Source organism: Vibrio sp. 10N.239.312.C11 (genome assembly GCF_041466065.1).
Classification (GTDB): Bacteria; Pseudomonadota; Gammaproteobacteria; order Enterobacterales; family Vibrionaceae; genus Vibrio; species Vibrio tasmaniensis_A.
In genome coordinates this window covers 50,774-108,444 of record NZ_JBFSRZ010000003.1, presented here as the reverse complement: position 1 = coordinate 108,444, position 57,671 = coordinate 50,774, and the positions used below count along the sequence as shown (strand labels likewise).

54 protein-coding genes and 2 tRNA genes (1 of these 56 cut by a window edge) are annotated in these 57,671 nt (G+C 44.0%); 34 read left to right on the top strand and 22 right to left on the bottom strand.

The features are described from left to right. The 6 genes from kdsA to hemA form a co-directional block, all read right to left on the bottom strand. Positions 1 to 366, bottom strand: the beginning of a protein-coding gene (gene kdsA, locus AB6D07_RS02535; RefSeq protein ID WP_017103968.1) for a 3-deoxy-8-phosphooctulonate synthase. The gene continues 489 nt to the left of window position 1, outside the view; the window shows 366 of its 855 coding nt (coding positions 1–366); it begins with the start codon at positions 364 to 366; its stop codon lies off the left edge, out of view. Positions 367 to 388: 22 nt separating this feature from the next. After that, positions 389 to 1,198: a SirB1 family protein gene (locus AB6D07_RS02530; protein WP_017103967.1), complete on the bottom strand. Its 810-nt coding sequence runs from the start codon at positions 1,196 to 1,198 to the stop codon at positions 389 to 391. Between the two features lie 27 nt (positions 1,199 to 1,225). Then, positions 1,226 to 1,609, bottom strand: a complete 384-nt coding sequence (locus AB6D07_RS02525) for a SirB2 family protein (protein ID WP_004736238.1) — start codon at positions 1,607 to 1,609, stop codon at positions 1,226 to 1,228. Positions 1,610 to 1,802: 193 nt separating this feature from the next. Then, positions 1,803 to 2,675: a peptide chain release factor N(5)-glutamine methyltransferase gene (prmC, locus tag AB6D07_RS02520; RefSeq protein WP_017103966.1), complete on the bottom strand. Its 873-nt coding sequence runs from the start codon at positions 2,673 to 2,675 to the stop codon at positions 1,803 to 1,805. 5 nt (positions 2,676 to 2,680) lie between these two features. Continuing rightward, complete coding sequence (prfA, locus tag AB6D07_RS02515; protein WP_009848728.1) at positions 2,681 to 3,769, bottom strand: peptide chain release factor 1; 1,089 nt, start codon at positions 3,767 to 3,769, stop codon at positions 2,681 to 2,683. Between the two features lie 28 nt (positions 3,770 to 3,797). After that, the gene (gene hemA / locus AB6D07_RS02510) at positions 3,798 to 5,057 is read right to left on the bottom strand and encodes a glutamyl-tRNA reductase (RefSeq protein WP_017103965.1); all 1,260 of its coding nucleotides are present in this window, start codon (positions 5,055 to 5,057) and stop codon (positions 3,798 to 3,800) included. A 160-nt stretch (positions 5,058 to 5,217) separates the two neighbouring features. On the opposite strand from hemA, the gene lolB reads away from it, so the two are divergent. The 8 genes from lolB (at position 5,218) to AB6D07_RS02470 (ending at position 11,511) form a co-directional block, all read left to right on the top strand. Next, positions 5,218 to 5,886 (top strand): lipoprotein insertase outer membrane protein LolB, encoded by a 669-nt coding sequence (lolB, locus tag AB6D07_RS02505; RefSeq protein ID WP_017103964.1) that lies wholly within the window; start codon positions 5,218 to 5,220, stop codon positions 5,884 to 5,886. Further along, the gene (gene ispE, locus AB6D07_RS02500) at positions 5,883 to 6,758 is read left to right on the top strand and encodes a 4-(cytidine 5'-diphospho)-2-C-methyl-D-erythritol kinase (RefSeq protein WP_032500305.1); all 876 of its coding nucleotides are present in this window, start codon (positions 5,883 to 5,885) and stop codon (positions 6,756 to 6,758) included. Before lolB ends, ispE begins: the two co-directional genes overlap by 4 nt. A 27-nt stretch (positions 6,759 to 6,785) precedes the next feature. Next, entirely contained in the window at positions 6,786 to 7,730 is a 945-nt protein-coding gene (locus tag AB6D07_RS02495; RefSeq protein ID WP_012603389.1) for a ribose-phosphate pyrophosphokinase, read from the top strand. A gap of 370 nt (positions 7,731 to 8,100) precedes the next feature. Then, complete coding sequence (gene pth, locus AB6D07_RS02490; protein ID WP_017103962.1) at positions 8,101 to 8,691, top strand: aminoacyl-tRNA hydrolase; 591 nt, start codon at positions 8,101 to 8,103, stop codon at positions 8,689 to 8,691. Positions 8,692 to 8,701: 10 nt separating this feature from the next. After that, on the top strand, positions 8,702 to 9,793 hold the full coding sequence (ychF, locus tag AB6D07_RS02485) for a redox-regulated ATPase YchF (RefSeq protein WP_029223110.1): 1,092 nt from the start codon (positions 8,702 to 8,704) through the stop codon (positions 9,791 to 9,793). A gap of 281 nt (positions 9,794 to 10,074) precedes the next feature. Next, positions 10,075 to 10,151 (top strand) — tRNA-Met (locus AB6D07_RS02480). Between the two features lie 77 nt (positions 10,152 to 10,228). Then, positions 10,229 to 10,313, top strand: a tRNA-Leu gene (locus tag AB6D07_RS02475). A gap of 157 nt (positions 10,314 to 10,470) precedes the next feature. Then, positions 10,471 to 11,511: a lactonase family protein gene (locus tag AB6D07_RS02470; protein WP_017096203.1), complete on the top strand. Its 1,041-nt coding sequence runs from the start codon at positions 10,471 to 10,473 to the stop codon at positions 11,509 to 11,511. A gap of 116 nt (positions 11,512 to 11,627) precedes the next feature. On the opposite strand, the gene AB6D07_RS02465 is transcribed toward AB6D07_RS02470, so the two are convergent. Then, entirely contained in the window at positions 11,628 to 12,803 is a 1,176-nt protein-coding gene (locus AB6D07_RS02465) for a 2-octaprenyl-3-methyl-6-methoxy-1,4-benzoquinol hydroxylase (protein WP_017096204.1), read from the bottom strand. A 315-nt stretch (positions 12,804 to 13,118) separates the two neighbouring features. Here AB6D07_RS02465 and miaB point away from each other — a divergent pair, with 315 nt between their 5' ends. From miaB to lnt, 5 genes are all read left to right on the top strand, one after another. Further along, positions 13,119 to 14,543, top strand: coding sequence for a tRNA (N6-isopentenyl adenosine(37)-C2)-methylthiotransferase MiaB (miaB, locus tag AB6D07_RS02460; RefSeq protein ID WP_017103961.1), 1,425 nt, complete (start codon positions 13,119 to 13,121; stop codon positions 14,541 to 14,543). A 163-nt stretch (positions 14,544 to 14,706) separates the two neighbouring features. Next, positions 14,707 to 15,828 (top strand): PhoH family protein, encoded by a 1,122-nt coding sequence (locus tag AB6D07_RS02455; RefSeq protein ID WP_017103960.1) that lies wholly within the window; start codon positions 14,707 to 14,709, stop codon positions 15,826 to 15,828. Beyond that, complete coding sequence (ybeY, locus tag AB6D07_RS02450; protein WP_017096206.1) at positions 15,829 to 16,290, top strand: rRNA maturation RNase YbeY; 462 nt, start codon at positions 15,829 to 15,831, stop codon at positions 16,288 to 16,290. Positions 16,291 to 16,410: 120 nt separating this feature from the next. After that, on the top strand, positions 16,411 to 17,301 hold the full coding sequence (gene corC, locus AB6D07_RS02445; RefSeq protein WP_012603382.1) for a CNNM family magnesium/cobalt transport protein CorC: 891 nt from the start codon (positions 16,411 to 16,413) through the stop codon (positions 17,299 to 17,301). Between the two features lie 32 nt (positions 17,302 to 17,333). Further along, positions 17,334 to 18,851, top strand: a complete 1,518-nt coding sequence (gene lnt / locus AB6D07_RS02440) for an apolipoprotein N-acyltransferase (RefSeq protein WP_017103959.1) — start codon at positions 17,334 to 17,336, stop codon at positions 18,849 to 18,851. 79 nt (positions 18,852 to 18,930) lie between these two features. On the opposite strand, the gene AB6D07_RS02435 is transcribed toward lnt, so the two are convergent. After that, entirely contained in the window at positions 18,931 to 19,401 is a 471-nt protein-coding gene (locus AB6D07_RS02435; RefSeq protein ID WP_017062329.1) for a zinc ribbon-containing protein, read from the bottom strand. Between the two features lie 263 nt (positions 19,402 to 19,664). Here AB6D07_RS02435 and leuS point away from each other — a divergent pair, with 263 nt between their 5' ends. The 12 genes from leuS to lipA all read left to right on the top strand — a co-directional run bounded on the left by leuS (position 19,665) and on the right by lipA (position 32,457). Next, entirely contained in the window at positions 19,665 to 22,241 is a 2,577-nt protein-coding gene (gene leuS, locus AB6D07_RS02430) for a leucine--tRNA ligase (protein WP_017103958.1), read from the top strand. Between the two features lie 179 nt (positions 22,242 to 22,420). Beyond that, entirely contained in the window at positions 22,421 to 23,092 is a 672-nt protein-coding gene (lptE, locus tag AB6D07_RS02425) for an LPS assembly lipoprotein LptE (RefSeq protein WP_017096209.1), read from the top strand. A gap of 9 nt (positions 23,093 to 23,101) precedes the next feature. After that, positions 23,102 to 24,127 carry a DNA polymerase III subunit delta gene (gene holA, locus AB6D07_RS02420; protein WP_017103957.1) on the top strand — a complete coding sequence of 342 codons (1,026 nt, stop codon included), beginning with the start codon at positions 23,102 to 23,104 and terminating at the stop codon, positions 24,125 to 24,127. A 64-nt stretch (positions 24,128 to 24,191) separates the two neighbouring features. Next, entirely contained in the window at positions 24,192 to 24,509 is a 318-nt protein-coding gene (rsfS, locus tag AB6D07_RS02415; protein ID WP_009848475.1) for a ribosome silencing factor, read from the top strand. A 3-nt stretch (positions 24,510 to 24,512) separates the two neighbouring features. Then, positions 24,513 to 24,983, top strand: a complete 471-nt coding sequence (rlmH, locus tag AB6D07_RS02410) for a 23S rRNA (pseudouridine(1915)-N(3))-methyltransferase RlmH (RefSeq protein WP_009848474.1) — start codon at positions 24,513 to 24,515, stop codon at positions 24,981 to 24,983. A 6-nt stretch (positions 24,984 to 24,989) separates the two neighbouring features. Continuing rightward, positions 24,990 to 26,882: a penicillin-binding protein 2 gene (mrdA, locus tag AB6D07_RS02405; RefSeq protein ID WP_017103956.1), complete on the top strand. Its 1,893-nt coding sequence runs from the start codon at positions 24,990 to 24,992 to the stop codon at positions 26,880 to 26,882. Beyond that, the gene (gene rodA, locus AB6D07_RS02400; RefSeq protein WP_372140699.1) at positions 26,882 to 28,003 is read left to right on the top strand and encodes a rod shape-determining protein RodA; all 1,122 of its coding nucleotides are present in this window, start codon (positions 26,882 to 26,884) and stop codon (positions 28,001 to 28,003) included. Before mrdA ends, rodA begins: the two co-directional genes overlap by 1 nt. 3 nt (positions 28,004 to 28,006) lie before the next feature. Further along, positions 28,007 to 28,846 carry a septal ring lytic transglycosylase RlpA family protein gene (locus AB6D07_RS02395; protein WP_029223109.1) on the top strand — a complete coding sequence of 280 codons (840 nt, stop codon included), beginning with the start codon at positions 28,007 to 28,009 and terminating at the stop codon, positions 28,844 to 28,846. A gap of 93 nt (positions 28,847 to 28,939) precedes the next feature. Then, positions 28,940 to 30,121: a serine hydrolase gene (locus tag AB6D07_RS02390; RefSeq protein WP_012603373.1), complete on the top strand. Its 1,182-nt coding sequence runs from the start codon at positions 28,940 to 28,942 to the stop codon at positions 30,119 to 30,121. Positions 30,122 to 30,353: 232 nt separating this feature from the next. Continuing rightward, positions 30,354 to 30,632, top strand: coding sequence for a DUF493 family protein YbeD (ybeD, locus tag AB6D07_RS02385; protein ID WP_029223108.1), 279 nt, complete (start codon positions 30,354 to 30,356; stop codon positions 30,630 to 30,632). A 195-nt stretch (positions 30,633 to 30,827) separates the two neighbouring features. Continuing rightward, on the top strand, positions 30,828 to 31,487 hold the full coding sequence (gene lipB / locus AB6D07_RS02380; protein ID WP_017103954.1) for a lipoyl(octanoyl) transferase LipB: 660 nt from the start codon (positions 30,828 to 30,830) through the stop codon (positions 31,485 to 31,487). A 4-nt stretch (positions 31,488 to 31,491) separates the two neighbouring features. After that, complete coding sequence (lipA, locus tag AB6D07_RS02375; RefSeq protein WP_009848385.1) at positions 31,492 to 32,457, top strand: lipoyl synthase; 966 nt, start codon at positions 31,492 to 31,494, stop codon at positions 32,455 to 32,457. A 220-nt stretch (positions 32,458 to 32,677) separates the two neighbouring features. Here lipA and AB6D07_RS02370 read toward each other — a convergent pair whose 3' ends face one another. The 3 genes from AB6D07_RS02370 to AB6D07_RS02360 form a co-directional block, all read right to left on the bottom strand. Next, positions 32,678 to 34,039 carry a sodium-dependent transporter gene (locus AB6D07_RS02370; protein ID WP_012603370.1) on the bottom strand — a complete coding sequence of 454 codons (1,362 nt, stop codon included), beginning with the start codon at positions 34,037 to 34,039 and terminating at the stop codon, positions 32,678 to 32,680. Positions 34,040 to 34,327: 288 nt separating this feature from the next. Further along, the gene (locus AB6D07_RS02365; RefSeq protein ID WP_017103953.1) at positions 34,328 to 35,122 is read right to left on the bottom strand and encodes a YggN family protein; all 795 of its coding nucleotides are present in this window, start codon (positions 35,120 to 35,122) and stop codon (positions 34,328 to 34,330) included. Between the two features lie 88 nt (positions 35,123 to 35,210). Next, positions 35,211 to 35,684: a GreA/GreB family elongation factor gene (locus AB6D07_RS02360; RefSeq protein ID WP_017103952.1), complete on the bottom strand. Its 474-nt coding sequence runs from the start codon at positions 35,682 to 35,684 to the stop codon at positions 35,211 to 35,213. A gap of 145 nt (positions 35,685 to 35,829) precedes the next feature. On the opposite strand from AB6D07_RS02360, the gene AB6D07_RS02355 reads away from it, so the two are divergent. Beyond that, complete coding sequence (locus AB6D07_RS02355; RefSeq protein WP_017103951.1) at positions 35,830 to 37,764, top strand: ATP-dependent DNA helicase RecQ; 1,935 nt, start codon at positions 35,830 to 35,832, stop codon at positions 37,762 to 37,764. 107 nt (positions 37,765 to 37,871) lie between these two features. Here the strand turns inward: AB6D07_RS02355 and dinB are convergent, their stop codons facing one another. Continuing rightward, complete coding sequence (gene dinB / locus AB6D07_RS02350; RefSeq protein WP_017103950.1) at positions 37,872 to 38,948, bottom strand: DNA polymerase IV; 1,077 nt, start codon at positions 38,946 to 38,948, stop codon at positions 37,872 to 37,874. A gap of 163 nt (positions 38,949 to 39,111) precedes the next feature. Between dinB and AB6D07_RS02345 the strand changes: the two genes are divergently transcribed. Further along, entirely contained in the window at positions 39,112 to 40,350 is a 1,239-nt protein-coding gene (locus AB6D07_RS02345; RefSeq protein WP_009848379.1) for a response regulator, read from the top strand. A gap of 133 nt (positions 40,351 to 40,483) precedes the next feature. Here AB6D07_RS02345 and nqrM read toward each other — a convergent pair whose 3' ends face one another. From nqrM to bolA, 9 genes are all read right to left on the bottom strand, one after another. Next, positions 40,484 to 40,738 (bottom strand): (Na+)-NQR maturation NqrM, encoded by a 255-nt coding sequence (gene nqrM / locus AB6D07_RS02340; protein ID WP_009848378.1) that lies wholly within the window; start codon positions 40,736 to 40,738, stop codon positions 40,484 to 40,486. A 16-nt stretch (positions 40,739 to 40,754) separates the two neighbouring features. Beyond that, positions 40,755 to 41,759: an FAD:protein FMN transferase gene (locus tag AB6D07_RS02335; protein WP_009848377.1), complete on the bottom strand. Its 1,005-nt coding sequence runs from the start codon at positions 41,757 to 41,759 to the stop codon at positions 40,755 to 40,757. A 174-nt stretch (positions 41,760 to 41,933) separates the two neighbouring features. Then, complete coding sequence (gene nqrF / locus AB6D07_RS02330) at positions 41,934 to 43,160, bottom strand: NADH:ubiquinone reductase (Na(+)-transporting) subunit F (RefSeq protein ID WP_009848376.1); 1,227 nt, start codon at positions 43,158 to 43,160, stop codon at positions 41,934 to 41,936. Positions 43,161 to 43,189: 29 nt separating this feature from the next. After that, a complete protein-coding gene (gene nqrE, locus AB6D07_RS02325) occupies positions 43,190 to 43,786 on the bottom strand; it encodes an NADH:ubiquinone reductase (Na(+)-transporting) subunit E (RefSeq protein WP_009848375.1) in 597 nt (198 codons plus the stop codon). Between the two features lie 7 nt (positions 43,787 to 43,793). Continuing rightward, on the bottom strand, positions 43,794 to 44,426 hold the full coding sequence (locus AB6D07_RS02320) for an NADH:ubiquinone reductase (Na(+)-transporting) subunit D (RefSeq protein ID WP_004735210.1): 633 nt from the start codon (positions 44,424 to 44,426) through the stop codon (positions 43,794 to 43,796). Then, complete coding sequence (locus AB6D07_RS02315) at positions 44,426 to 45,193, bottom strand: Na(+)-translocating NADH-quinone reductase subunit C (RefSeq protein ID WP_017098020.1); 768 nt, start codon at positions 45,191 to 45,193, stop codon at positions 44,426 to 44,428. Before AB6D07_RS02315 ends, AB6D07_RS02320 begins: the two co-directional genes overlap by 1 nt. Next, complete coding sequence (locus AB6D07_RS02310; RefSeq protein WP_009848372.1) at positions 45,183 to 46,427, bottom strand: NADH:ubiquinone reductase (Na(+)-transporting) subunit B; 1,245 nt, start codon at positions 46,425 to 46,427, stop codon at positions 45,183 to 45,185. Before AB6D07_RS02310 ends, AB6D07_RS02315 begins: the two co-directional genes overlap by 11 nt. A gap of 5 nt (positions 46,428 to 46,432) precedes the next feature. Then, positions 46,433 to 47,773 carry a Na(+)-translocating NADH-quinone reductase subunit A gene (locus AB6D07_RS02305; RefSeq protein WP_009848371.1) on the bottom strand — a complete coding sequence of 447 codons (1,341 nt, stop codon included), beginning with the start codon at positions 47,771 to 47,773 and terminating at the stop codon, positions 46,433 to 46,435. 519 nt (positions 47,774 to 48,292) lie between these two features. Beyond that, the gene (bolA, locus tag AB6D07_RS02300) at positions 48,293 to 48,601 is read right to left on the bottom strand and encodes a transcriptional regulator BolA (protein WP_009848370.1); all 309 of its coding nucleotides are present in this window, start codon (positions 48,599 to 48,601) and stop codon (positions 48,293 to 48,295) included. A gap of 174 nt (positions 48,602 to 48,775) precedes the next feature. Here bolA and AB6D07_RS02295 point away from each other — a divergent pair, with 174 nt between their 5' ends. The 4 genes from AB6D07_RS02295 (at position 48,776) to AB6D07_RS02280 (ending at position 52,521) form a co-directional block, all read left to right on the top strand. Further along, positions 48,776 to 49,927 carry a class I SAM-dependent methyltransferase gene (locus AB6D07_RS02295; RefSeq protein WP_017103949.1) on the top strand — a complete coding sequence of 384 codons (1,152 nt, stop codon included), beginning with the start codon at positions 48,776 to 48,778 and terminating at the stop codon, positions 49,925 to 49,927. A 66-nt stretch (positions 49,928 to 49,993) separates the two neighbouring features. Then, positions 49,994 to 50,563, top strand: a complete 570-nt coding sequence (locus tag AB6D07_RS02290) for a YajG family lipoprotein (protein WP_009848368.1) — start codon at positions 49,994 to 49,996, stop codon at positions 50,561 to 50,563. After that, on the top strand, positions 50,563 to 51,111 hold the full coding sequence (locus AB6D07_RS02285) for a peptidylprolyl isomerase (protein ID WP_009848367.1): 549 nt from the start codon (positions 50,563 to 50,565) through the stop codon (positions 51,109 to 51,111). The genes AB6D07_RS02290 and AB6D07_RS02285 overlap by 1 nt, the downstream gene beginning before the upstream one ends. 51 nt (positions 51,112 to 51,162) lie before the next feature. Next, positions 51,163 to 52,521, top strand: a complete 1,359-nt coding sequence (locus tag AB6D07_RS02280; protein WP_017103948.1) for an AmpG family muropeptide MFS transporter — start codon at positions 51,163 to 51,165, stop codon at positions 52,519 to 52,521. 77 nt (positions 52,522 to 52,598) lie between these two features. Here AB6D07_RS02280 and AB6D07_RS02275 read toward each other — a convergent pair whose 3' ends face one another. Further along, positions 52,599 to 53,945, bottom strand: coding sequence for a DUF4397 domain-containing protein (locus AB6D07_RS02275; protein ID WP_017103947.1), 1,347 nt, complete (start codon positions 53,943 to 53,945; stop codon positions 52,599 to 52,601). A 583-nt stretch (positions 53,946 to 54,528) separates the two neighbouring features. Between AB6D07_RS02275 and AB6D07_RS02270 the strand changes: the two genes are divergently transcribed. From AB6D07_RS02270 to csdA, 3 genes are all read left to right on the top strand, one after another. Further along, on the top strand, positions 54,529 to 55,311 hold the full coding sequence (locus AB6D07_RS02270; protein ID WP_029223107.1) for an outer membrane protein OmpK: 783 nt from the start codon (positions 54,529 to 54,531) through the stop codon (positions 55,309 to 55,311). A 110-nt stretch (positions 55,312 to 55,421) separates the two neighbouring features. After that, positions 55,422 to 56,315 (top strand): 2-dehydropantoate 2-reductase, encoded by an 894-nt coding sequence (panE, locus tag AB6D07_RS02265; protein ID WP_017103945.1) that lies wholly within the window; start codon positions 55,422 to 55,424, stop codon positions 56,313 to 56,315. An 86-nt stretch (positions 56,316 to 56,401) separates the two neighbouring features. Beyond that, positions 56,402 to 57,613 (top strand): cysteine desulfurase CsdA, encoded by a 1,212-nt coding sequence (gene csdA / locus AB6D07_RS02260; protein ID WP_017103944.1) that lies wholly within the window; start codon positions 56,402 to 56,404, stop codon positions 57,611 to 57,613. Positions 57,614 to 57,671: the final 58 nt, after the last annotated feature.

The window sequence follows — 57,671 nt, the reverse complement described above, 5'->3', positions numbered from 1 at the left end:
TTGACGAGCAAGGAACGCTGGAAGCTGGATTACATCAACCACATCAGCAACAGGCTGAGCTTGCGCTTCAGTGTGAATATCAGTGATGATCTTCACGCCAAAGGTATCTTTCAGCTCTTGGAAAATTTTAAGACCTTCTTCCATGCCAGGACCACGGTATGAGTGAACTGAGCTACGGTTTGCTTTGTCGAAAGACGCCTTAAATACATAAGGGATACCCAGCTTCTCTGTTACTTTCACGTAGTGCTCACAGATCTGCATAGCTAGATCGCGAGATTCAAGAACGTTCATGCCTGCAAATAGCGTAAATGGCTTGTCGTTAGCAATTGGCATGTCACCAATGTGAACTGTTTTCTGTTCCATCATATTCTCTCTAAATAATTATTAATTAGTGAACAACCACTGTCTTTTCGTTCATGACGTTCACTTGAGATTTCAGTAACTCAGATGCAGGGTCATCTGGGCATTGGTCGATAAAGTATTGGTAATCCGTTGCTGCAACTTGATGACAGTCTAGCTGCTGATAAATAAAGCCACGGTCACGGATTTCGTACGGATCATCCGGTACAAACGTTAACGCAAGATCGGTACACTTCAATGCAAGCGTATAACGCTCTTCTCGCAGTAATGCACTCTTAAGCAACGCTAGCCACTTACCAATAATCGTTGGGTGGTCGGCAACCTCTAAGTGCTCCGCTTTCACCTTAGCGAGTGGGCCATCATGTCCGATTAACCAAGCTCGTAAAGTTTGCACGCCAACATACTCGCCGTTGTATGGGTTAATGTATACAGCAGCTTGCCCGAACCAACTCACTTTAAGTAAGAATTGAGTTGGGAAAGATACGCCTTCAACAGGGAAGCCTAGCTTGCGACCAAGAAAAAGGAAGATTGCCCCAAGACTGACAGGGATGCCTTTCTTTCTCTCGAGCACTTTATCGATAAACGCGTTTTCCGAAGAAAAATACGCATCTTTATCCCCAGCAAAACCCCACTCATAAAAGAATAGTCGAATAAAGGATTCAAACTTCTGCTGTTCATCCGTTTCGTTAACCAAAGCAAACTCGGCGTCTTTTAACAATCTCGCCAACTCTTGTTCTGCCCAACTGTCTTGAGTTTCTGGGTTAATCGCTTTATTTAAGATCAATGCACCTTCAGCTAACTCTAGCTGGTCAAAGTCTTCATCAAAAAATTCGTACATAGGTAGTTAACCGAAATAAGGAGATAATTAACCGAAAAATGTTGGTGTCTTCGTCATTGCAATTTTACCTGCCATCGCTAACCAGCCAAGCGCACCAAAGAAAGAGAACACTCTCAGTAGCTTGTTTTTACCTAGCTTAAGCGCAAAGAAACCCAATGCGATGTAAGCCATAACACAGGTTAGTTTTTCGGTTAACCAGGGTGCTGCTGGTGTAAATGGAATAAAGCCAGTGATAAAAATCAAACCAATACCCGATAGCAGCAGCAACGAGTCATTGATATGAGGGAAACGCTGCAAGAAAGGATGCTTAAGCTTTGGTGAGTTAACCATCATCAGAGCGAAACGAATCGAAAGAAGTAGCGCGCTTATAGCAATCGTTAGTAGGTGAAAATGTTTTAAACCTTCGTACATGGTATTCCTTTATATTTTTTATATGTGCTTTCGTTAACACGAGCCAAACAATACCCGTTAATGCCCTGTATTTCTGCGTTAATTCTCTGTATTTCCGCGTTAAGTGCATTATCGAGTTAAGTGTATTGTAGAGGTTAAAGGTATCAATTTAGCAAGTTCATCATCTGTTGCTCACTAGATGATGAACAGCAGCCTATGAACAGTAACGACCCAATGTCACTCGGTCATTACCACCGTAATCTTTTTCTGTAACCACATCCAAGTAGCCCAGTTGTTGCATTATCTCACGTACCGACAAGCCTTGGTCATAGCCGTGTTCAAATGCTAGCCAGCCTTCGTTTTCTAAAAAACCGCGTGCGTTTTCAGAGATGTATCGAATATCAGCTAAACCTTTCTCTTCAGCAACTAACGCGGTAATCGGTTCAAAACGCACGTCACCTTGAGATAAGTGAGGATCGTTCTTCTCAATGTAAGGTGGGTTAGAAACAATCAACGAGAACTTCACAGCTTCTTCTTCAGAGCTCGCAGAGTTCAAAGGCTCAAACCAACTGCCATGTAAAAAAGTGGCGTTAGTGATATTTAATCGCTGAGCGTTTTCTGTAGCAAGTTGCTGCGCTTCAGGGCGAAGATCAATGCCCGTCACTGGTCGATTCGGCATCTCAGACGCCAATGCTAACGCGATAGCACCTGTGCCCGTGCCTAAATCTAGAATCGCACCTTGTTTGCCGTAGGTTTTATCCAAAGCGACTTCAACCAAACGCTCGGTATCCGGGCGCGGGATTAAAGTAGAAGGAGAAACTTTTAACGGCAGCGACCAAAACTCACGTTCACCAACAATATAAGCCACAGGCTCACCGGTTAAGCGACGTTTTAGAAGAGTATGGAATTCGGATTCTTGTTCTGAAGTGAGATGCTTCTCAGGCCAAGTCAGTAGGTAAGATCTAGGTTTATCTAAAGCGTGACAAAGCAGTACCGCAGCATCAATCGAGGGCGATGTGTTATCGCCCTCTTGAAGCTGTACGATTGCTGACTTTAAAGCACTTTCAACCGTATATGCTGACTGCATAGTAATTAGTTGTGCTCAGCAAGTGCTGCTAGTTGATCGGCTTGGTGCTCTTGTAGAACAGGATCAAGCAGGCTTTGCATATCACCTTCCAGAACTTCGTTCAGGCGGTAGATAGTTAAGTTAATGCGGTGATCAGAAACACGGCCTTGAGGGTAGTTGTACGTACGAATACGGTCACTACGGTCACCAGAACCTAATAGGTTACGACGTGTATCTGAAATCGCGGCAGCACGACGCTCTTCTTCAGCTTGAACGATACGAGCCGCAAGAACAGCCATCGCTTTCGCTTTGTTTTTATGCTGAGAACGCTCGTCTTGACACTCTACAACTGTACCTGTTGGTAAGTGAGTAATACGGATTGCTGAATCCGTGGTGTTAACGTGCTGACCACCCGCGCCAGATGCACGGAAAGTATCAATCTTAAGATCGCCAGCTTTGATCTCTGGAAGATCCGCTTCTGGGATCTCAGGCATAACCGCAACGGTACATGCTGATGTATGAACACGACCTTGAGATTCCGTCTCAGGTACACGTTGTACACGGTGACCACCAGACTCAAACTTCATTGTGCCGTAAACAGCATCGCCACTGATTTTAGCGATCATCTCTTTAAAGCCGCCCTGCTCTGAAACATTGCTGCTCATCACTTCGACGCGCCAGCCTTTTTTCTCGGCAAACTTAGAGTACATACGGAAAAGGTTACCCGCAAAGATACCCGCTTCATCACCACCTGCGCCGGCACGAATCTCTAAGAAACAGTTACGCTCATCGTTTGGATCTTTTGGAATCAGAAGAATTTGCAGCTCATCAGTCAGACGTTCAATATTCGCTTTCGCATCTTTGATTTCTTCTTGAGCCATTTCACGCATTTCTGCGTCGTCTTCATTTGCCATCTCTTCAGCAGCTTCTAAATCTTCTTGAGCTTGCTGGTATGATTTAAAGCACCCCGTCACCTCTTCTAATTGAGAATACTCTTTTGACAAGGCGCGGAATTTGTCTTGATTCCCAAGTACATCGGGATCACCAAGTAGATGTTGAACTTCTTCATAGCGTTCAACAAGTGTTTCAAGCTTTATTAGAATCGAGGCTTTCATAATGTCTTATTCTGTTGGAGGTCGAATATTATTGAGGGTTTTCTAAGCCCAAACTCTGTCTAATGACCGTTAATTTTGCAGGTTCTCCTTGCTCTGCTGCACTTTGGAGTGCACGCGTTGGAGCATGGATCAATTTGTTTGTGAGCTTGTTACTTAGCTCAAGTAAAACTTTTTCAGGGTCACCGCCAGCGGCAAGTGATTGTAAACTCTTACTTAATAATTCTTCTCGGATTTCATTGGCCGATTTTCGATAGTCACGAATACTGTCTACCGCTTGCAGTGAGCGCATCCAACTCATGAAGGCCGCACTTTCTTCACTAACAATCGCTTCCGCTTGGATAGCTTCCACTTTACGTTGTTCAATGTTGCCATCAACAATCGACTGCAGATCATCAACGGAATATAGGTAAGCATCATTCAGATCGCCTACCTGAGACTCAACGTCTCGGGGAACAGCAATATCAACCAACAACATCGGTTGATGTTTTCTTGTCTTAAGTGCGGTCTCAACCATGCCCTTCCCAATAATAGGCAGTGGACTAGCGGTTGAGCTGATCACGATATCCGCTCGATGCAGGTGAACGGGGATTTCATTGAGGCTAATCACTTCAGCACCAAACTCTTCAGCTAGCCCTAAAGCACGCTCACGAGTTCGGTTGGCCACAATCATCTTGGTGCAACCATTCGCTGAAAGGTGTTTTGCCACCAATTCAATCGTCTCACCCGCACCTACCAGTAACACCGTTGATTCAGCAATCGACTCAAAGATGTGTTTGGCTAATGTGCAAGCTGCGTAAGCAACTGAAACCGCGCTTCCGCCAATTTCAGTTTCAGTTCGAACACGCTTAGCGACAGAAAATGATTTCTGAAACAGTTTTTCCATTGAAGCATCAACAGATTTGTTATCTCGAGAGTCTGTATAAGCTTGCTTCACCTGACCTAAAATCTGTGGTTCACCCAACACCAGAGAGTCCAAACCACAGGCAACGCGCATTAAGTGCTTAATCGCGGCTTGTTCTTCATGGATGTAGATACTCGGTTTTAATTCTTCAGGGCTAACTTGATGAAATACAGACAGCCAATCGATCAACTTGTTTTTTGCCACGCCTTTGACGTCACAATACACTTCAGTTCGATTACAGGTAGAAAGTATGACACTTCCATTTACGTGTGCATTTGCGTTAAGTTGCTTAAGTGCCTCAGATAATTTATCTGGACCAAAAGCGACTTTTTCTCGCAATTCAACCGACGCTGTATTGTGATTGATACCTACGGCAAGCAAAGACATGTATCAGAAGTTCTCGATCAGGGAATGGAAACAAGGGGCGAATTTTACTTGATGCATGGCTCTATTTAAAGAGCAAGCGGGATTTGTTTTCCTGAGTTCGTGAATTCAATGCTATAGTTGAGACGTTTTTTAGATAAATTTGAACAAGTTGTGAGCAAATATGAGCAAGCTTCGAAAAATCACGTCTCTTATTTTTTTGACCATCATTATGGTGGGTTGCTCGTCTATCCCAGAACAACCGACCAGCGTTGAGTGGCAAAGTCACCAAAACAGGCTTTTACAGATAGAAAACTATCAAGCTTCAGGCAAGCTCGCTTACATTTCTCCAGAGCAACGCCAAAGCCTAAACTTCATATGGAAGCACTCCCCAAATCAAAGCCAATTAAGACTGACCACTTTCCTTGGTCAAACCGCTTTGAACCTTACAATCGACAGTTTGGGTGCAAAAGTCGTGACTTACGATGATCAAGTATTCACCCATGCAAGTGCATCTGTATTGGTAGAGCAACTTACTGGATTGCAGATCCCCATTGATCACCTACCACAATGGTTCCTTGGCATTCCCGACCAAGCAGACAGCTACCAACTCAACAGCACTAACACGCTTGAATCTCTGTCTAAACAAGTCAGCAGTCAATTGTGGACCCTGAATTTTGCTAACTATCGCAATACAGAGATGCCGAGTACACTATTATCTGGTGAAGACAGCAAGAACTCTAGTGAAGACAACGCAAAGGTAGAGACAATTCCCCTCCCTACTCGATTGTCATTCAAGCAAGACGAGAACAAAATCAACATTGTAGTTTCGAAGTGGACACTGAAAAAATGATAACAACGCCAACGCACTGGCCTTCGCCAGCTAAGCTGAATTTATTTCTCTATATCACTGGCCGACGCGATAATGGCTATCACGAACTTCAGACCCTATTTCAGTTTGTCGACTTTGGCGATGAACTTACGGTTACCGCAAACCGAGAAACAAGCTCGATAACAATCACACCTGAAATTCCAGGCGTTGCGACAGAAGATAACCTGATTTGGAAAGCCGCAACTGCCCTTCAACAATATACATCGACAACTTTCGGTGCGGATATTCAGTTAAAGAAAGTGCTTCCTATGGGAGGTGGCATTGGCGGAGGCTCTTCAAATGCCGCAACCGTGTTGGTCGCGCTCAACCATTTATGGCAACTCAACCTGTCTGATGACCAGTTAGCTGAGATTGGCTTAAAGCTTGGTGCAGACGTTCCGGTCTTCGTTCGAGGCCACGCCGCCTTTGCTGAAGGTGTTGGTGAACAATTACAACCCGCTAATCCGGATGAGAAATGGTATCTCGTTGTTAAACCTCAAGTGAGCATAGCAACTGTAGACATATTCACACATTCAGAATTAACTCGAAATACGCCGAAGCGAGCACTATCAACGCTTCTAGAGCAAGAATACGTAAACGATTGCGAAAAAATTGTGCGAATGCTGTACCCAGAGGTTGATAAGCAACTTTCATGGCTGCTACAATACGCGCCGTCGAGATTGACTGGTACGGGTTCATGCGTTTTTGCTGAATTTAGCAGCAAAAAAGAAGCCGAATCAGTGCTAGAGCAACTGCCTGACACAGTTTCCGCGTTTGTCGCGAGAGGACGAAACATTTCGCCTTTAAAAGAAACTTTGGCTGAATACCAATCAGCCCACCCACAATCTATTTAAAACTGGACGCAACCCGAGGTTTCCACCGTGCCTGATATGAAGCTATTTGCTGGTAACGCAACACCTGAACTAGCCCAACGTATTGCTGATCGTCTATACATCTCTCTTGGAGATGCTACTGTAGACCGTTTTTCTGATGGCGAAGTCGCTGTACAAATCAATGAAAACGTTCGTGGTAGCGATGTATTCCTGATTCAATCAACTTGTGCACCAACCAATGACAACCTTATGGAATTGGTGGTAATGATTGACGCAATGCGCCGTGCTTCTGCTGGCCGTATTACTGCTGTAATCCCTTACTTCGGTTATGCCCGTCAAGATCGTCGTGTACGTTCTGCTCGTGTGCCTATTACTGCAAAAGTTGTTGCAGATTTCCTTTCTAACGTTGGTGTTGACCGCGTTTTGACTATCGACCTACACGCAGAGCAAATCCAAGGCTTCTTCGATGTACCTGTTGATAACATTTTCGGCACTCCAGTTCTTCTAGAAGACATGGCTAACCGTGGCCTAGAAAACCCAGTTGTGGTTTCTCCAGACCTTGGTGGTGTTGTACGTGCTCGTGCTACAGCTAAAGCGCTAGGTGATGTTGACATCGCTATCGTTGATAAGCGTCGTCCACGTGCTAACGTTTCTGAAGTAATGAACCTAATCGGTGATGTTGAAGGTCGTGACTGTGTTATCGTTGATGACATGATCGATACTGGTGGCACACTATGTAAAGCAGCTGAAGCGCTTAAAGAGCGCGGTGCTAAGCGTGTATTCGCTTACGCAACTCACGCTGTATTCTCTGGTACTGCTGCAGAAAACATCCGCAATTCAGTTCTAGACCAAGTTATTGTTACCGATTCAATCAAGCTTTCTCCGGAAATGGCCGCGACAGGTAAAGTAACTGAACTAAGCCTTTCTCGCATGCTTGCTGAAGCGATTCGTCGTATCAGCAACGAAGAGTCTATCTCTGCGATGTTCAACTAATCAAAGCTCTATAGCTTTGCTTTAGCAGAACAATCTGAAAAAGATATTAAGCACTTCATTCGATGAAGTGCTTTTTTTATATCTAATACCAATCACAGTAAGTAAGTGTTCAGAAATAGCGCAGGAAAAAAGCTTGAGAACAAGGCGTGATTTTTTTATAAGTAGTTATTCTACAATCAAAAATTATAACGCAGTTATCGAGCATTTTAACTAGCTAGGGTGACCAGTTATTTACTACGATTGGTATAACGACCACAAAGTGAATTTGACCACAGTTTGAATCATTGAGTTGCTATCAGCTAGCTCGCACCTTTTTCATAAACTGTGATATCATACGGCGCTTTTTGAAATCCCAAGAGAGATCCATACCTTGAGCCAACAAATAAAACTTCTCGTTGGACTGGCTAATCCAGGTCCAGAATATGCCAAAACTCGCCACAATGCGGGTGCTTGGGTAGTTGAAGAATTAGCACGTGTACACAACGTGACACTGAAGAACGAACCAAAGTTCTTTGGCCTAACGGGTCGTATCATGGTTCATGGTGAAGATCTTCGTTTGCTGATCCCAACGACTTTTATGAACTTGTCAGGCAAAGCTGTTGCTGCCTTAGCAAAGTTCTACCAAATTAAACCAGAAGAGATCATGGTCGCTCACGATGAGTTAGATCTTCCTCCAGGTATTGGAAAGTTTAAAAAAGGTGGTGGTCATGGTGGACATAATGGTCTGAAAGACATCATCAGCAAACAGGGTAACAATAAAGAATTCTATCGTCTTAGATTAGGCATTGGCCATCCAGGACACAAAGATAAAGTTGCAGGTTATGTATTAGGCAAAGCTCCTGCGAAAGAGCAAGAGTGTATCGAGGCTGTCATTGACGAATCGGTTCGTAGCCTAGACATCTTATTGAAAGATGGCCTACCAAAAGCACAAAATCGCTTACATACGTTCAAAGCAGAATAAGGTTTATATCATGGGTTTTAAATGTGGCATCGTTGGTCTACCAAACGTTGGTAAGTCAACTCTGTTTAACGCACTGACTAAAGCAGGCATCGAAGCAGCAAACTTTCCATTTTGTACGATCGAACCAAACACAGGTATCGTTCCGGTTCCAGATCTACGCTTAGATGCATTAGCAAAAATTGTTAATCCACAGAAGATCCTTCCAACGACAATGGAATTCGTAGATATCGCAGGCCTAGTTGCTGGCGCATCTAAAGGCGAAGGTCTAGGTAACAAGTTCCTAGCTAACATCCGCGAAACTGATGCTATCGGTCACGTTGTACGCTGCTTTGAAAACGAAAACATCGTTCACGTTTCAGGCAAAGTATCACCTATCGAAGATATCGAAGTGATCAACCTTGAGCTTGCTCTTGCCGATCTAGATAGCTGTGAACGTGCAATATTCCGCAATGCTAAAAAAGCAAAAGGCGGCGATAAAGACGCTAAATTCGAAACTACGGTTCTTGAAAAGCTACTACCTATCCTGACTGAAGGTGGTATGGCTCGTACTGTTGAACTTGCTAAAGAAGAAGTAGCGGCGATCGACTACCTTAACTTCCTAACGCTTAAGCCAACAATGTACATCGCAAACGTTGCTGAAGATGGTTTTGAAAACAACCCTTACCTAGACGCAGTTCGTGAGTACGCAGAAAAAGAGAACAACGTTGTTGTTGCTGTTTGTGCTGCAATCGAATCTGAGCTTTCTGAACTTGACGATGAAGATCGTGAAGAGTTCCTTGCTGACATGGGTATCGAAGAACCAGGCCTTAACCGAGTGATCCGCTCTGGTTACGAACTACTTACTCTTCAGACTTACTTCACTGCAGGTGTTAAAGAAGTTCGCGCTTGGACGATCCCTGTAGGTGCGACTGCGCCACAAGCTGCTGGCAAGATCCACACCGACTTCGAAAAAGGATTCATCCGTGCAGAAGTAGTTGGTTACGAACATTTCATCGAATTTGGCGGTGAAAGCGGAGCAAAAGATGCAGGTAAATGGCGTCTTGAAGGCAAAGAATACATCGTTAAAGACGGTGATGTTGTTCACTTCCGTTTCAACGTTTAATTACCGATAAACATCTAATAAAAGGCCAGTGAATTCACTGGCCTTTTTCGTTTTCGCTCTTTGCTAAAGAGCTTCTTATCCAAAACTTAACTTCCTATATATATCAGCATTTGAACCTATTTCTTGCTGACAAATACGCCTCTTTGACTAAAAAGAAACCGAACAGATGTTTATTCGTGATTTATTCAAAAAAAAAGTTGACGGGTTTCACTCAACTCCGCATAATGCGCCCCGTTCACAACGAAGCGGCAACGTCTCGAAATGAGCAACAATTTGGAAATGGCTACTTAGCTCAGTTGGTTAGAGCACATCACTCATAATGATGGGGTCGCAGGTTCGAATCCCGCAGTAGCCACCATTCTTTCTTTATGAAAGAAAAAGTACAAACAACGTTATATTGAATCACCAATATCAGTATAACTATAAAGATTTGCTGCGGTCGTGGCGGAATTGGTAGACGCACCAGATTTAGGTTCTGGCGCCGAGAGGTGTGAGAGTTCAAGTCTCTCCGACCGCACCATTATTTAATAGAACCCAGCTTTTTAGCTGGGTTTTGTTTTATCTGGAATATGTAAATCTGCAAGCCAAGTCACCAAGTATTCTCTCCTATAACCTCACTTTTACTACAATTTTATTAGACAATGTCTGCTCCATTTTCTAACTGAGTATGACTGCCTATGAAAACCCTCCCTTTAACGATCGGTTGCTACACAGATTCTCCAAGTAATAGCCAAGGTGTATATCAAACTCTGTTAGATCTAGAAACGGGAACGCTGTTGCCTTTAGAGCTTATAGCGGCCTGCACTAACCCCTCGTTTATTACCACGACAAAGTTGGGGGTCTACACAGCTTCTGAAGTTGACCAAAAGATGCAACCACAACTGATTCATATACCGAATTCTGATTCAACAATAGCGTCAAATACAGGGCCAATCTCAGGAGATCACCCTTGTCATATCACGATAGATCCCCACAATAAGTTTGCTATTACATCGCAATATTCATCAGGGACATTCGATATCTTTAGTTTAAGTATCAATGGCAATATCGATAAACGGCTCAAAATACTCAAAATGGTTGGTTCTGGACCTAATGCAGAAAGACAAACGGGCCCACATGCACATCAAAGCCTTTTCCTAAAGAACTCTCCGCAGTTTGTGACCGTCGATCTCGGAACCGATCGAATCAACTTCTATTGCTTTGACGAAGAGCAAGAAGAGTTCCTTGATGAACCAATGCAATCTATCAAAGTGCGTGCAGGGAATGGACCTCGTCATCTAACCTTTAACCAAGCTGAAGATAGAGCTTATGTGGTATGTGAGCTCTCTGAAACGATATTGATTTTGGAAAAGTCTTTAGGAGTGTGGAATATTGTGGAAGAAGTTGATGTACTTCCTAATATGGAAAAAGGAGAAGCGGCGGCTGCAATTAAGCTATCGCCAGATGAGCAATTCCTTTATGTGTCTTGCCGACATCAATCCAGAATCAGTTGTTTTAGAATAGACTCCGTCACTCAAAAGCTCATTTTTATGGATAGTTACGATGTTGAAGGTAAGTTCCCTCGCGACTTTCATATCACTAATGACGGGCAATGGCTTATCGCCGCAAACCAGCACTCCAACAACCTCACATCATTCAAACGAGATATTGAAGATGGCTCCCTCACCTATACTGGATGCTCTTTAGCCATCGATGCACCTGTGTGTGTAACGCAATAGTATTAAGATACTAAGCACTAAGCACTAAGCACTAAGCACTAAGCACTATCACGAAATCAAAAAAGGAGAGCCTCAGCTCTCCTTCTTTTTATAACTCAATAATTTGGACTAACCAATCACAACCCTAAAGCGTATTTAAGTACCTGTGATTTAATCGGCCCTGAGTTTTCTGCTAGCTTTAGTGCAGCATTACGCACAAACTTAAGTGGGCCAATGTCATTGCTAAACGTTTTGTAGAAAAAGTCCATGCCACTTTGCATCATTAGATTGTCACCTCTTCTGATCACTTCATAGCGTCTCGCCACAGATTGATTCAATTCACCTTTCCCTTGGGTGATATCCAATAGTGCTGCCACATCTTTAAAACCCAAGTTAACACCCTGCCCTGCTAGAGGGTTAATCGTATGTGCAGAGTCCCCGACTAAAATACAGTTATTCTTTGAGTATGATTGAGCATGACGTCGTGTCAGAGGAAAAGAACCCGAGTTCAAAACTTTGATATCACCTAACTCTTTAGGAAAGTGAGTAAGTACTTCATTACGTAGTTTTTCAGGGGGCATTGCTGACAGTTGCTTAATACGCAGTGGAGAATCATACCAAACTAACGAGCCCTGCCCGACTTCTTGATCGTCAGAGATTAGAGAACACAAAGGCAAAAATGAACGAGGACCACTTGGTAAAAATTGCTGCCAAGTAATATCTTGCTGAGGCTGTTCTGTTTCTACGTTGATAAGCATGCAGTGCTGTCGGTAATCCCAAGCCGTAATACCAATCCCTGCTTGCTGACGGACGGCTGAATTTGCGCCATCAGCGCCAACCACCCACTTCGCTGACAACTGAGTACCCGACTGAAGCTTGACTATATTGGTTTCACCAAACTCAATCTCATCGAGCTTTTCTGGACATAACAGTTCGAGATTGTTGTAGGCATCAAACTGAGCCCATAAACCCAATTGGATTAATCGATTCTCAACGATGTAACCTAAACGAGGTAAATCAAGAGATGCAGCATCAAACCGAGTACGACACTCTGGGTGTTCCCAAGTTTCCAATCGCTTGTAAGAACAGACGCGCATCGCTGCAATACTTTGCCATGCACCAAGATCTTCAAGCAAATCGACCGATGCTTGAGAAATCGCTGACACACGAATGTCCATCGCTTGCGACTCATCAAAAGCTTGTGGGGCAAAACCTTCGATCACCGCAACACTCAGACCTTGCTTTGCAAAACCGATTGCTGTTGCTGCACCAACCATGCCACCACCGACTACTACAATATCGTAACTGTTCATATTTTGTACTTATCAGTTTGATTCTTTGACTGTTTTTGATTGTACTTTTTCATAACTAACTTGTAACCAAAAACCTTATTCGAAAAAAGGGTTATCCCTTATGGCATATGGCATATGGCGTTAACGATAATAAAAACCACTACATAAGAGATTTGTTCAGACTACTAGTCAGTCGGTTTTGAAACCAGTACAATACGCCGCTTGCCGCTAGAGCCTGTCATAAAATTGAATACCGAATTATGACGAACGGAGCTAGCGGATGAATAATGGGCGATTTGCTCCCTTAAATTAAACTAACGATCGAGCGAACATATAATGAGTAAGAAACTGCTAATTAAAACTTGGGGCTGTCAGATGAATGAATATGATTCATCAAAAATGGCCGACCTGCTTAACGCTGCAAATGGCTATGAGCTAACTGAAGTACCTGAGGAAGCAGACGTACTACTATTGAATACTTGTTCTATCCGCGAAAAAGCGCAAGAAAAAGTATTCCACCAGCTTGGTCGTTGGAAAACGCTTAAAGATAAAAAAGAAGGTGTGGTGATCGGTGTGGGTGGCTGTGTAGCGACTCAAGAAGGTGATCACATTCGTCAACGTGCACCTTACGTAGACGTTATCTTTGGCCCACAAACATTACACCGTTTACCAGAGATGATTAAGTCATCACTGTCTAACGAAAAGCCAGTAATGGACATCTCTTTCCCAGAGATCGAAAAGTTCGATAACCTGCCAGAGCCAAAAGCAGACGGCGCAACAGCCTACGTTTCCATCATGGAAGGTTGTTCTAAGTACTGTACTTACTGCGTTGTTCCATATACTCGTGGTGAAGAAGTTAGTCGTCCAATGGATGATGTGCTATTCGAAGTTGCACAACTTGCAGAGCAAGGCGTACGTGAAGTAAACCTGCTAGGCCAAAACGTAAACGCATACCGCGGCCCTACTCACGAAGGTGACATCTGCACATTTGCAGAGCTCCTTCGCCTAGTTGCGTCTATCGACGGTATCGACCGTATTCGTTTCACAACAAGCCACCCACTTGAGTTTGGTGACGACATCATTGAAGTTTACAAAGATACCCCTGAACTAGTGAGCTTCCTTCACCTACCAGTACAAAGTGGTAGTGACCGTATTCTTACGATGATGAAGCGTCCACATACGGCTATCGAGTATAAATCTATTATCCGTAAACTGCGTAAAGCTCGTCCTGACATTCAAATCAGCTCTGACTTTATTGTTGGTTTCCCTGGTGAGTCTAAGCAAGACTTCCAAGATACAATGAAGCTAATTAAAGAAGTTGATTTCGATATGAGCTTCAGCTTTGTTTTCTCTCCACGTCCAGGTACGCCAGCGGCAGATTACCCATGTGATGTACCTGCACAAGAGAAAAAAGATCGTCTGTACGAACTGCAACAAACAGTAAACACACAAGCTATGCGTTTCTCTCGTCTAATGCTAGGCACAGAGCAGCGTATTCTTGTTGAAGGCCCTTCAAGAAAGAACCTAATGGAGCTTCGTGGCCGTACTGAAAACAGCCGTGTTGTTAACTTCGAAGGTTCAGCTGACCTAATCGGTCAGTTTGTAGATGTGAAGATCACTGAGGTTTACACTAACTCACTACGTGGTGAGCTAGTTCGCACAGAAAAAGACATGGGTCTACGCGTTGTAATGACTCCAGCAGAAATGATGGAAAAAACAAAACGTGAAGACGAGCTAGGTGTAGCGACATTTACGCCATAGGCAATACAACTGTTTGAGCACAAAGCGCAAACACAAAGCTTGAAATTACCTAACTAAGTGACCATCTTAGAAATAGGGATATCACCATCAAAAGCCCGGTCTAAATCGGGCTTTTTGCTCTTTTTTATATTTAAGAGTGAGTGGCACAAAATGAGAGGCTAATTTGAGCAATAAAATCGTTACCTTAGAGATAAATCTAGAGCCAGCAGACAACAAGCGCTTGGCAAGTTTATGCGGACCATTTGACGACAACATCAAGCATCTTGAGCGTCGTCTGGGCGTTGAGATTAATTACCGTAGCAACTTTTTCACGATTGTCGGTAAGCCTCACACTACAGCCGCCGCTTTAGACATCATCAAACACCTCTATGTTGAAACGGCTCCAGTTAAAGGCAACATAATCGATATCGAACCAGAGCAAGTGCATCTGGCGGTCACTGAGTCTGGTATTTTGGAGCAACACGTCGAGTCTGAAATCGACTACGGCAAAGAAGTGACCATTAAGACTAAAAAAGGCGTCATCAAACCTCGCACGCCAAACCAAGCACAATACCTAATGAACATGGTCACTCATGACATCACTTTTGGTATTGGACCAGCAGGTACAGGTAAAACCTACTTGGCAGTCGCAGCAGCGGTAGATGCTCTTGAACGCCAAGAGGTTCGCCGAATCCTACTGACTCGTCCTGCTGTTGAAGCCGGTGAGAAGCTTGGTTTCCTACCGGGTGATTTAAGCCAGAAAGTAGACCCATATTTGCGTCCACTTTACGATGCGCTGTTTGAGATGCTTGGCTTTGAGCGAGTTGAGAAGCTGATTGAACGTAACGTAATTGAAGTTGCGCCACTGGCTTACATGCGTGGTCGTACATTGAATGATGCGTTTATCATTCTTGATGAGAGCCAAAACACCACGGTAGAACAGATGAAGATGTTCTTAACCCGTATCGGTTTTAACTCACGCGCTGTGATCACTGGTGATATTACGCAAATCGATTTACCTCGTGGTGCAAAATCAGGCTTACGCCATGCGACTGAAGTGCTCAATGAAGTCGACGACATTAGCTTCAACTTCTTTATGTCTGAAGACGTCGTTCGTCACCCTGTGGTAGCCCGTATCGTCAACGCGTACGAGAAGTGGGAAGCAAAAGACCAGAAAGAGCGCAAAGAGTTTGAAAAGCGTAAACGTGAAGAGCGCGAAGCCAAACTTCTTGAGGCTCAGCAGGCAGTTACGACACAATTAGCAACACAAAATAGTTCTGTAATTGCAGAACAAGGTGATAAATAGATGTCTATTGAACTAGACCTACAATTAGCGGTCGAAAATGAGCAAGGTCTTCCAACTGAGCTAGATATTCAGCTTTGGTTGGACAAGACCATTCCTCAGTTTCAAGAGAATGCTGAGTTGACGGTTCGTATCGTTGATACGCAAGAAAGCCACCAGCTCAATCATGAATATCGTGGCAAAGACAAGCCAACTAACGTGTTGTCTTTTCCATTCGAGGCTCCTCCAGGGATCGAGTTAGATCTACTGGGCGACCTCATTATCTGCCGCCAAGTTGTCGAAAAAGAAGCAGAAGAACAAAGTAAGCCTCTGCTAGCACACTGGGCTCATATGGTTGTACATGGCAGTCTGCATCTGCTAGGTTATGATCATATCGAAGATGATGAAGCTGAAGAGATGGAGTCACTCGAGACAGAAATCATGCAATCTATGGGGTTTGAAGACCCTTACATTCTAGAAAAGTAAATTGATTCTAGTAAAGTAGATTGCAGAGAAACAATAACTCATCGAACCTGTGATTTTCGCAGAAATCTGAGTTGTAACGTGTGCTATCACACTTCTGATAGCGTTATTTTTTGAGAAATCATGAACGAAGGTAACCCCCCCACTTCTGAGGGAAGTAAAAAATCTGAAGGTCCGAGTAGAAAGTCCTTCTTTGAACGCCTAGGCCAACTATTTCAAGGTGAAGTAAAAGATCGCCAAGAGCTCGTAGATGTAATCCGCGACTCAGAAATTAATGACCTAATTGACCACGACACACGCGACATGCTCGAGGGTGTTATGGAAATTTCAGAGATGCGAGTACGCGATATCATGCTGCCTCGCTCTCAAATGGTTACAGTTGAACGCACCGATGATCTAGATACATTGATTGCGCTCATTACTGATGCTCAACACTCTCGCTACCCAGTGATCAGTGAAGATAAAGACCATGTTGAAGGCATTCTATTAGCGAAGGACCTACTTAAGTATTTGGGTTCAGAAAGTGCCCCATTTGATATCGAACAAGTGATTCGCCCTGTCGTGGTTGTTCCTGAAAGTAAGCGAGTTGATCGCCTGCTTAAGGAGTTCCAAGAAGAGCGTTACCACATGTCTATCGTTGTCGATGAGTTTGGCGGAGTTTCTGGCCTGGTAACCATTGAAGATATCCTCGAAGAAATCGTTGGTGAAATTGAAGACGAGTTCGACGATGAAGAAGAGCTAGATATTCGTAAGCTGAGTAAGCATACCTTCTCTGTAAAAGCTTTAACCACTATTGAAGAGTTCAACGATACGTTTAACACTGCCTTTAGTGACGATGAAGTGGATACGGTAGGCGGCATGGTTATGACAGCACTCGGTCACCTGCCGGTTCGTGGCGAAATTGTAGAAATCGAAAACTACCATTTCAAAATAACATCAGCAGATAACCGTCGTGTGATTCAGCTACAGGTAACCATTCCTGACGAACAGCCTCTTCCGACTATCGAAGAATAACAACTTCTCTCTAAAGAGATGACAGAAATTAGATGACTAAGACATTTATTCATCGCCTATTACGGCCGCTTGCGGCCGTTTTTGTTGGCGCTATAACCACCCTTTCATTCGCTCCATACTCTATATGGCCTCTTGCTATTCTCAGCCCAGCTTTGTTGCTGTTACTGATCCACAACCGCTCTCCTAAGAGTGCGCTTTGGATTGGCTACGCATGGGGTTTAGGTCAATTCACGACAGGTATCAGCTGGGTATACGTCAGCATTGATGGTTTTGGCGGCATGCCACTGGCTGCCAACCTATTTTTGATGGCATTGCTTGTTGGCTACCTAGCCGTTTATTCGGGTCTATTTACCTGGAGCTTGAACAAGTTCTTCCCTGCTAATAACCTAAGCCGCTTTTTCCTTGCAGCTCCTGCATTGTGGTTAATCAGTGATTGGCTACGTGGCTGGGTAATGACGGGCTTCCCTTGGCTTTGGTTAGGCTACAGCCAAATCGATTCGCCACTAGGTTCATTTGCACCGATTGGCGGCGTCGAGTTAGTAACTCTAGCGATCATTGTTTCAGCCTCTGCATTCGCTTATGCGATTGTTAACAGGGCCTGGAGTATCGCTATCATTCCTGCCGTCGTATTTAGCACCGGTTTTGGTATTCGCAACATCGATTGGGTCACGCCGAACCCGGAAAAAACTACGTCAGTCGTCTTAATACAAGGCAACGTCGATCAAGACAGCAAATGGCTGCCGAGTCATCGCTGGCCAACCATGATGAAGTACACCGACCTAAGCAGAGAAAACTGGGATGCCGATATCATCATCTGGCCTGAAGCGGCTATTCCAGCATTCGAAGTTGAGATTCCATCTTTCCTACGCAACATAGACAGTGCAGCCAAGATGAACAACAGCTCGATCATCACTGGCGTGCTGAATCAATCTGAAGATAAGAAGTACTACAACAGTGTTCTTTCACTTGGTGTGAATCCATATGGTGAGTACAGCTACGATCCAGACGAGCGCTATCATAAACACCATTTGTTACCGTTTGGTGAGTTTGTTCCGTTTGAAGATATCTTGCGCCCATTAGCACCGTTCTTTAACTTGCCAATGTCATCATTTAGCCGTGGCGACTTTGTTCAACCAAACATCGTAGCAAATGGTCGTCATCTAGCGCCTGCGTTGTGTTATGAGATCATATTTAATGATCAAGTTAGACAAAACGTAACAGATGAAACTGACTTTATTCTAACGATCTCTAACGATGCGTGGTTTGGTCGTTCGATTGGGCCATTGCAACATATGGAAATTGCACAGATGCGTGCTCTAGAGCTTGGTAAGCCGCTTATTCGCTCTACCAACAATGGTGTGACGGCTGTTACCGATTATAAAGGCAACATCATCAAACAAGTGCCTCAGTTTGAAACGGCCGTATTAAAAGCTGAACTCATTTCAACGGATGGTCAAACGCCTTATCACACAGTTGGTACTTGGCCACTGTACATCTGGGCGTTGCTCAGTTTGGTGATGGGTTGGGTAATTAGAAAGCCAAAGAGCTAGATTCGAAGAAAAATGATTAGAGGGTTGACTGATTGAGTCAACCCTTTTTTATTGCCGCAGTTTGAAGTTAATTACATGTTTACGGTTTAAGGGCTTTACGACTAAACCCTTTAGAACCACATTTAATGCATGGAATGATATTGGTTGGGTGGTTATATTCGGTTTGATGACCACACTCGTCACATACCAAAGTACCTAACCCAATGACTTCACCCGCTTGATATAGGCCCTGATGCTCTAAATCTTGGAACAGTTCAACCCATTCCACCTTAGTTCGATCAGTGATGTCCAACAGCCCTTGCCAAATAGAGTCTGCAATCATCAAATAAAACGGACCACTTTTGCTCTCTTCATAGCTTTCGGAAAACTCTTTTAAATCCGATTTTACGTAAGCGGAAATCAACGACAGCTCGTCTTTGGTCATGTCATTGGCTGCTTTCGCAAACTTACCTGACGTTTCGATTTTGTTGTTGAGCTCTTCAGGACTATGCTTCAGCGTTTCGATGACCTCTTCAACCACTTCTTCATAGAGTGCTTTTTTCTTCGGCATAACAACCTCCTTAAGATAACCAACTTTTACGCGGGCAAACGGGTGCGTCACAATGCACTCCCGCTCACAAACAAATGCAATTCATACTCTTAAGTATAGTTGCCCTGCGAAATTCAGTGAAAATTACGCCATCTACTAGGCAGCAACTGCAAGTATGAAGGGTATAACTATTGTTGTACTAGGCTCCTTTAGGTATTCTATGACGATCTGTAAGATTCTGTTCTAACCGAACTCACAAATTCCAAGATAACCGGATACCATCGATGCAAGAACAATATAACCCGCAAGAGATTGAACAAAAGGTTCAACAACACTGGGATGACAGCGAGACTTTCGTTGTAAGTGAAGACCCAAACAAAGAAAAATTCTACTGTCTTTCTATGTTCCCTTACCCAAGTGGCCGACTGCACATGGGTCACGTGCGTAACTACACCATCGGTGATGTGGTATCTCGTTTCCAACGTCTACAAGGCAAAAACGTAATGCAGCCAATCGGTTGGGATGCATTCGGCCTACCAGCAGAAAACGCAGCTGTAAAAAACAACACAGCGCCTGCTCCGTGGACTTACGAAAACATCGAATACATGAAAAACCAGCTTAAGCTTTTAGGCTTTGGTTACGACTGGAAACGTGAATTCGCAACGTGTACTCCTGAGTACTACCGTTGGGAACAAGAGTTCTTCACGAAGCTTTACGAACAAGGCCTAGTTTACAAGAAGACATCTTCTGTTAACTGGTGTCCAAACGACCAAACGGTTCTTGCAAACGAGCAAGTAGAAGACGGTTGCTGCTGGCGTTGTGATACTCCGGTAGAACAAAAGAAAATCCCACAGTGGTTCATTAAAATCACTGAGTACGCTCAAGAGCTACTAGACGATCTAGACAACCTTGAAGGTTGGCCTGAAATGGTTAAGACCATGCAGCGCAACTGGATCGGCCGCTCTGAAGGTGTTGAACTATCTTTCGCTGTTAACGGTGAAGAAGCGCCATTAGAAGTGTACACAACACGTCCTGATACACTAATGGGTGTTTCTTACGTTGGTATCGCCGCAGGTCACCCTCTTGCAGAGAAAGCATCACAGAACAACCCTGAGCTTGCAGCATTCGTTGAAGAATGTCGTAACACCAAAGTGGCTGAAGCTGAACTCGCAACGATGGAAAAGAAAGGCATGGATACTGGCCTAACAGCTATCCACCCTCTTAACGGTCGTGTTGTTCCTGTTTACGTAGCTAACTTCGTTCTTATGGATTACGGCACAGGTGCTGTAATGGCGGTTCCTGCTCACGATCAACGTGACTACGAATTCGCAACTAAGTACGGCATCGATATCATCCCAGTAATCAAACCTGAAGACGGTTCTGAGCTAGATGTGTCTGAAGCGGCTTACACTGAGAAAGGCGTACTGTTCGATTCTGGTGAATTCGATGGTCTTGCGTTCCAAGAAGCATTCGAGGCAATCGCTGCGAAACTGGAAACTGAAGGCAAAGGTAAGAAGACTGTAAACTTCCGTCTGCGTGACTGGGGTGTATCTCGTCAGCGTTACTGGGGTGCTCCAATCCCAATGGTAACCACTGAAGACGGTGAAGTTCACCCAGTACCAGCGGACCAGCTGCCAGTCATTCTTCCAGAAGACGTGGTAATGGATGGCGTTACTAGCCCAATCAAAGCTGACAAATCTTGGGCTGAAACAACATTCAATGGCGAACCTGCTCTTCGTGAGACTGATACGTTCGATACGTTCATGGAGTCTTCATGGTACTACGCACGTTACTGTTCACCACAAGCTGACGATATTCTAGATCCAGAGAAAGCAAACTACTGGTTGCCAGTTGACCAATACGTTGGTGGTATCGAGCACGCATGTATGCACCTGCTTTACTCTCGCTTCTTCCACAAGCTTCTTCGTGATGCGGGTTACGTGACATCTGATGAACCGTTCAAGCAACTTCTATGTCAAGGCATGGTTCTAGCTGACGCGTTCTACCACACGAACGAGAAAGGCACGAAGGAATGGATTGCTCCAACTGACGTGACTATCGACCGTGACGCGAAAGGTCGTATTGAAAAAGCAGTCGACAACCAAGGCCGCGACGTTGAACACTCAGGCATGATCAAAATGTCTAAGTCGAAAAACAACGGTATCGACCCACAAGAGATGGTAGACAAGTACGGTGCTGACACTGTACGTCTATTCATGATGTTTGCTTCTCCTGCAGACATGACACTTGAATGGCAAGAATCTGGCGTTGAAGGCGCAAACCGCTTCCTTAAGCGTGTTTGGAAACTGGTTCACGCTCACTCTTCTAAAGGTGCAGCTGAATCTGTTGATGCTTCTGCTTTGTCTGGTGACCAAAAAGCACTTCGTCGTGATATCCACAAGACTATCGCGAAAGTAACGGACGATATCGGCCGCCGCCAAACGTTCAACACAGCAATCGCTGCGATCATGGAATTGATGAACAAGCTAGCGAAAGCGCCTCAAGAGTCTGTACAAGATCGTGCAATTCTTGATGAAGCACTAAAAGCAGTTGTACGTATGCTTTACCCTATGACGCCACACATCTCTTACGAAATGTGGATTGCATTGGGTGAATCAAACGTAGACTCAGCAACATGGCCAACTTTCGATGAGAAAGCGCTAGTTGAAGACGAGAAGACTATCGTTGTAATGATCAACGGTAAGCTACGAGCAAAACTAACGGTTGCTGCTGACGCGACAGAAGAGCAAGTTCGTGAGCTTGGTCTAAATGATGAGAACGCTAAGAAGTTCCTAGATGGGTTAACTATCCGTAAAGTTATCTTCGTACCTGGTAAGCTTCTAAACATCGTTGCGAACTAATTTCGCTAACATTGTGCAATTGCTAAAGAATTAAAGAACTTAATTCATCAAAAGCAGTCTGTAGACAGGGTAGCTAATAACCCTGTCTACTTATTTAAGCGCTTTAGACTTGAGCCTAACAACTCTAACTAACTAAAGCTTTTTAATAAGTATTCTACCTTCATGAGAGCCATCAAATAATGCGCCTGAATTCACTATCTTCATTGAAAGTTACTATTGTTGTTCTAACCGTTAGCCTACTGAGCGCCTGTGGTTTTCACCTGCGCGGTGATTACTCTGTGCCAGAAGAACTCAACAAAATCTCTGTGACCAGTTACGACCAATACAGTACGTTTACACGTATGATGAAAAGCCAGCTGCGTATGAATGATGTAGAAATCGTGCCACCTGCTGAGAACACACCTAACCTGCACATCATTAGCGAAGGCGTCGGTGAGCGAACGCTGTCTCTTTATCAAGGTTCTCAAAAAACAGGTCCTCGAGCAGCTGAAAAAGAGCTAACGTTCAAAGCAAGATACCGCGTAACTATCCCGGATTTAGGCTCAAAGACATTCTCAACCAGCGTAACCCGCAGTTATCTAGATAACCCGTTAACTGCACTTGCGAAATCGGTTGAGCGTGACATGATAGAAGACGAAATGCGCAAACTTGCTACGAGCCAAATCCTTCGTCAAATGGCTCGATTAAAAGCTAACATTGCAGCTGATAGTATGAACCTAGAAAAGCTTGAACAGGTTCAAGTAAAAGAGCTTGAGAAACAATACAACATCAAAAACATTGAAATTGAAGACGTAGAGATCACTCCGACTTCAGAAGAAGAGTCAACGTTAAGTGAATCAGCTGAGCAATAGGTTTATTTAATGCGTATTTTTGCTGATCGTTTATCTGAGCAACTTGCTAAGCAGTTAAGCAACGTTTACCTAATTTTTGGTAACGAACCTTTACTACTGCAGGAAAGCCGAGAAGCGATTCAAAAGACAGCCAAAGAGCAAGGTTTCGAAGAACGCCACCGCTTTGCTATTGATAGCAGTCTCGACTGGAATCAAGTTTACGACTGCACTCAAGCATTGAGCCTATTCTCTAGTCGTCAGCTCATCGAACTTGAATTGCCAGAGTCCGGGGTCAATGCCGCAATAGCAAAAGAGCTGCTCGCAATTTCAGAGCATATTCATAGCGACATCTTGTTGATCTTGGTGGGTACCAAGCTCACTAAAGCTCAAGAAAGCGCTAAGTGGTTTAAAGCACTCTCGAATCAAGGCCACTGGATCAGCTGCCTAACTCCTGATGTCAGCCGCTTACCTCAGTTTGTCCAAACACGCTGTCGTCAGATCGGCTTATCTCCGGATCCTGAAGCGATACAAATGTTGGCGCAATGGCATGAGGGTAATCTATTTGCGCTCACCCAAAGCCTAGAAAAACTGGCTCTCCAATACCCAGATGGAAAGCTCACATTAGTACGTTTAGAAGAATCGCTGAGTCGACACAACCACTTTACGCCATTCCACTGGAGTGATGCGTTATTAGCAGGCAAAGGCAATCGTGCACAGCGAATCCTGCGTCAGTTAGAAGCCGAAGGTGTCGAACCCGTTATCTTATTGCGCAGCATACAACGTGAGCTTGCTCTGCTATTACAAATGCAGCAACAAATGAAGCAAATGCCAATCGCGCAGGTATTTGAAAAGCACCGTATCTGGCAATCCAAAAAACCTCTTTATAACTCTGCGCTAACAAGAGTTTCGATATCTCAATTACACTCCCTGTTTGCGCTACTCACTCAAGTAGAATTGATGACAAAAACGCAATATGAACAGTCGCCTTGGCCACTAATTCATCAGTTAAGCGTAGAGTTTTGTATCCCTTCAGCTTCAATCCCATTTCACGCATAAAAGCGTGGTATATTCTAGGGTCAACAGACCCTAAAAAGCTAAACTCAGATTAAAGGAACACCCCGTGTTACGTGAAGAACTAAAAGATTTTCTTGCAGACAAAGCCGACGATATGAAAGCAGAATCGATTGTGACTATCGATGTAGAAGGCAAATCAAGTGTTACTGACTACATGATTGTTTGTACTGGTACATCTAAGCGCCATGTTGCCTCTATTGCACAACACGTTGCTGATGAAGTGCGCAAGGCTGGCATGAATCCCCTTGGCATGGACGGCCAAAAAGAAGGTGAATGGGTTGTTCTAGACATGGGCACAAGCATGCTTCACGTTATGCAAGAAGAGCATCGTGAACTGTACCAACTAGAAAAACTTTGGGGCTAAGCTTTGAAGATCCAGTTAATCGCAGTTGGTACAAAAATGCCAAAGTGGGTTGAAGAAGGCTTTAAAGAATATAAACGCCGCTTCCCTCATGATATGCCATTAGAACTCATTGAAATCACGGCGGGAAAACGCGGTAAAAATGCCGATATTGCACGTATTCTTCAAAAAGAAGGCGAAGCGATGTTAGCTGCAGTTCCAAAAGGTAACCGCATTGTTACACTCGATATCCCAGGTAAAAAGTGGGATACGCCTCAACTGGCAGAGCAATTGGAAAGTTGGAAGCTGGATGGCCGTGACGTTTCTATCCTTATTGGCGGGCCTGAAGGATTAGCACCAGCATGTAAAGCGGCAGCAGACCAAAGCTGGTCTCTGTCAGCACTTACTCTCCCTCACCCATTAGTACGCGTTATCATGGCTGAAAGCTTATATCGAGCTTGGAGCGTCACTGCTAACCACCCTTATCATCGAGAATAAGCGTTAATGTTACGTACACGTAGCCAAATTCGTGATTACAAAGCAGAAGCACGACTATTTACTAGTCGTGCTTTTGTTGCGTTTGCAGGGATTATAGTGATGATGAGCTTACTGGTTGTGAACCTTTACAACATCCAAGTTAATCAATATCAGGACTATAAAACCCGCTCCAACGACAACCGCATTAAAGTTGTTCCAATCGCACCCAACCGTGGTTTAATTTACGACCGCAACGGTGTACTTCTTGCAGAAAACCGGCCCGTTTTTAATCTGGAGATCACCCCAGAAAAAGTCAAAAACATGGAAGATACGCTTGTTCGTTTACAAGCGTTAATTGACATACCACCGGAGCGTATCGAACGTTTTAATCGTGATCGTCGTAATTCACGTCGCTTCAAATCAGTACCTATTCTAAATCAGCTCACCGAAGAACAAGTGGCGGTCTTTTCTGTAAATCAACATAAGTTCCCAGGCGTTGAAGTGACAGGGACGCTAAAACGTTTCTACCCTTATGGTGATGTTCTCACCCACGTAATTGGCTATGTCTCGCGAATCAACGATCGCGACATGCAGCGCTTGGTTCGTGAAGAGAAAGACGCCAATTACCAAGCCACCCGCGATATCGGTAAACTCGGCATTGAGCGCTATTACGAAGACATGCTACACGGCACCGCTGGCTATCAAGAAGTCGAAGTAAACAGCCGTGGACGAGTGATCCGCACTCTTAAATTTGTGCCTTCGGCTCCGGGCAAAGATATCGTGCTCAACTTGGATATCGAACTTCAGCTATACGTGCATAAACTGCTTGATGGACGTCGTGGTTCAGCCGTGGTTCTCGACCCAAAAGACAATGGCGTATTAGCCATGGTTTCCAGCCCAAGCTACGACCCAAATGCCTTTGTGCATGGTATTTCCTCGAAAGGTTATAATGCCCTGCTTCAAGACAAAGACCGACCTTTAGTTAACCGCGCAACGCTAGGAATTTATCCGCCAGCATCGACGATCAAACCCTTCATTGCCGTCGCAGCTCTGCAAGAAGGCGTAATTACTCCGAACACGACGCGTAATGACCCGGGCTATTGGAAGATTCCAAACTCGAAAACGAAGCCGTTCCGCGACTGGTTACGTTGGGGACACGGTGTCGTTGACATAGAGAAAGCCATTGAAGAATCGGTTGATACCTTCTTCTACCAAATTTCATTTGATTTAGGCATCGATCGCTTATCTAAATGGATGATGTTATTCGGTTTTGGTAATTACACTGGCATCGACATTTACGAAGAAAGCAAAGCGAATATGCCCACTCGCGAATGGAAAATGGCCAGACACCGTGTACCTTGGTATCAAGGTGACACCATCCCTGTCGGTATTGGCCAGGGCTACTGGACAGCAACACCAATGCAGATTGCAAAAGCGACTTCAGTATTGGTCAATGAAGGAGAGGTAACCGCTCCCCATTTACTACGCGCGACAATTGAGAACGGTCAACCGTTCGATGAACAAACGATATCTGAAATCGAAACGTACCCTCCGGTAACTGGTGTTAAGCAGAGATACTGGGATATCGCGCAAGAAGGCATGAGATTGGTAAACCACGGAAAGAAAGGCACAGCAAGACGCTCATTCCAAAAAATGTCTTATCAAACTGCTGGTAAATCAGGTACTGCACAAGTATTCGGTCTAAAAGAAGATGAAGAATACAACGCAGATGAAATCGCAGAACATTTACGCGATCATGCCCTCTTCACCGGTTATGCGCCTTTTGAAGATCCTGAAGCGGTCGTAACTATCGTTTTGGAGAATGCCGGTGGTGGTTCATCAAATGGTGGCCCAGTTGTAAGAAGAATTTTAGACCATATTATTCTTGCAGAAGATTATGAAAGTGAGCCAATAAAATAATGAAACTTGATCCTTCAACTGGACGAAATAGAGCCCTATTTGAACGGCTGCATATCGCCCTGCCGCTATTGCTTGGCATTCTGGTTTTAATGGGCTTTGCCCTATTGATTATGTACAGCGCAAGCGGACAGAGCCTTGCGATGATGGATCGCCAAGCGATGCGTATGGTGCTGTCTTTAGGTGTGATGATCTTTTTAGCGCAAATCTCGCCTCGTACTTATGAGACCTTGGCTCCACTACTGTTTGCGGGCGGCGTTATTCTACTACTCGGAGTGTTGTTCTTTGGCGAGGCCTCTAAAGGTGCACAGCGCTGGTTAAACTTCGGCTTTATTCGATTCCAACCCTCTGAACTATTGAAGCTTGCAGTACCTTTGATGCTGGCTCGATTTATTGGTAAGCGCTCGCTGCCACCCACTTTCCAAACTTTAGCTATCTCATTAGTGATGGTGTTTGTACCTACAATCCTTATCGCTAAACAGCCCGATTTAGGCACATCGATACTCATCGCAGCATCCGGTATCTTCGTGATATTCCTGGCAGGTATTAGTTGGAAGATCATTGCCAGTGCCGCGATTGCACTGGGTGGGTTTATTCCAATCTTATGGTTCTTCTTGATGCGTGAATATCAAAAAGTTCGTGTAAGAACCCTTTTTGACCCTGAATCAGATCCATTAGGCGCGGGCTATCACATCATCCAAAGTAAGATTGCAATTGGCTCAGGTGGTATATCAGGAAAAGGTTGGCTGCAAGGCACCCAATCTCAACTAGAGTTCATTCCAGAGCGCCATACCGACTTTATTTTTGCGGTCATCGCCGAAGAGTGGGGCATGATTGGTATTTTGTTTTTGCTCGCTATCTACCTGTTCATTATTGGCCGTGGCTTAGTGCTTGCAAGCCAAGCTCAAACAGCATTTGGTCGAATGATGGGCGGCAGTATCGTACTGAGTTTCTTCGTCTATATTTTCGTAAACATTGGTATGGTAAGCGGTATTCTACCTGTGGTGGGTGTCCCTCTACCTCTGGTCAGCTATGGCGGTACCTCTATGGTTACCCTTATGGCCGGTTTCGGTATTTTAATGTCAATCCATACACACAGAAAAGCATTCTCAAAGGCGACCTAATTGATGTCTGTTAAAGTAACTCCTATAAAAACATCTTTGGTTAATGAGCTGCCAATAAAAAAACTAGTCTCTATCTTAGGGCTAGCCGTTGTTATAAACGGTTGTTCTTCGACAGAACCAACAGGCCGCTACGATATAGATTCAGATATTGCACCAGACGCACCGATCTCAGTAGAGCATCTCGAGGATGCTCACCCTCAGTATGAACCTTATAGTTTAGGTGGTAACACGGATTACACTTTGCGTGGCGAAGACTACAAGATCGTAAAGAAGACAGAAGGGTTTACTGAGAAAGGCAAAGCCTCTTGGTACGGTAAGAAATTTCATGGTCATTTAACGTCGAATGGCGAGATCTACGACATGTATTCGATGTCTGCGGCACACAAAACATTGCCGATTCCGAGCTATGTAAAAGTGACAAATACCGATAATAACAAAACGACGATTGTGCGCATCAATGACCGAGGTCCATTTCATGAAGGGCGAATCATTGACCTTAGTTATGCCGCGGCATACAAACTCGATGTATTGAGAACAGGCACTGCAAATGTTGAGATAGAAGTCATCACTGTGGCTATGCCAACCGACGCAAATAAAAAGGCGGCTTTACCTCAATTTATTATTCAAGTAGCCACTTCTCCACATGAAGATAGAACCGAGAAGTTAGCCAAAGATCTAGGCGAAAAGTTAGCTGTAGCAACGTTCTTGCAGCCAAATGATGATAACTACCGCCTGATGCTTGGCCCATTTCATGACTATGCTCTGACTCAAGAAAAATTAGAACAAGTTAAGCTAATGGGTTACCCGTCAGCTTATATAAAAAAACACACGCTAACTCGCTAATTTATCTAACAGTTACTTCTGGTAATCAGCGCTCTGGTGTGACAGAGTGATTCTGTTAATATATGAATAGTTCACCTAATAATTGCATTCAAAATGATTAAATCTAATAAACTTGTTAAATCGATCTTTGCTACTTCAGTTGCACTTTCTGCAACGATAGCAACATCGTCATTCGCCGCTCCTATTATTGTTCCTGACGCTCCTCAAATCGCTGCTAAGGGATTTGTTCTGATGGATTACCATTCAGGCAAAGTACTCGCAGAGAAAGAGATGAACACTCAACTTTCTCCAGCAAGTTTAACCAAGATGATGACGAGCTACGTAGTCGGCCAAGAGCTAGAGCGTGGCAACATCAACCTAAACGACGATGTTGTTATCAGTGAAAATGCTTGGGCTAAAAACTTCCCTGATTCATCTAAGATGTTCATTGAAGTTGGTACAACCGTTAAAGTTGAAGAGCTGAACCGCGGTATCATTATTCAATCAGGTAACGATGCTTGTGTTGCGATGGCTGAACATATTGCCGGCTCTGAAGATGCATTTGTTGACTTAATGAACGCATGGGCGAGCTCTATCGGAATGAAAGACACGCACTTTGCTAACGTGCACGGTCTAGACAACCCTAACCTTTACTCAACGCCTTACGATATGGCGCTACTAGGTCAGGCGCTGATTCGCGACGTTCCTGATGAGTACCGTATCTACTCACAAAAGAAATTCACTTACAACGGCATCACCCAGTACAACCGCAACGGTCTGTTATGGGATAAGAGCATGAACGTTGATGGCATTAAAACGGGCCACACAAGCAATGCAGGTTACAGCCTAGTAAGCTCAGCAACCGAAGGTAAAATGCGCCTAGTTGCTGTTGTTATGGGCACCAAGAATGCTAACGCTCGTAAAACAGAAAGCAAAAAACTGCTTAGCTACGGTTTCCGCTTCTTCGAAACAGTGGCACCACACACCGCTGGAGAAACCTTCGTAGAAGAGAAGATCTGGATGGGTAGCAAGGACACGGTTGCACTAGGTGTCGACGAAGATACGTTCGTTACTCTGCCTCGTGGCCAAGCTAAGAACCTGAAGGCAAGCTTCGTTCTTGAGAAAGAGCTAGAAGCACCAATCAGCAAAGGCGACGTTGTGGGCAAACTATTCTACCAAGTCGACGGTGAAGACGTTGCTGAATACCCACTACTTGCACTTGAAGATGTAGACCAAGGCAGCCTATTTAGCCGCCTGTGGGATTACCTAGTACTGCTGTTTAAAGGTTTGTTCTAAACCAGTCAACAGTTTGTTCTACGTAAAATCTAAGCTTGCTGTATAGCTAACCTAATGAGTAGGTTCATGATTTGCTCATTAGCGAAACAAAAGCCGCCATGTGCGGCTTTTGTTGATCTTGAGTTCGGTGATATTTACACGTAATATTCCGCCTTATTACTCGTGTCTGTTGACCGAACACGCTTTTTATCGACATTTCGCCAATTTGCGAGAGTCTAGCCTTTTGGAGCTAATCATGAACATCAATTCTGATGCAAAACTAAAAGACCTCTTAGAGTTCCCTTGTTCATTCACTTACAAAGTTATGGGCTACGCTAAGCCAGAACTTACAGAACTAGTGCTAGAAGTGATCCAGCGTCATGCTCCTGGTGACTACAGCCCAACTCTAAAACCGAGTGCGAAAGGTAACTACCACTCTGTTTCTATCAATATTACTGCGACTTCAATTGAGCAAGTAGAAACGCTATATAAAGAACTGGGCGAAATCGAAATCGTTCGTATGGTTCTGTAACTTTCGATTACGCATGAAAAACAGCGGCTTATTGCCGCTGCTTTTGTTTGAAACCCTCGCTCCCCTTCCAAAGCACTCAACTTAATTTTCAATAAATACAAAGAAAGTTGAAAAACCTTGCTGTCCGTCTGTAGTTAGAAACCTGTTTCGCGTTTATAATGCGCTCACTTTATTAATCCTTGAGGAAGTGCCGCTTTGCAAAATAAGCTAATCGTAAAAAAATTAGGTCGTCAGGATTACGAACCTGTATGGAAAGCCATGCATAAGTTCACAGACGAACGCACGGATGAAGACGTAGACCAAATTTGGTTGGTTGAACACAACCCAGTTTTCACTCAAGGACAAGCAGGTAAAGCTGAGCATGTATTAAATGCCGGTGACATCCCTGTGATACAAAGCGATCGCGGTGGCCAAGTGACGTACCACGGCCCAGGCCAATTAGTTGCTTACTTTCTGATAAACATCCGCCGCAAGAAATGTGGAGTGCGTGATTTGGTTACTCATATTGAGAACCTCGTAATCAATACTCTGAAAGCTTACAATATAGATTCAACTGCCCGACCTGACGCTCCTGGTGTTTATGTCGATGGCAAGAAAATCTGTTCACTCGGATTACGAATTCGACGCGGCTGCTCGTTCCACGGGCTAGCACTCAACGTCGATATGGACTTGTCTCCATTCCAACGTATTAACCCATGTGGTTACCAAGGGATGGAAATGGCGCAAGTAAGCCAACTCGGCGGTCCAAGTGAACTAGAAAACGTTGAGCAACAGTTAATACAAGAGCTCGTAGAACTACTCGGCTATGACCAAGTAGACATTCAAGCCACCAGTAACATTACAGCAGAAGCATAAAATCATGAGCAAACCAATCCAAATGGAAAAAGGCGTTAAATATCGTGACGCTGACAAAATGGCATTAATTCCCGTAAAGAATATGCCTGCTGAACAGAAAGAAGTTTTACGTAAGCCTGCATGGATGAAGATTAAACTTCCTTCAGACAGCCATCGTATTCAAGAAATCAAATCTGCAATGCGCAAAAACAACCTGCACTCAGTTTGTGAAGAAGCGTCTTGCCCTAACCTAGCTGAGTGTTTTAACCACGGCACGGCAACGTTTATGATTCTTGGCGCTATCTGTACTCGTCGCTGCCCGTTCTGTGATGTTGCCCATGGTCGACCGAATGCTCCAGAAGCCGAAGAGCCGAAGAAACTGGCTAAGACGATTAAAGACATGAAACTGAAGTACGTTGTAATCACTTCAGTGGACCGCGATGACTTACGTGATGGCGGTGCTCAACACTTTGCTGATTGTAACCGTGAAATTCGCGAGCAAAACCCAAACATTCGTATCGAAACACTGGTTCCGGACTTCCGTGGTCGTATGGACGTTGCGCTTGAACTAATGAAAGACAACCCACCAGATGTTTTCAACCACAACCTAGAGACAGCGCCGCGTCTATACCGTAAAGCGCGTCCAGGTGCGAACTACAAGTGGTCTCTTGATCTGTTAAGAAAATTCAAAGAGCAGCATCCAAACATCCCAACCAAATCAGGTGTGATGATGGGCCTTGGTGAAACGAAAGAAGAGATCGTTCAAGTATTGAAAGATCTTCGTGAACATGGCGTAACAATGCTGACACTAGGCCAGTACCTAGCACCAAGCCGTCACCACTTGCCAGTTGAACGTTACGTGCCGCCTTCTGAGTTTGATGAGCTGAAAGAGATTGCTCTAGAGCTAGGCTTCACTCACGCAGCTTGTGGCCCATTTGTACGTTCTTCTTACCATGCAGACTTGCAAGCACAAGGTATGGAAATTAAGTAATCACGATTTCTTAACGAACAATACAAAGGCGCTGAATTTTATGTTCAGCGCTTTTTTTCTATCTTGTTCGTGCCGCTAAAGCTTTATATTTCGTGCCACTAAGCTTTATATAAAAACAACAAAGCCACTCCTTAGGAGTGGCTTTATGCTTAACATGTCAAGTTCTGAGGGTTTAGGTTCAGAGTGTTTAAGTTTCAGAGACTCCAGATAGGGATCAGCGTTAACCGAAAGATGCCCAGATAACCGTTGCGACTAAAATTGGGCACACAAACTTCACATACATTGGCCAAACCTTACCAAACCAACCCAATTGGAAATCAGGACAACCTTGCTCAAGCTCTTTCACTTTTGAAGCTCGGCTCCATACCCAACCACCAAACACACAGAACATCAGTGCAGCGACTGGTTGAAGGTACTGAGTCGCAATCATCGCTACCATGCCAAACATCGCAGCAAAGTTATAAACAATCACCACACTGAACAATGCGATAGCACCACCAATTACCCAACTTGTTGGCGTTCGTCTGGTCTTGAAACGCTCACTAACAAGAGCGACAGGGGCTTCCAACATTGAAATCGATGAAGTCAGTGCTGCAATCGTTAGCAATAAGAAGAACACAATTGCGAAGACCTGACCCAGCATACCTAAGCTATCAAACATCAAAGGCAGAACCGTAAATACTAGGGTATCAGAGCTCAGTAATGAGCCATCTTCAGCATAGATTTGAACACCTTTTTGCATCGCAACAAACATGGCAGGCATCACGACTAAGCCCGCAATAAAAGCAACCGCGGTATCAACTAAGGTAACGTTCATTGCCATTTTTGGCAGGTTCTCTTTCTTACTTAAGTAAGAGCCATAAACCAACATCGAGCAACCGCCAATAGTGAGCGAAAAAAAGCCCTGCCCCATTGCCGCTAGAATCAGTTTTCTATCCCACACTTTCTCAAAGTCTGGAACGAGGTAATGCTTTAGGCCTTCCATCGCGCCAGATTGCGTCATGATGTAAACAAACAATAAGCCAAATAACACAAATAGCGCAGGCATCAAACGGGTCGACCATTTCTCGATCCCCTGCTTAACACCGCCCTGAACAATCAAGATAGTCAGCACATAGAATGCGACGGTACCAAAAACATTGCGCTCAACACTGAAGCCTTTAAACCAATCAGCAGCGGCCTCTAGACCAATCAGGTCAGCGACAGCACCAATTAGGAAGCAGATCAACCAACCACCGACAATGCTATAAAACGCTAGCACGGCACTTGGAACACTCAACCCAATCCAACCGACAAATTCACCGACTTTCTTGCCTAACGGGTTTGTAGTCAAAGAACGCATGCTATCGACAGGATTTGCTTGGCCATGTCGACCAATAGCCATCTCAACCACCAGCATCGGGAAAGCAACCACGAAAATCATAATTAGGTAAACAAGCAGAAAAGCACCACCGCCGTTACTGGCGACTTGGGTTGGGAAACCCCAAATATTACCTAAGCCAACAGCTGCACCCGCCGCTGCTAAAATAAAACCCAAACGAGAGCTAAAGTGCTCTCTTGAAGAGGAAGATTGTTGGTCCATATTGCCCGCATTAAAAATCAGTGAACTAGTTTAGAAGTACAGTAATCAAAAGCAATGATAGGCACAACTAATAAATGAGCAATCTTCTAGTTTTTACAACAAATACGCTATTTAGAACCATTAAATTAACAAATAACTGGTCTTATCGTTTACCTAAAAGCAGTAAAGCAAGGTTCAGGACTAGAGAAACAATGGATTGAATTGAGATGATTACTCGTCGTATTGTTCAATTTATACGAACAAAAAGAGCACCAAATGGTGCTCTTGTGACTTATAGTTAGATTCAGATTAGATCGTGAAGACTTGATAGTCTTTTAGGTTCGGAATGATTTCATGCAGCTGTTGCTCTTGTTCTGCCATCTCATCTAGAGAATCACAGAACTCATTCGCTTCCTCTTGCACTTGTTGAGAGTGTTCTTTCATGCGCTCTTCAACTTTAAGCTTTAATGCAGCCATGCTGTCAGCCAATTCAGTTAGGTTTAAGCCACCATCTTGTTTCATTTTTTCTGACATCGCATTAAAAGCGCTAGAGATAAATTCTTGGTTAAAGATCTCCTTAGCCTTCTCGAAATCTTCAGACCAACCATTGGCCATCGAATCAAAACTGTCTGCTGGTAACACTAACTCGCCATCTTTGTAGTAACGAGCTTCCAGTTCAGCAAAGTAGGTTTTCATTGACTCTTTTACATTATCAAATGATTCCGGTGAATCTAGGCTAGCAGCAATGTCATCAATAACATCATTCGCTAACGCTAAACCATCGTTAGCCATTTGTTTCGCTCGTGGTAAGTACTCACTCATTTTTTCGCGGTATTTCTCAATCGCCGCTTGTTGGTCGGCATCAAGCTCAACCTTCTCACCATGGATATATAAGTCGTTGTTACCATCAAAAACGGCAGTATCACCATTCACTTGGTGGATTTCGACTTTCTGGTCATCGATTCGCAATTCATTTTTCAAATCAACTCGACACTGAGCAGCAAAAGTTGGCAGGCTCACAACAGAGATTACCGCTGTTAACGATGCGATTAATACACTGTTCTTCATAAACATTTTGTTTTTCATAAATACATTGTTTTTCATAACATCCTCTCATCAATCTGACAGATTACTATACCCTGGGTATATGCTTCTTTGTCAGAGAAACGTTTTATATATATCCGTTACTCAGTTAGTCGATAGATATTACTTCATAGCAAAACTGTTTATCTGCGACCTTAAACTCAATCTCATCACCGACTTCTTTCCCCATTAGAGCCTGACCAAAAGGTGCATTTTCCGTCACGATAGCAACTTCATTGTTATTCCACGTAACAGAAAGCCCACCGACTCTCGGCCCCATGAAAAAGTGTTTATATTGATCATGCTCATCAATGACCACAACATAGCTGCTCACTGTAATCTTCTCTCTATCACGCAGCACTAAGTTACGATAACACTGAATGTCATCTTCACACTCTTGCACTCTTACAGCTTGACCGTGAGCAAGGTACGAAGCTTCTAGAGCCAGAGTGTCGTACTTATGCTCAGGCACAGTCTCTTCATCGGTCGCCGCATCAATAGCGCGTTGAGTAGCAGATTGTGCAATACGTAATCGGGATTCGAGTTGCTCTATGATTATTTGGCGAAGCTCAGACTTATTCATACTATTGGGGTGCTTTTCTATAGGAGCTACAGAATAGAATTAGGTACAATCAGGTGCAAGACATTTGATTCATCAAGCGACGCAATCATCAATAGGCGCCCGCTTTAACATCAATACGACACTTAATAACTCAGGTAGAACATAAATGATTGAGCAGAAGCTAAAACAAGTATTCGGATTCGACTCACTGCGTAATGGGCAAAAGCAAGTCATTGATAATGTTCTATCTGGTCACTCGACTGCCGCTATATTCCCAACAGGCTCAGGCAAGTCGCTTTGCTATCAATTGCCAGCATTAGAGTTGCCACACTTAACCTTAGTGATATCACCATTGTTAGCCTTAATGAAAGACCAGCTCAGCTTCTTACACAGTAAGGGAATAAGCGCGGCTGCAATCGAATCAAGCCAAGACAGACAAACCACACAGCAGGTGATGCAATCCGTGCGCAACGGCGATACTAAAATTCTAATGATCTCTGTTGAGCGCTTGAAGAATGAACGCTTTCGTCAGTTTATCTCCCAAGTTCCCATCTCTATGCTCGTAGTTGATGAAGCACACTGTATATCAGAATGGGGGCACAACTTCAGACCAGACTACCTGAAGCTTCCCCAATACCAAAAGCAGCTCAATATTCCACAAGTACTGCTACTGACAGCTACTGCGACGACATCGGTTATCCAAGATATGAAGTCGAAGTTTGAAATTGATGAGGAACGCGTTGTGGTTACGGGTTTCTATCGTCAAAACCTCGACCTGTCGATTCAACCTTGCGAACAAACCAGCAAACTAGAAACCTTGTGCAATGTCGTTAACCAAGCTTCTCTCGCTCCGACTATTGTTTATGTCACCCTTCAACAGACAGCAGAGATGGTGGCTCAGCAACTCCGTAATGCTGGCGTTAATGCCGTGGCTTACCATGCGGGTCTTAAGCCTGAAAACAGAGATGCCATTCAACATCAATTCATGAATGATGAAGTGAGCTGTATCGTGGCAACCATTGCTTTTGGTATGGGCGTGGATAAGTCCAACATTCGCCGAGTGATTCACTTTGACTTACCAAAATCGATAGAGAACTACTCACAAGAAATCGGCAGAGCTGGCCGAGATGGGCAAGCGTCTGAATGTATTTTACTGGCTAACAAACATGGTTTGAGCACACTCGAGAACTTCGTTTTTGGTGATACGCCAGACAACATATCAATTCAAACGGTCTTAAAAGAAATATACGAAAACCAAAACATTGCGGCTTCTGGCGCAAACCAATGGGAAATCATGCTCAACCAACTATCGCGTGAGTCCAACATTCGTCAGTTACCACTTAAAACGCTACTGGTGTATCTCGAAATTGAAGGCGTGATTGAGCCTAAATACAGCTACTTTGCTGACTACAAATTTAAATTCATACGTACTAAGCAGCAGATCACCGAACAATTCCAAGGCGAACGTCGTCATTTTGTGGAAGCGATTTTCCAATGTTCTCCTCAAGCAAGAGTATGGTGCCAAGTCGACTTCGACGCACTGTGGACACACTTCCAGACTGATCGTCAGCGTGTGATTGCGGCAATCGATTACTTCAATGAACAAGGTTGGATTGAGTTGGAAAGTAAGCAGATCACAGATGTGTATGCGATCCACAACACCACTGAAGACATGATGCAGTTATCGGAACGTCTAACTGAATTGTTTAAGGCAAAAGAGAACAGTGAGATAAACCGCCTTAACCAAATGCTGAGCTTCTTTGAGGCTGATACCTGCCTAAGCTCTCGCCTTGCGAGTTACTTCGCCGATGATAAAGCGCCAGCCAAGTGTGGTCACTGCTCAGTATGTCGCGGTCAAGTAGCAATATTACCAACCGTTGATGTTGAGCCTATTGATGATGAAACGGTAATGACATGGACCCATGAGTTCATTTCCGCAAGCCAACAATTGATCACCGACGAAGCCATTACTCGTTTTCTATGCGGAATCGCAACTCCACTTTCAACTAAGCTTAAAGCCAGCAAAATGGTTGGATACGGAAAGCTAGAGCAACAACCATTCAGTGATACCTTAGCGCGAGTTAAACAACTTCCTAGATAAGGCATATCACGTATTGATATAGAACTGACTAGGCTGTGGAGTCTAGTCGGTATTCAAACTCTAGCACTTCCAACAACACCTCTAAATCTAAACTCTCAGCGCCTTCCCTAGAAGAAACTCAACTGACGCATCTGGTCTTTGGGTTGTAGCATTACGCTTAAACCAAGCAGGCGTATTTCTCGCCCTTGCTGCCTTTTAAGTATCTCACTCAACAGTTCTTTAAAGTGCTCTCGATCGAGAGAGGCGTGTATGTGCTCAATAGTGGTTTGCTGGAAGTCGGCAAACTTGAGCTTAATGCCCTGCTTGATGATCGCTTTACTTGGGCTAGCTTTCTCTAGACGTGTTTCAAGCTCAGGAAAAAGCTTGTCTTCTATTACCTGCCAACATTCTGCGTAAGTAGAAATATTCTGAGTAAAAGTTCGCTCCACACCTACCGATTTTCGTTCACGCTCAATAATAACTTCTCTGTCATCAATACCATGGCTGCGCTTCCAGAGTGATGCGCCTTGACGGCCAAACCTGAGCAATAGATCTCGATAGTCAGATTCCTTAATGTCCTTACAAGTAAAGAAGCCAGCTTGATGGAGCTTTTCAATACTGACCTTGCCAACGCCTGGGATTTTTTCGAGTGGCAATTCATCTATCACTAATTGTACGTCTTGTGGAGGTATTACAAACTGACCATTGGGCTTATTCAGATCCGAGGCCACCTTCGCCAAAAATTTAATCGGCGCAATACCAGCAGAAGCGGTCAGGTTAAGTTCACTCCAGATATCGCGACGAATTGATTCGGCAATCAGTGATGCCGAGCCACGACACAGCGTCGAATCCGTGACATCAAGAAAAGCTTCATCTAAAGACAGAGGTTCAATGATGGATGTATATCGAGAAAAAATCTCGCGAATCTTTTTCGATATCTCAACGTAGACCGACATCCTCCCAGGAACAACCAACAGATTGGGACAAAGCTGCAGCGCCTTTCCCGTCGGCATTGCAGAACGAATACCAAACTTGCGAGCTTCGTAATTACAGGTACTCAAAACGCCACGCTGCTTTTCATGCCCCCCAACTGCAAGTGGTCGATTTCGGTAAGCAGGATTATCTCTCATTTCAACAGCTGCGTAAAAACAGTCCATATCAACGTGGATTATCTTTCTTACTTTCTCTTCACTCGCACTACACATCTAGGAATAACCCAACCTTACAACTGTATTTATAAACAGTATAATCAATTATCCTCAGATTTAAAATGATCTGGAGCCCAGCTAAATAGCTTTAACTTCATTAGCCACTTACTATTCTGATAGTATTGTTAGAGAGTATTTAACCTATAAGTAGGGATAACTTTTGAGTGATAAAATACTAGTAGTCGAAGATAGTCGTGCATTCAGAAACTACCTGTACCAGCAATTTAAAAATGATGGCTATGAGGTTGCGCTGGCTGAATCAGTGGCTGAAGCTAAAGCTATCTTAGAACAAGATACGGATTTCTTGTGCGCGGTGCTCGATTACTGCTTACCAGATGGTCAAGATGGCGAGATCATTGATTTGGTACTCGGCTATCAACAAAAAATCATAGTCCTAACCGGCATGTTCAACAACACACTTCGAGAACAAGTACTCGCGAAGGGTGTGATTGATTACATCCTCAAAGACAGCATGTCATCAGTCAGTTATTTGCTTCCTCTGGTTAATCGAATCTCAAATAACCGATATCATAAAGCCTTGGTTGTTGATGATTCTGCGGTTGTTCGTCGATATGTAGTGCAACTTCTTGAGCACCAATATATTCAAACGATTCAAGCGGAAGATGGCGAACAAGCACTAGAGCTTCTCCAAAACGACCCCGACATCACTTTCGTCGTTACCGATCATGACATGCCAAACAAAGATGGCATTTCGATGACCCGTGACATTCGAGTACACCATGATCGTAATCAACTCGCTATTCTTGGGCTATCTGGCAGTGACGACCGAACCATGACAGCTCGTTTCCTTAAGGCTGGTGCCAACGACTTCCTTTACAAGCCATTTAACCAAGAAGAGTTTTTCTGCCGTATTCATCAGCTACTCGATATGAAAGAGGCCACCAATGAACTATTTCGTCATGCAAATGAAGATGCTCTGACCGGGCTTTGGAACCGTCGTTATCTATTCAATCAAACATGTAAAGGCTGCGAACATCGCAGCATCGCCATGATGGATATAGACTTCTTTAAAAAGGTGAATGATACCTACGGTCATGATGGTGGCGATGCGGTACTCATTGAAGTCGGAAAGATCATCAAAAATCATTTTAAAGATGATGTCGCCGTTCGTTTCGGCGGTGAAGAGTTCTGCATTCAATCATGCCGACCATTTGAAGAATTTGTCGACACGCTAGAGTCAATGAGGATTGCGATACAAAACCAAGAAGTTATTCATGACTCACAACGGATTAAAGTCAGCATGAGTATCGGGTTAAGCGACTTAGTTGGCAGTTTGGATGAGCAAATAAAAGCCGCGGACGAACTACTTTATACTGCAAAAGAACAAGGTAGGAACCAACTGGTCTTTGCGCGCAATAACATGCAAATCGACCACTAGAAATTCGTTTTTGTTTCCGTTTTTAGCATTCCAAAATAGACAGTTCACTCAAACAAAAAAAGCTCAAGACGATAATCTTGAGCTTCTTATTCTAAGGGCATAGACAACTCTATTCCCCTATGACTGTCACCAATTAAGCGATACGGTCTTTACTCCAAGCCGCTTCTTTTTGTTGACGTTCTGCCAGTTTCTCTTCACGGTATGCTTCACGTGCTTCACGTTTTTTACGCGCATCACAAGGTTCAGGGCAGTTACATACTTTATCAATACCAACAGCACCTAAGCCACCACAGCTACCTTTCACAACTTTCTTTTGGATAATATAGCCAATTGACATCGCTGCGATTACTGCAAGAAAAACACCAAATGTAATCAGAAATGTATTCATAATTATCTCGCTTACCTTATTTACCTAAGTATGGCTTAAATGCTTCTGAAGCAATTTCTTTAAAGCCATCAGCTGTTTTTACCACCATGAACACTGGGATGTTATGTTGGTTTGCGACTTCCAGTCCTTTTTCTTCACCTAAGACCATAAGGCCAGTAGATAAACCGTCTGCAGTCATTGAAGACGGGTTTAAAACAGTCACTGAAACCACTTTGTGATGAAGCGGCTTACCTGTTTCTGGGTTGATGATGTGTGAATAACGAACACCATCACGCTCAAAATAGTTTCGGTAGTCGCCAGACGTTGCGATCGCCATATCACCAGGCTCGATGATCTCTTGAATGTTGCGCTCGTCAACACTTGGCTTCTCGATGGCGATACGCCAACCCACACTTTCACGGTTTAAGCCCTTCAAACGGATTTCACCGCCCACTTCTACCATGTAGTTATGAATGCCAATTGAATCGAGGTAGTCAGCAACGACATCCACGCCCCAACCTTTTGCGATAGTCGAAAGGTCAACATACAAGTTAGGCAAATCTTTGCTGAGCTTATTACCTTCAACGCTTAAGTGGTGAATACCAATCTTAGCCTTACGAGCCGCAAGCTCTTCGTCTGATGGAACCACTTCAGGACGTGCTTCTGGACCAAAACCCCACAAGTTAACTAATGGACCAACCGTCACATCCAACGCACCTTCAGTAAGACCGTTCAAACGAATCGCTTCTTTCACAACGATAGCGGTTTGTTCAGATACTTCGAATGCGTCCGCACCTTTATGTTGGTTGAAACGGCTCAGCTCTGAATCTTCACGGTAAGTCGACATTTGATCATTTACTTCTTCAAGTAGACGATCGATCTCGGTATGAACTTCTTTAGACTCAGGAAATTCATCGCCATTGATGTACTTAATGTTATAACTGGTCCCCATTGTCGGACCACTTAAATGTACTTGCTCTCTTGCCTGCTCACAGCCCGCAAGAAAAATTAAAGAAGTTAATGCAACAAGCCAAATTCTCACTTGCTTACTCCTGTCTAATGTTGAGGATTTATATAAGGAAAAATAAGAGTGAAAAATAGGTATTTTAAATGCCTTACTCTTTCTTATATAAGCCAGTTTGTTGTCACGAGTAGTCTTAGAAAAACAAATGGCTGACTCGTAAGAGTCAGCCATAATATCAATCACTTAAATGGATTAACCACCGAAGTCATCTAGTAGGATGTTTTCATCTTCTACACCAAGATCTTTCAGCATGCCGATCACAGCCGCGTTCATCATTGGTGGACCACACATGTAGTACTCACAGTCTTCAGGAGCTTCGTGATCCTTCAGGTAGTTTTCGTACAATACGTTGTGGATGAAACCAGTGTAACCGTCCCAGTTGTCCTCTGGTTGAGGATCAGACAGAGCACAATGCCACACGAAGTTTTCGTTTGCAGCTGCTAGGCCGTCGAAGTCTTCAATGTAGAACATCTCACGCTTAGAACGTGCACCGTACCAGTAAGACATCTTACGAGTAGAGTTAAGACGCTTAAGTTGGTCGAAGATATGTGAACGCATTGGCGCCATACCTGCACCACCACCGATGAATACCATTTCATTGTCTGTGTCTTTAGCAAAGAACTCACCAAATGGACCAGAAATAGTACATTTGTCGCCTTCTTTAAGAGACCAGATGTATGAAGACATCACACCAGGAGCTACGTCAGGGTTGTTTGGCGGCGGAGTTGCGATACGCACGTTAAGCTTGATGATGCCTTTCTCTTCTGGGTATGAAGCCATAGAGTAAGCACGGATCGAATGCTCTTTAACGATAGACTCGTAACGGAACAAGTTGAACTTATCCCAGTCACCACGGTATTCCTCAGGAATATCGTAATCTGCGTATTTCACGTGATGTGGTTCAGCTTCAATCTGAATGTAACCACCCGCGCGGAACGGAACTTCTTCACCTTCAGGGATAGCTAGAGCCAATTCTTTGATGAAAGTAGCTTCGTTATCGTTAGAGATAACAGTACATTCCCACTTCTTCACACCAAAGATATCTTCGTCTAGTTCAATCTCCATGTCAGTTTTCATAGCAACTTGACATGCAAGACGTTCGCCTTCGCGAGCTTCACCTTTTGTGATGTGATCAAGTTCAGTTGGAAGGATGTCGCCACCACCAGACTTAACTTTTACACGACACTGACCACAAGAGCCACCGCCACCACAAGCAGAAGATACGAAGATACCTGCGCCAGCTAGGGCACCAAGTAGCTTGCTACCAGGCTGAGTAACGATCGCCTTTTCAGGGTCGCCGTTTACAGCAATAGTGATGTCACCTGATGGTACTAGCTTAGACTTAGCGAAAAGAATCACTAGTACTAGAGCCAATACAATAATGGTAAACATCGCTACGCCAAGAATAATGCTTTGCATTTGTTATTCCTTATTACTGGGTGCTTACCCTACAGTTGAACACCAGAGAAAGACATAAAGCCTAACGCCATCAGACCAACAGTAATGAACGTGATACCAAGGCCACGAAGACCTGGAGGTACGTCAGAGTACTTCATCTTCTCACGGATACCCGCAAGAGCAACGATAGCTAACATCCAACCCACACCAGAACCGAAGCCGTAAACAACAGATTCAGCAAAGTTGTAGTCACGCGTTACCATGAAAGATACACCACCAAAGATTGCACAGTTAACTGTGATCAGTGGAAGGAAGATACCTAGTGCGTTGTACAAAGGTGGGAAGAAACGGTCTAAAACCATCTCTAGGATTTGTACAAGTGCCGCGATAACACCGATGAATGCGATGAAGTTAAGGAAACTTAAATCGACACCTTCAACAAGCGCGTTTTCTTTCAGGATGTGTGTGTAAACAAGGTTGTTTACAGGAACAGCAATTGTAAGTACTACAACTACCGCAACACCAAGACCAAAAGAAGTTTTAACTTTCTTAGATACCGCTAGGAACGTACACATACCTAGGAAGAAAGAAAGCGCCATGTTTTCGATGAAAATCGATTTAACTAGCAGACTAATATAATGTTCCATGACTACCTTACCCCTTCGCTTCTACTTGTTCTGGTTTGAACACACGAATTGCCCAAATCAAGAAACCAATTAGGAAGAATGCTGAAGGTGCTAGAAGCATCAAGCCGTTTGGCTGATACCAACCACCGTTGCTCACTAGAGGTAGTACTTCCATACCAAATAGTTTGCCAGAGCCTAGAAGCTCACGGAAGAAACCAACAGTGATAAGAACGAAACCGTAACCAAGACCGTTACCAAGACCGTCGATAAACGATGGGATTGGCGCAGACTTCATTGCGAATGCTTCAGCACGACCCATTACAATACAGTTAGTAATGATTAGGCCAACGAATACAGATAGCTGCTTAGAGATATCGTATAGGTATGCTTTAAGCACTTGGTCTACCACGATTACTAATGATGCGATAATTGCCATCTGAACGATGATACGCACACTGTTAGGAATGTGGTTACGGATTAAAGAAACGAAGAAGTTAGACAGAGCAGTAACGAACATTACCGCGATAGTCATAACAAATGCTGTTTCTAGCTTAGTGGTTACTGCAAGAGCAGAACACACACCAAGAACCTGTAGCGCGATTGGGTTGTTATCCAACACAGGCGCTAAGATGCTCTTTTTAATTTCTTTTGCACTAGACATTAGTTCAGACCTCCGTCACGAACTTTTGCTAGGAACGGACCAAAGCCCATATCACCTAACCAGAAGTCAAATGTATGTTGAACACCAACGCTAGTCAGTGTTGCACCAGAAAGGCCATCTACACCGTGCTCAGAACCTTGAGGAGCGCCACCTTTAACAACCTGAATAGCAGGTTTGTGGTTTTCGTCGAATAATTTCTTACCAACGAATTGAGCGCGCCAAGTTGGGTTCTCAACTTCACCACCAAGTCCAGGAGTTTCACCTTGCTCGTAGTAAGTGATACCAGAAACTGTGTTGCCATCAGTTTCTACCGCAACGAATGCGTACATCATTGACCAAAGGCCGTTACCGTGAACAGGGATGATAACTTTAGAAGTCTCAGCGCCATCTTTCACTAGGTATACAGTACCCGTGTTAGCACGACGAATGATCTTAGCGATGTCATCTTCAGCTGAAAGCTTGATTGACTGAGCTGGATCTTTTGCCGCTTTACGTTGGTCGTATGCAGCAGCATCGCCGTCAACGAAATCGCCAGTAGCGAAATCAACTAGACGAGGTTCGATGTTCTCTGCGTAGAGTGCTGGGATATCACCTGCAAGCTCAATACCCGCAACTTCAAGGATCTTAGTTTGCTGATCCAGAACTGCGTTAGCTTGCTGCTTAGGTTTAAGAACAACTGCAGCTGTTGAAACGATGATTGAGCACACTAGGCTCAATGCGATAACAACAAACAGCGTCTTTTTAATGCTATCGTTATTACTTGCCATAGCGCGCTAGTCTCCGCTTAATGTTCTTCTCGATTACAACGTGGTCAAACAGAGGAGCAAATAGGTTTGCGAATAGAATCGCAAGCATCATGCCTTCTGGGTATGCAGGGTTAACTACACGAATCATTACACACATTGCGCCGATTAGGATGCCGTACCACCACTTACCTTTGTTGGTAAATGAAGCTGATACTGGGTCAGTCGCCATGAAGAACATACCGAATGCGAAGCCACCTAGAACTAGGTGCCAATGCCAAGGCATGCTGAACATTGCGTTAGTATCAGAACCGATCACGTTGAACAGCGTAGACACAGCAATCATACCGATCATTACACCAGCAATGATGCGCCATGAAGCGATACGCATGTAAACGATCATCGCTGCACCAATCATAAGTGCTAGAGTTGATACTTCACCGATAGAACCTGGGATGTTACCAATGAATGCGTCCATCCAAGTGATTGCTTCACCTGATGTCACGTTCATTAGTGCGCTACCGCCGCCTTGAGCCCATTGGCTAAGAGCAGTTGCACCAGAGAAACCATCTGCAGCAGTCCAAACTACGTCACCTGAAATCTGTGCAGGGTATGCAAAGAATAGGAACGCACGGCCAGCAAGTGCAGGGTTCAGGAAGTTACGACCCGTACCACCGAAGATCTCTTTCGCCACAACAACACCGAAGGTAATACCTAGTGCTGCTTGCCATAGAGGAAGCGTTGGCGGAACGATAAGCGCAAATAAGATAGAAGTAACAAAGAAACCTTCGTTTACTTCGTGCTTACGCACCATACAGAACAGAACTTCCCAGAAACCACCAACGATGAATACCGTTGCGTAGATAGGTAGGAAGTATGTAGCACCAAGTAGCATCTTGCTGCCAACACCTGCATCGGGCCCTAAGGAGGCTCCAAGCATTTCGGTTAGCCAGTAGTGCCAGTTACCACTGATAACAGATGCTAGTTCAGCGCCTGCGTACATATGGTTAAGTGCAGCGATAGCTTGGCCACCCGCGTTGTACATACCCCAGAACATTGCTGGGAATACCGCGAACCAAACCATGATCATGATACGTTTTAAATCAACGCTATCACGAACGTGTGAGCTTTTCTTTGTGATAAGACCTGGCGTGTAAAACACTGTCGCTGCTGCTTCGTAAAGCGCAAACCACTTCTCGTGTTTACCACCTGGCTCAAAATGATGCTCGATGTCTTCAAGAAACTTTTTAAGGCCCATGAAAATTACCCTTCCTTCTCAATCGTATCTAGGCATTCACGAAGTAGTTGACCGTACTCGTACTTACCTGGACATACAAAGGTACACAATGCTACATCTTCTTCGTCTAGTTCTAGCGCACCAAGTGCTTGAGCACTATCAATGTCGCCTGCACATAGATCACGAAGCAGCAATGTAGGTTCCATATCTAGAGGCATTACGCGCTCGTAGTTACCAATTGGAACCATTGAGCGGTCACTACCGTTTGTCGTCGTTGTCATGTTGAACAACTGACCTTTAAACAGGTGACCAAGGAATGAACGAGTAACAGAGAACTTGTTCTTACCAGGCATAGCCCAGCCGAATAGCTCTTTATCACGACCTTCACGTAGAACAGAAACTTGCTGATGGTAACGACCAAGGAAAGCATGTGGACCTGTTGCTTCAGTACCCGTAAGTACAGAACCAGAAATCACACGAACTTCGCCTGGCATTAACTCGCTGTCTGTCAACTCTTCAAGGCTAGCACCAATTTGAGTACGAACTAGACGTGGGTTATTCACCACTGGACCAGCCAGAGAAACAACACGCTCAGAGTAAATCTCACCAGTAAGGAAAAGCTTACCGAATGCGATAACATCTTGGTAGTTAATGCTCCACGCTACATTTTGTGCATTTACCGGATATAGGTAATGCATATGCGTGCCTGCAAGACCTGCAGGGTGTGGGCCATCAAAAACATGTTCTTCAACGTTAGACTGAGCTGAACGAGGTAAGCTAGTACCTTTTTTACAAACGTACACTTTACCGTTAGTCAGAGTTGAAAGAAGATCTAAACCAGCAACGAAAGCATCAGACTGCTCGTTAATGATTAATTCTGGCTCAGCTGCTAGCGGATTAGTATCCATAGCAGTAACGAAAATAGCCTGAGTTTCAGAATCAACTGCTGGAACCTTGCTGAACGGACGAGTTCGCAAAGCGGTCCATGCGCCAGACTCAACTAACTGAGTTTTAACCGTTTCACGGTCAAGACTTACTAGTTGGTTAGCTTCATAGCTATTGAACGTGATTTGCTCATTGCCTGCTACTTCAATCACTACTGATTGAAGAACACGCTTAGCACCACGGTTCACTTCAATAACTTTACCGCTTGCTGGAGAAGTAAATACAACACCTGGGTTCTTTTTATCTGCAAAAAGAACTTGGCCTTTCTTCACTTCATCACCAACGCGAGCATGCATCGTAGGACGCATACCAACGTACTCTTCGCCAAGCAAGGCGACTTTAGTGATGGACTTACCATCATTAATCACCTGGGATGGAGTTCCTGCGATAGGAAGATCCAAACCCTTCTTTATTGTAATCATACGCACTTGCACTACTTTATCGGGAAAAAGATTCTTTTAATTGCGTAAATTCGGGACGTTTTAAAATCGCCCTTAGACACGACATTACAGTGTCCGGTTTTGGTAAATTCGAGATACCAAAATCGCAACATTACATTAATAAACTCATCACAAAGATTATGTGAGATTTATCAGGTGCCGTATTCTAGCATTTTTTGACAACTTGATGCCATGACCAATAACTTGAATACGGCCTTAATTTGGTGAGATTTGAAGCATATGGACTCTCAAATATGTATAAATTTGACGAGCCGCACAGATAAAATGGCTTTTGAATCGTGTTTTAAACAAGAGATTAATACTCTGTCACAAACTAATATTTTACGAGTTATGTTGAAACACTGTTAATAAAAACATTACTCATTGTGGGTATTTAAAGACGCCTAATTTGACATCAATTTGAGTGATATAAACCCTAAAAACACATCAGCCTGGCGATAAAAAAGGCAGCATCGCCACCTCTTCTATCAGTTAGTTTTATTACTTACCACCGCCCATACACATAGGGCTGTCTGGCACGTTATCGAGTTGCTTCATCCATTCATCTTTTGTATAAGTGTGAATAGATAGTGCGTGAATATTATTCGCTAGCTCTTCTGAAAGTGCTTTATTTACCGCTCGATGACGACCAATAAGGCGCAAGCCTTCAAACGCATCGCTGACAACAATCACTTTAAAATGACTCTCAGAACCAGCCGGAACATTGTGCATGTAGCTCTCATTGACCACGTTTAAATGACTTGGTGAAAACTCATTGTGCAATTTTGTTTCGATAACTTCTTGGATCATTATGATTCCTTAATAACGTATTGGCATTATCTGTGGGGGAAGTATAAACCCTAACTGGTCGACTGTCTGAGTATTTCATAACGAACGACTTAGGTTTGGTTGAGTTTTTTCTATCTTGTTCAGGCTGCATTTGAGACAATATCTTTGTTATTTCTTACATAAGTATCTCAAGCTATGAAAACCGAACTTACTCTTCTCGATAGAACTTTGACCTTACATCGTTTCCCCAACCGTTCAAATGAAACCCTTCAAGCTTGGGATGCGGGCGACGAATACATTATTAGTCACGTTGAAGAGATGAATCTGGAACCTGGCAAACACATCCTGATCATGAACGATAGCTTCGGTGCCCTGTCAGCATGGTTCTCTAAAGATCACGATGTCACCATGATGAGCGACTCGTTTATCTCTCATCGCGGTGCGCTAAAAAACTTGCAGCGCAATCAAAGTAACCGTGTGAACTTCCTGAATACGATGGATGATATCCCACACGGTATCGATCTTGTGATCATGCAACTACCGAAAACAAACCGTCATCTAGTATGGCAATTGAGCCAACTACGCCAAGCGTTGCCAGAAGGCTGCCAAGTCATCGGTGTAAACAAAGTAAAGGACATCCACACATCTACACTTAATATTTTCGAAAAATACCTAGGTGAAACCAAAACTTCTCTAGCGAAGAAGAAACATCGCTTGGTTTTCTCTTCACCAAATTGTCAGCCGCTTCAAACGGTCGAACCTTTTGTTGAATGGGATGTCGACGGTGAAGATATTCGCCTGAAAAATTTACCGAACGTTTACTCAGGCGAGGCACTCGATCAAGGCGCTCGCTATATGCTAGAGCACATCCCTCAAGATCCTGAACTGCGTCATATCATCGACCTAGGTTGTGGCAACGGTGTATTGAGTGTAAAAGCTGGGCAATTAAACCCACAAGCACGTATCACCTGTGTTGATGAAAGCTTTATGGCAGTGGAATCAGCGCGCCAAAATATTAAGGATAACCTTGGCGAAGAAGGTAATTTCCAGTTCATCGCCAATAACTGTTTAGATGGTTTTAAGAAAAACAGCACTTACTTAGTTATGTGTAACCCTCCGTTCCACCAACAACAAGCGATTACAGATCACATTGCATGGCAAATGTTCTGTGATGCAAAGCATGTTCTTAGCAACGGAGGCAAATTAATTGTTATTGGTAACCGACACCTCGGATACGATGTCAAACTAGCAAGACTATTTGGTGAAGCAAACGTTGAAACGCTTGAACTAAACCAGAAATTTGAGATATTACAAGCAACAAGAGAACCTGCGAATTTTAATAAATAAGCAGAAACGACGTCACAAGAATTTAAGATACCGAGCTCCTGGTGTGAATTTAGAAAGGATAAAGGAATGAAAAAACTGATTTTGGCTGCTTCTATTTTGGCTTTGACAGCATGTTCAGCCCCTCAGCAAGAACAGATCAACGTAATGCCAGAAGCTTCACTAAGCTCAAGCAACCTTGTACAAGGCAAAACATACACACTAACCAGTAAAGATGTTCGTGCCGCTCAATATGTTGCATTGGTTGATAGTGGCCGTTCAAACATTCAGCCAATTCACGCTAAGCAAAACATGCGTATTTCTCTAGAAAACGCTATTGCTCAACAATTGGAGTCTCAAGGTTTTCGTGCAAGCGTTAACAGTGAAAACTCAATTGTTTTAGAGATTCAAGAAGCGCTTGTTACCGTCAAGCACACCATCATGGAAAACCAAATGGATGGTAAAGTAACTCTTGAAGTAACCGCTGAAACGCCTGAAGGCAAGCTAGTTAAGACATTCAATGGTACAGCAACTCGCACAGGTGCATTAAGTGCATCAAATGACGATATCGCAATGGTACTAAACGATGTTATCGACTTAGTTCTTAAAGAGATTGCCAATGACCAAGAGCTGCAAACTTACATGAAGGAACGTTTCTAATGGGGCGCATTCTATCTTCTATCGCATTGATGCTGGTGAGCGTAAGCGTTTGGGCTGGTCCTAAAGTGAACGTAGAAACAACATTAGGCGGCTTCACTATCGAGCTAAACCAAGAGCAAGCACCGGTTAGTGTTGATAACTTTCTGAAATATGTTGCTGACGGTAGCTACGAAGGCACTCAGTTTCACCGTGTGATCCCGGGCTTTATGGCTCAGGGTGGTGGCTTCGATCAAGATATGAAGCAATTAGCAACTTATGCGCCTATCAAAAATGAAGGCAGTAATGGCCTGAAGAATGATACTGCAACGATCGCAATGGCTCGCACCAATGCACCAGATTCTGCAACTCGCCAGTTCTTCATTAACTTTGCAGACAACGATTTCTTAAACGCGAAAGGCGGTAATCCTGGTTACGCTGTGTTTGGTAAAGTAACCGATGGTTTTGACGTTGTTCAGAAGATGGCAACCATTCCAACCAAGCGAATGGGCCGCATGTCAGACATTCCTGTCGACCCAATCGTCATCACTAAAGTGACCCTTCTTAAGTAATCCAATGTAACGCCCTTATTCTTAAGGGCGTTTTCTATACAAGGACGCCCCATGTCATCAGGCACCCCCTCTCTTTCTTGGATGCAAACTTTCCGCAGCTACTTAGACAAACGTCTACTTTGGGTGTTTATGCTCGGTTGTTCGAGTGGCTTCCCATGGGTTCTGATTGGATCCAACATGTCTGGTTGGCTAAAAGATGCCGGTTTAACTCGTGCTGCGATCGGTTATTTCGGCAGTGTGTTTGCTGTCTATGCTATTAACTTTTTATGGGCACCGTTGGTAGACCGAGTCAAACTGCCAGTTTTACACGCGATATTAGGCCAACGACGCAGTTGGATATTCTTGTGCCAAAGCTTGGTATTGATCTGTACTCTGTTCATTGCTGGAGTCAACCCAGCCAATGACTTGATGTTCACCTCTATGCTTGCTCTCGGAATAGCTATCGCCTCAGCAACTCAAGATGTCGCAATAGATGCCTTCCGTATTGATTCATTTCCAAAATCGGAAGCATCAAAGTTGCCACAAGCATCCGCAATGGCCGTGATGGGATGGTGGACTGGCTATTCTCTTCCAGGTTATCTTGCTTTTATCAATGCTGACTCAATCGGTTGGAATGGTGTGTATTACGGTATGGCTGGTGTGGTTGTCGTGTTAATGCTGTTTACTCTTTTTGTCGGAGAACCCAATACACAACGCGAAGCCCTGCAAGAACAAGCACAACAACGTCACAACATAGTTGTGGGTTCAAAAGTCGTCGCTTGGTTCAGCGTTACAGTGCTAGAACCGTTTTATGATTTCTTCAAACGAAACGGAGTTCAAGTTGCCATCACCCTTCTACTGTTTGTGTTCCTATTTAAGATAGGTGAAGCCTTCTTGGGTAGAATGTCTATCACCTTCTATAAAGAGATAGGCTTTAGCAATGAACAGATTGGCCACTATTCTAAGTTAATCGGTTGGGGCGCGACGATATTCTTCACCTTGCTCGGCAGTATCTTCAATGTGAAATTCGGTATTGTACGCGGACTAATGATTGGTGGCATCGCAATGGCAGCCAGCAACCTAATGTTTGCTTGGATCGCTCAGGCTGGCCCTAGTGAAACTCTGTTCTTGGCAACTATCATTGTCGACAACTTCACAACCGCCTTTTCGACGGTAGCATTTGTCTCTTTTTTAACCTTACTGACTGGCCAAGCTTTCTCAGCGACGCAATATGCCTTATTAGCATCCTTAGGCAATTTCGGTAGAACAACACTGGCTTCATTCAGTGGCGAGCTCGTCGATTACCTCAATGATTGGTCAACCTTCTTTATACTGACGTCATTAATGGTGATTCCGAGTTTGATCATGCTCTATTCGTTACGCCACTTTTTCACTGATTTATTAGAAAAAGCGAAAAACAACCACGAATAAAAGAAAAAGAAAGCAAAAGAGAAGAGGGGAGCATTGAGCTACCCTCTTCTATTTTCTATTTGCAGACGCTTAACGGATTAATCTGTGGTTTCACTTACTATTAAGTTAAATCCCGTTCCCATCGAATCATCAATCGCCACTACTTGATACACAACACCGTTAACTAAGGTCGCAGGCGCGGAGTCAATAGCAACAGTAGATGGATCGCCAGCCACCGTAATCGTCACATAGTAAGTTCCCGCAGCTACATAAATACCATTCGCGAAATCTTTGAATTTCACATTACTCAACGCAGGAGTACTTCCAGAAATTCCCACGTTCTCGGTTAAATAAATATCAACCGAGGCTGCAATTGGATTAGCTGCAGCATGAGTAATGTTCAATACTGCACTGGTTGCAACAGAGCGTCGATTTTCTGGAACAACTAGCGCTTCCAAATTGAAAGGACTTACCGTTCCCACGGCATAGATACTGTAATCCATTCCGGCAAACACCGCTAAACCGTCAACATCAATGAATGTTGGAGAGGTGGTTGCTGTTTCATAAATATCGATATCGTAACTGCCTGCTGCCAAATCTAAGAAGCCACGAACTTCTTTAAACATTAGAGCATCAAGAGGAGCAAACTTAGCCGAGTTTACAAACACATCCACAGAGGGTGCACCATCAACTAAATGCCCTACTCTCACTTCTGCAGATTCTGCCATGTCGTAAATTATAGATGAACTTTTGCCATCCATTACCATCAGCTTCACCGGAGACGTACTGGTTGAATCCGCTCTTGGAACTGCCGCAATAGTTAACTCGCTACCGCCAGACAGAGTGATTTCTCCAGAGTCAAAAGCAATAGCACTTCCACTCACGGTTTCTAATCTCACACGATATTGACCAGCAGGAATATTGAGCACATCGGTAAATCCTTTGTATCCCAAAGTTCCAATCGGTGCGCCTAGAGGATCATTCGGTGCTGTAACGTATAGATTCACATCACCAACTCCAGTTGCCGCGTGAACAACTTGCACATCCAAACTCGAACTCGTCGCCGTGCCTGCTGCAGGTCGTGTCACAACGAGAGCCTCAACTGGGTTGTTGGAACCGTCAGCATCACCGACCACCATCACCGTGTAATCTAAATCACCGCTTAAATCGAACTGGCTTGGCGGAATCACTGTCGCCACACCATCTCCAGGGAGTTGAACATCGACCTGTAGAGTTGTCTGGCCTTGATTGACCGAGGTATATCCAGATGCCTGAGCATAATCAACCCCAGTCCAACGAGCCTGACTATTAATTAGCACATTAGCTAGTGGAGCATCTGGCGATGCGTGAACAGCTTGCAGCTGGGTTGTTGGTTGATCGTCATCATTACACCCTACAATGAATAGGGCTGACAACGCTACAGCGAGTATAGGTGAATATTTCATTGGTCTTCTCTCCAAAAAGTTCGACCAGTTCGTCACACAGAAGATAAGCTCACGAGCAGATCTTTAAATGTTGCCTCAAAATTGGTGCAATAAACGGTCTCAATATTGTCAGCGATGAAAAAACAACCAGAGTTAAAAGTCAGGTTAATCATCACATGAATTGTTCATCAATTGATTCAAACTTCAGTACGGAGTTGCTTGGAAATGGATCAAAGGCAGGATCGAAACGTTCGCTGAGTGAGGTGTTTTTTACGAGAAAACGCTTAGAAAGAAATACTGTTGATTTTGATATGCATGTCACGCTTTTTGGTATAATCGTTTGCTTAGAGCGGTATTTCACCAATTTATACACAAAATAATCGAATTTCACAAAATCAATAGAAGTAGGGACTCATCAAGATGCATAGCAACATTAAAGTTCCATCATTTCGATCATTAGTGTGATCGCCCTCACCATAATAATCATAGTTTTCACTCCGTCTCACTTTTATTTGAGAACAAAATCGCTATTATGCTCGGCATTCGGACATATAAACACGCACGGATTAGCGGGTTACTTATTTCAAACATAGAGAGTTCCATTATGCGTAAATCACTTTTAACTCTTGGCTTACTTGCAGCAGTATCTGCTCCTGTAATGGCAGCTGATTATTCTGACGGCGACATCCATAAGAACGATTACAAATGGATGCAGTTCAACCTTATGGGTGCTATTGACGAACTTCCGGGCGAATCAACTCATGATTACCTGGAGATGGAATTTGGCGGTCGCTCTGGAATCTTCGATCTTTACGGTTACGTTGACGTATTCAACCTAACGTCAGACTCAAGCAGCGATAAAGCAAAATCTGAAAAGATGTTCATGAAATTTGCGCCTCGTATGTCTCTAGATGGACTTACAGGTAAAGATCTTTCTTTCGGTCCAGTACAAGAGCTTTACGTATCTACACTTATGGAATGGGGTGGTAACTCTGGCGTTAACACTCAAAAAGTTGGTTTAGGTTCTGACGTAATGGTTCCGTGGTTAGGCAAAATTGGCCTAAACCTTTACGGTACATACGATTCAAACAAGAAAGATTGGAACGGTTACCAAGTTTCTGCAAACTGGTTTAAACCTTTCTACTTCTTCGAGAACGGTTCATTCATCTCTTACCAAGGTTACATCGATTACCAATTTGGTCTGGAAGACAAGTACTCTTCTGCAAGTAACGGTGGTGCAATGTACAATGGTATCTACTGGCACTCAGATCGTTTCGCTGTTGGTTACGGCCTAAAAGGTTACAAAGACATCTACGGCATTAAAGATACTGATGGATTCAAATCAACAGGCTTTGGTCACTACGTTGCAGTAACTTACAAGTTCTAATCGAACGTCTAAGAAAGTTTCCAAAATGGCACCCTCGGGTGCCATTTTTTATTGCTTTCATTTAATGCCTCGCTATCCTTGCAGCACCACTTTCTTATCTCGGTATTGCTGTGAACATCACTATTGTTGGGCCTGGGTCCATCGGCTCTTTATGGGCGATAAAACTACTTCAAGCTGGTCATAATGTGGCTTTGTGGAGTCGTTCCACTGATAACTCAATTGATTTATCGCTTGATCGACAAGCTCCTCTTTCCTTCAGTAACAACAATATCGAAAAGCTATCAGCGAGTGATTTGATTATTTTCACGGTCAAAGCTTGGCAAGTAGAAGAAGCCACCACTCCGTTACTTCAATATCTAGACTCTGACACCATCCTCATGTTCATGCACAACGGTATGGGAGCGGTCGATAACATTGCTAATCAAATTGACGCTCACCCGGTAATATTGGCGACCACCACCCAAGCGGCATTCAAACCCAATCGCAACAATGTATCCCACACAGGAATCGGCCAAACTCAATTGGGTGCTTTTAACCTCAAGGGTCAACAGTGCACTTTTTTAGTTGATGTGTTGGTGCATGCCTTACCTGCTGTGAGTTGGAATCCAGAAATAAAAACCGCACTCTGGACTAAGCTCGCCATGAATTGTGCCATCAACCCACTGACTGGGTTGGAACAAATCAAAAACGGAGAGCTTGCTGACAAAAGATTTAGCGAAGCTCTGAGTTCTATAATTAAAGAACTCACGCAAGTGATGCAGGCGGAAGGCATTACTTGTTCATTTGACGAATTAGAGACAAGCGTCAACAAGGTTATTCAAGCGACAGCAAAGAACAATTCCTCAATGAAGCAAGATGTGTTTTACCAACGAAAGACAGAGATCGACTTCATTACCGGACACCTAATAAAAACCGCGCGTAAGCATCAGATAGAAGTTCCGGTTAACCAAAAGCTCTTCGATCAGGTTAAAGAACGAGAAAATAGCTGGAATCATCAAGATTAGTCAGCAACGGTTAAAAAGTCGCGATAAAATAACGATACCGCTCAGCATAACGCTAGCACCAATTTCCAAGATTTAGGTAAGAATAGATGCTTGATATTAATCACATCCGAGAGCAGTTTCCTGCGCTATCACAAACCATTAACCAACAACCGTTGATTTACTTAGACAGCGCGGCGACGACACAAAAACCTCAGATAGTTATTGATGCCATTAGCCAATATTACTCCAAGCAAAATGCCAATGTTCACCGTGGCAGTCATAGCTTAACAGCTCAAGCAACCAGTCAATTTGAATCGGCTAGAGACAAGGTCGCTCAGTTTATTGGCGCGACATCGTCAAAAGAGATTATTTGGACTCGCGGTGCAACCGAAGCACTTAACCTGATCGCACAAACTTACGCGAGAAGCACGCTTCAACCTGGCGATGAGATCTTAGTCAGCGAAATGGAACATCACGCCAACATCGTGCCTTGGCAAATTGTGGCTGAACAAACGGGTGCTAAAGTCGTAAAAGTACCAATGACATCAGATTGTGACTTTGACGTTGTTGCGTTTGACGCCCTTTTGAATGAACGAACTAAGATTGTTGCTCTGGCTCAGATAACTAATGTGACTGGTTCTCGTCAGCCCATTGAAGAAGTGATCGAGAATGCACACAAGATGAATGCGATTGTTGTGGTAGATGGAGCGCAAGGTATTGTTCATGAACCCCTTGATGTTGCGGCTTTAGGGGCTGATTTCTACGTGTTCTCTGGACATAAGCTCTATGCTCCAGCTGGTATTGGGGTGCTTTATGGCAAGCTTGAATTGCTCCAAGCGATGCCCCCTTGGCATGGCGGTGGCAAAATGGTTGAGCGCGTGTCTTTCTCTGGCACTACATTTTCTGAACTGCCGGGGAAGTTTGAAGCGGGCACGCCAAATGTAGCAGGAGCGATAGCATTAAGTACCGCAATAGAATGGTTAAGTGATTTTGCTCAACGAGATGTCGAAAATCATATTCACCAGCTACAGCACGAGACTTATCTTGCACTCAGTAAACTGGATGATATTCAGGTATTGGGTTATCAACCCAACGCAAGTGTGATTACTTTTGTGATGGATGGCGTTCACCACCAAGATATTGCAACCCTGTTGGATCAACAAGGTATCGCAGTACGTGCTGGACACCACTGTGCTCACCCATTAATGGATGCACTTAATGTGAAAGGAACGGTTCGTATTTCATTTGGTATTTATAACAATCTAGATGATGTTGAAAAGCTCGTAGCGGCGATAAAAAAAGCCGTTGATATGCTGTAGCGAGTAGCGAGTAGCGAGTAGCGAGTAGCGAGTAGCGAGTAGCGAGTAGCGAGTAGCG

What these genes read in the sequence shown, in the direction of transcription:
- AB6D07_RS02295 (WP_017103949.1), top strand. Translation starts at nt 48,776, where the DNA reads ATGAAAACCGAACTTACTCTTCTCGATAGAACTTTGACCTTACATCGT.
- hemA (WP_017103965.1), bottom strand. Translation starts at nt 5,057, where the DNA reads ATGTCTTTGCTTGCCGTAGGTATCAATCACAATACAGCGTCGGTTGAA.
- lnt (WP_017103959.1), top strand. Translation starts at nt 17,334, where the DNA reads ATGACTAAGACATTTATTCATCGCCTATTACGGCCGCTTGCGGCCGTT.
- AB6D07_RS02530 (WP_017103967.1), bottom strand. Translation starts at nt 1,198, where the DNA reads ATGTACGAATTTTTTGATGAAGACTTTGACCAGCTAGAGTTAGCTGAA.
- lptE (WP_017096209.1), top strand. Translation starts at nt 22,421, where the DNA reads ATGCGCCTGAATTCACTATCTTCATTGAAAGTTACTATTGTTGTTCTA.
- prmC (WP_017103966.1), bottom strand. Translation starts at nt 2,675, where the DNA reads ATGCAGTCAGCATATACGGTTGAAAGTGCTTTAAAGTCAGCAATCGTA.
- AB6D07_RS02525 (WP_004736238.1), bottom strand. Translation starts at nt 1,609, where the DNA reads ATGTACGAAGGTTTAAAACATTTTCACCTACTAACGATTGCTATAAGC.
- holA (WP_017103957.1), top strand. Translation starts at nt 23,102, where the DNA reads ATGCGTATTTTTGCTGATCGTTTATCTGAGCAACTTGCTAAGCAGTTA.
- AB6D07_RS02290 (WP_009848368.1), top strand. Translation starts at nt 49,994, where the DNA reads ATGAAAAAACTGATTTTGGCTGCTTCTATTTTGGCTTTGACAGCATGT.
- AB6D07_RS02315 (WP_017098020.1), bottom strand. Translation starts at nt 45,193, where the DNA reads ATGGCAAGTAATAACGATAGCATTAAAAAGACGCTGTTTGTTGTTATC.
- nqrF (WP_009848376.1), bottom strand. Translation starts at nt 43,160, where the DNA reads ATGCAAAGCATTATTCTTGGCGTAGCGATGTTTACCATTATTGTATTG.
- prfA (WP_009848728.1), bottom strand. Translation starts at nt 3,769, where the DNA reads ATGAAAGCCTCGATTCTAATAAAGCTTGAAACACTTGTTGAACGCTAT.
- AB6D07_RS02270 (WP_029223107.1), top strand. Translation starts at nt 54,529, where the DNA reads ATGCGTAAATCACTTTTAACTCTTGGCTTACTTGCAGCAGTATCTGCT.
- AB6D07_RS02435 (WP_017062329.1), bottom strand. Translation starts at nt 19,401, where the DNA reads ATGCCGAAGAAAAAAGCACTCTATGAAGAAGTGGTTGAAGAGGTCATC.
- nqrE (WP_009848375.1), bottom strand. Translation starts at nt 43,786, where the DNA reads ATGGAACATTATATTAGTCTGCTAGTTAAATCGATTTTCATCGAAAAC.
- AB6D07_RS02310 (WP_009848372.1), bottom strand. Translation starts at nt 46,427, where the DNA reads ATGGGCCTTAAAAAGTTTCTTGAAGACATCGAGCATCATTTTGAGCCA.
- ychF (WP_029223110.1), top strand. Translation starts at nt 8,702, where the DNA reads ATGGGTTTTAAATGTGGCATCGTTGGTCTACCAAACGTTGGTAAGTCA.
- rodA (WP_372140699.1), top strand. Translation starts at nt 26,882, where the DNA reads ATGAAACTTGATCCTTCAACTGGACGAAATAGAGCCCTATTTGAACGG.
- AB6D07_RS02470 (WP_017096203.1), top strand. Translation starts at nt 10,471, where the DNA reads ATGAAAACCCTCCCTTTAACGATCGGTTGCTACACAGATTCTCCAAGT.
- AB6D07_RS02395 (WP_029223109.1), top strand. Translation starts at nt 28,007, where the DNA reads ATGTCTGTTAAAGTAACTCCTATAAAAACATCTTTGGTTAATGAGCTG.
- mrdA (WP_017103956.1), top strand. Translation starts at nt 24,990, where the DNA reads ATGTTACGTACACGTAGCCAAATTCGTGATTACAAAGCAGAAGCACGA.
- AB6D07_RS02285 (WP_009848367.1), top strand. Translation starts at nt 50,563, where the DNA reads ATGGGGCGCATTCTATCTTCTATCGCATTGATGCTGGTGAGCGTAAGC.
- AB6D07_RS02365 (WP_017103953.1), bottom strand. Translation starts at nt 35,122, where the DNA reads ATGAAAAACAATGTATTTATGAAAAACAAAATGTTTATGAAGAACAGT.
- AB6D07_RS02360 (WP_017103952.1), bottom strand. Translation starts at nt 35,684, where the DNA reads ATGAATAAGTCTGAGCTTCGCCAAATAATCATAGAGCAACTCGAATCC.
- dinB (WP_017103950.1), bottom strand. Translation starts at nt 38,948, where the DNA reads ATGTGTAGTGCGAGTGAAGAGAAAGTAAGAAAGATAATCCACGTTGAT.
- AB6D07_RS02390 (WP_012603373.1), top strand. Translation starts at nt 28,940, where the DNA reads ATGATTAAATCTAATAAACTTGTTAAATCGATCTTTGCTACTTCAGTT.
- miaB (WP_017103961.1), top strand. Translation starts at nt 13,119, where the DNA reads ATGAGTAAGAAACTGCTAATTAAAACTTGGGGCTGTCAGATGAATGAA.
- lolB (WP_017103964.1), top strand. Translation starts at nt 5,218, where the DNA reads ATGAGCAAGCTTCGAAAAATCACGTCTCTTATTTTTTTGACCATCATT.
- AB6D07_RS02355 (WP_017103951.1), top strand. Translation starts at nt 35,830, where the DNA reads ATGATTGAGCAGAAGCTAAAACAAGTATTCGGATTCGACTCACTGCGT.
- AB6D07_RS02465 (WP_017096204.1), bottom strand. Translation starts at nt 12,803, where the DNA reads ATGAACAGTTACGATATTGTAGTAGTCGGTGGTGGCATGGTTGGTGCA.
- csdA (WP_017103944.1), top strand. Translation starts at nt 56,402, where the DNA reads ATGCTTGATATTAATCACATCCGAGAGCAGTTTCCTGCGCTATCACAA.
- nqrM (WP_009848378.1), bottom strand. Translation starts at nt 40,738, where the DNA reads ATGAATACATTTCTGATTACATTTGGTGTTTTTCTTGCAGTAATCGCA.
- leuS (WP_017103958.1), top strand. Translation starts at nt 19,665, where the DNA reads ATGCAAGAACAATATAACCCGCAAGAGATTGAACAAAAGGTTCAACAA.
- AB6D07_RS02275 (WP_017103947.1), bottom strand. Translation starts at nt 53,945, where the DNA reads ATGAAATATTCACCTATACTCGCTGTAGCGTTGTCAGCCCTATTCATT.
- ispE (WP_032500305.1), top strand. Translation starts at nt 5,883, where the DNA reads ATGATAACAACGCCAACGCACTGGCCTTCGCCAGCTAAGCTGAATTTA.
- lipA (WP_009848385.1), top strand. Translation starts at nt 31,492, where the DNA reads ATGAGCAAACCAATCCAAATGGAAAAAGGCGTTAAATATCGTGACGCT.
- AB6D07_RS02320 (WP_004735210.1), bottom strand. Translation starts at nt 44,426, where the DNA reads ATGTCTAGTGCAAAAGAAATTAAAAAGAGCATCTTAGCGCCTGTGTTG.
- corC (WP_012603382.1), top strand. Translation starts at nt 16,411, where the DNA reads ATGAACGAAGGTAACCCCCCCACTTCTGAGGGAAGTAAAAAATCTGAA.
- AB6D07_RS02280 (WP_017103948.1), top strand. Translation starts at nt 51,163, where the DNA reads ATGTCATCAGGCACCCCCTCTCTTTCTTGGATGCAAACTTTCCGCAGC.
- bolA (WP_009848370.1), bottom strand. Translation starts at nt 48,601, where the DNA reads ATGATCCAAGAAGTTATCGAAACAAAATTGCACAATGAGTTTTCACCA.
- AB6D07_RS02370 (WP_012603370.1), bottom strand. Translation starts at nt 34,039, where the DNA reads ATGGACCAACAATCTTCCTCTTCAAGAGAGCACTTTAGCTCTCGTTTG.
- AB6D07_RS02305 (WP_009848371.1), bottom strand. Translation starts at nt 47,773, where the DNA reads ATGATTACAATAAAGAAGGGTTTGGATCTTCCTATCGCAGGAACTCCA.
- ybeY (WP_017096206.1), top strand. Translation starts at nt 15,829, where the DNA reads ATGTCTATTGAACTAGACCTACAATTAGCGGTCGAAAATGAGCAAGGT.